The organism is Roseibium sp. M-1 (assembly GCF_054515675.1).
The window spans coordinates 2,814,779-2,871,319 of sequence record NZ_CM137257.1; the positions used below are offsets into that span (position 1 = coordinate 2,814,779).

53 protein-coding genes and 9 pseudogenes (2 of these 62 only partly in view) are annotated in these 56,541 nt (G+C 57.9%); 23 read left to right on the forward strand and 39 right to left on the reverse strand.

The features are described 5' to 3' along the window. Positions 1–230, forward strand: the 3' end of a protein-coding gene (locus tag ACX3M4_RS12590; protein WP_459358914.1) for a beta strand repeat-containing protein. The gene continues 2,998 nt to the left of window position 1, outside the view; 230 of the gene's 3,228 nt are visible here — the last part of the coding sequence; the start codon falls outside the window, past its left edge; it ends in the stop codon at positions 228–230. A gap of 213 nt (positions 231–443) precedes the next feature. On the opposite strand, the pseudogene ACX3M4_RS12595 reads toward ACX3M4_RS12590, so the two are convergent. From ACX3M4_RS12595 to ACX3M4_RS12605, 3 genes and pseudogenes are all read right to left on the reverse strand, one after another. Further along, positions 444–593: pseudogene (locus ACX3M4_RS12595) on the reverse strand (IS630 family transposase); the annotation flags it as partial. Between the two features lie 341 nt (positions 594–934). Next, positions 935–1,120 (reverse strand): annotated as a pseudogene (locus tag ACX3M4_RS12600) (IS110 family transposase); the annotation flags it as partial. An 18-nt stretch (positions 1,121–1,138) separates the two neighbouring features. After that, positions 1,139–2,082 (reverse strand): IS630 family transposase gene (locus tag ACX3M4_RS12605; RefSeq protein ID WP_459358915.1). Its coding sequence is split into 2 segments (ribosomal slippage): positions 1,139–1,746 and positions 1,746–2,082, totalling 945 coding nucleotides; the frame shifts between segments, so codons are not numbered across the junction. A gap of 360 nt (positions 2,083–2,442) precedes the next feature. On the opposite strand from ACX3M4_RS12605, the gene istA reads away from it, so the two are divergent. Together istA and istB are read left to right on the forward strand one after the other, a co-directional pair. Further along, positions 2,443–3,996 (forward strand): IS21 family transposase, encoded by a 1,554-nt coding sequence (istA, locus tag ACX3M4_RS12610; RefSeq protein ID WP_459358916.1) that lies wholly within the window; start codon positions 2,443–2,445, stop codon positions 3,994–3,996. Between the two features lie 18 nt (positions 3,997–4,014). Beyond that, the gene (gene istB, locus ACX3M4_RS12615) at positions 4,015–4,791 is read left to right on the forward strand and encodes an IS21-like element helper ATPase IstB (protein WP_459358917.1); all 777 of its coding nucleotides are present in this window, start codon (positions 4,015–4,017) and stop codon (positions 4,789–4,791) included. 125 nt (positions 4,792–4,916) lie between these two features. Here istB and ACX3M4_RS12620 read toward each other — a convergent pair. Continuing rightward, positions 4,917–5,372: pseudogene (locus tag ACX3M4_RS12620) on the reverse strand (transposase); the annotation flags it as partial. 22 nt (positions 5,373–5,394) lie between these two features. Between ACX3M4_RS12620 and ACX3M4_RS12625 the strand changes: the two are divergent. Continuing rightward, positions 5,395–5,703 (forward strand): annotated as a pseudogene (locus tag ACX3M4_RS12625) (IS66 family transposase); the annotation flags it as partial. Positions 5,704–5,733: 30 nt separating this feature from the next. Here the strand turns inward: ACX3M4_RS12625 and ACX3M4_RS12630 are convergent. Both ACX3M4_RS12630 and ACX3M4_RS12635 read right to left on the reverse strand, forming a co-directional pair. Then, positions 5,734–7,806, reverse strand: coding sequence for a recombinase family protein (locus tag ACX3M4_RS12630; RefSeq protein WP_459359421.1), 2,073 nt, complete (start codon positions 7,804–7,806; stop codon positions 5,734–5,736). After that, positions 7,793–7,972 (reverse strand): hypothetical protein, encoded by a 180-nt coding sequence (locus tag ACX3M4_RS12635; RefSeq protein ID WP_459356458.1) that lies wholly within the window; start codon positions 7,970–7,972, stop codon positions 7,793–7,795. Before ACX3M4_RS12635 ends, ACX3M4_RS12630 begins: the two co-directional genes overlap by 14 nt. Before the next feature lie 306 nt (positions 7,973–8,278). Between ACX3M4_RS12635 and ACX3M4_RS12640 the strand changes: the two are divergent. The 3 genes and pseudogenes from ACX3M4_RS12640 to ACX3M4_RS12650 form a co-directional block, all read left to right on the forward strand. After that, a pseudogene (locus ACX3M4_RS12640) lies at positions 8,279–8,512 on the forward strand (transposase domain-containing protein); the annotation flags it as partial. After that, positions 8,512–8,850, forward strand: a complete 339-nt coding sequence (locus ACX3M4_RS12645; RefSeq protein WP_459358918.1) for a hypothetical protein — start codon at positions 8,512–8,514, stop codon at positions 8,848–8,850. The pseudogene ACX3M4_RS12640 and the gene ACX3M4_RS12645, both read left to right, overlap by 1 nt. Before the next feature lie 86 nt (positions 8,851–8,936). Further along, a pseudogene (locus ACX3M4_RS12650) lies at positions 8,937–9,146 on the forward strand (IS21 family transposase); the annotation flags it as partial. Between the two features lie 37 nt (positions 9,147–9,183). Here the strand turns inward: ACX3M4_RS12650 and ACX3M4_RS12655 are convergent. The 22 genes and pseudogenes from ACX3M4_RS12655 to ACX3M4_RS12760 all read right to left on the reverse strand — a co-directional run. Beyond that, positions 9,184–9,423: pseudogene (locus tag ACX3M4_RS12655) on the reverse strand (transposase); the annotation flags it as partial. Between the two features lie 88 nt (positions 9,424–9,511). After that, on the reverse strand, positions 9,512–10,192 hold the full coding sequence (locus ACX3M4_RS12660) for a PIG-L deacetylase family protein (RefSeq protein ID WP_459358919.1): 681 nt from the start codon (positions 10,190–10,192) through the stop codon (positions 9,512–9,514). A gap of 9 nt (positions 10,193–10,201) precedes the next feature. After that, a complete protein-coding gene (gene neuC / locus ACX3M4_RS12665; RefSeq protein WP_459359422.1) occupies positions 10,202–11,350 on the reverse strand; it encodes a UDP-N-acetylglucosamine 2-epimerase in 1,149 nt (382 codons plus the stop codon). 19 nt (positions 11,351–11,369) lie between these two features. Continuing rightward, the gene (locus ACX3M4_RS12670) at positions 11,370–12,299 is read right to left on the reverse strand and encodes a GNAT family N-acetyltransferase (RefSeq protein WP_459358920.1); all 930 of its coding nucleotides are present in this window, start codon (positions 12,297–12,299) and stop codon (positions 11,370–11,372) included. 13 nt (positions 12,300–12,312) lie between these two features. Beyond that, positions 12,313–12,930, reverse strand: a complete 618-nt coding sequence (locus ACX3M4_RS12675; protein WP_459358921.1) for a NeuD/PglB/VioB family sugar acetyltransferase — start codon at positions 12,928–12,930, stop codon at positions 12,313–12,315. Continuing rightward, complete coding sequence (locus ACX3M4_RS12680) at positions 12,927–13,973, reverse strand: N-acetylneuraminate synthase family protein (protein ID WP_459358922.1); 1,047 nt, start codon at positions 13,971–13,973, stop codon at positions 12,927–12,929. Before ACX3M4_RS12680 ends, ACX3M4_RS12675 begins: the two co-directional genes overlap by 4 nt. Next, positions 13,970–16,378 carry a hypothetical protein gene (locus ACX3M4_RS12685; RefSeq protein ID WP_459358923.1) on the reverse strand — a complete coding sequence of 803 codons (2,409 nt, stop codon included), beginning with the start codon at positions 16,376–16,378 and terminating at the stop codon, positions 13,970–13,972. Before ACX3M4_RS12685 ends, ACX3M4_RS12680 begins: the two co-directional genes overlap by 4 nt. 264 nt (positions 16,379–16,642) lie before the next feature. After that, positions 16,643–17,338: an acylneuraminate cytidylyltransferase family protein gene (locus ACX3M4_RS12690; protein WP_459358924.1), complete on the reverse strand. Its 696-nt coding sequence runs from the start codon at positions 17,336–17,338 to the stop codon at positions 16,643–16,645. Between the two features lie 38 nt (positions 17,339–17,376). Then, positions 17,377–18,276, reverse strand: coding sequence for a hypothetical protein (locus tag ACX3M4_RS12695; protein WP_459358925.1), 900 nt, complete (start codon positions 18,274–18,276; stop codon positions 17,377–17,379). A 33-nt stretch (positions 18,277–18,309) separates the two neighbouring features. After that, on the reverse strand, positions 18,310–19,485 hold the full coding sequence (locus ACX3M4_RS12700) for a LegC family aminotransferase (RefSeq protein WP_459358926.1): 1,176 nt from the start codon (positions 19,483–19,485) through the stop codon (positions 18,310–18,312). Then, complete coding sequence (locus ACX3M4_RS12705) at positions 19,485–20,495, reverse strand: NAD-dependent 4,6-dehydratase LegB (RefSeq protein ID WP_459358927.1); 1,011 nt, start codon at positions 20,493–20,495, stop codon at positions 19,485–19,487. The genes ACX3M4_RS12700 and ACX3M4_RS12705 overlap by 1 nt, the downstream gene beginning before the upstream one ends. A 22-nt stretch (positions 20,496–20,517) precedes the next feature. Next, positions 20,518–21,495, reverse strand: a complete 978-nt coding sequence (locus tag ACX3M4_RS12710; RefSeq protein WP_459358928.1) for a Gfo/Idh/MocA family oxidoreductase — start codon at positions 21,493–21,495, stop codon at positions 20,518–20,520. Beyond that, positions 21,480–22,424, reverse strand: a complete 945-nt coding sequence (locus tag ACX3M4_RS12715) for a Gfo/Idh/MocA family oxidoreductase (RefSeq protein ID WP_459359423.1) — start codon at positions 22,422–22,424, stop codon at positions 21,480–21,482. The genes ACX3M4_RS12710 and ACX3M4_RS12715 overlap by 16 nt, the downstream gene beginning before the upstream one ends. After that, positions 22,411–23,595: a hypothetical protein gene (locus ACX3M4_RS12720; RefSeq protein WP_459358929.1), complete on the reverse strand. Its 1,185-nt coding sequence runs from the start codon at positions 23,593–23,595 to the stop codon at positions 22,411–22,413. Before ACX3M4_RS12720 ends, ACX3M4_RS12715 begins: the two co-directional genes overlap by 14 nt. Before the next feature lie 27 nt (positions 23,596–23,622). Then, positions 23,623–24,690, reverse strand: a complete 1,068-nt coding sequence (locus ACX3M4_RS12725; RefSeq protein WP_459358930.1) for a nucleotidyltransferase family protein — start codon at positions 24,688–24,690, stop codon at positions 23,623–23,625. A gap of 375 nt (positions 24,691–25,065) precedes the next feature. Continuing rightward, positions 25,066–25,308, reverse strand: coding sequence for a hypothetical protein (locus tag ACX3M4_RS12730; protein ID WP_459358931.1), 243 nt, complete (start codon positions 25,306–25,308; stop codon positions 25,066–25,068). Between the two features lie 61 nt (positions 25,309–25,369). Continuing rightward, a pseudogene (locus ACX3M4_RS12735) lies at positions 25,370–25,807 on the reverse strand (calcium-binding protein); the annotation flags it as partial. 54 nt (positions 25,808–25,861) lie between these two features. Further along, positions 25,862–26,485, reverse strand: coding sequence for a proprotein convertase P-domain-containing protein (locus ACX3M4_RS12740; protein WP_459358932.1), 624 nt, complete (start codon positions 26,483–26,485; stop codon positions 25,862–25,864). A 4-nt stretch (positions 26,486–26,489) separates the two neighbouring features. Beyond that, complete coding sequence (locus ACX3M4_RS12745) at positions 26,490–27,254, reverse strand: recombinase (protein ID WP_459358933.1); 765 nt, start codon at positions 27,252–27,254, stop codon at positions 26,490–26,492. 127 nt (positions 27,255–27,381) lie between these two features. Further along, positions 27,382–27,840 carry a recombinase family protein gene (locus tag ACX3M4_RS12750; RefSeq protein ID WP_459358934.1) on the reverse strand — a complete coding sequence of 153 codons (459 nt, stop codon included), beginning with the start codon at positions 27,838–27,840 and terminating at the stop codon, positions 27,382–27,384. 15 nt (positions 27,841–27,855) lie between these two features. Beyond that, the gene (locus tag ACX3M4_RS12755) at positions 27,856–28,560 is read right to left on the reverse strand and encodes a recombinase family protein (RefSeq protein ID WP_459358935.1); all 705 of its coding nucleotides are present in this window, start codon (positions 28,558–28,560) and stop codon (positions 27,856–27,858) included. Next, positions 28,550–28,747, reverse strand: a complete 198-nt coding sequence (locus ACX3M4_RS12760; RefSeq protein WP_459358936.1) for a hypothetical protein — start codon at positions 28,745–28,747, stop codon at positions 28,550–28,552. The genes ACX3M4_RS12755 and ACX3M4_RS12760 overlap by 11 nt, the downstream gene beginning before the upstream one ends. A gap of 691 nt (positions 28,748–29,438) precedes the next feature. Between ACX3M4_RS12760 and ACX3M4_RS12765 the strand changes: the two genes are divergently transcribed. Then, a protein-coding gene (locus ACX3M4_RS12765) for an IS630 family transposase (protein ID WP_459358915.1) occupies positions 29,439–30,382 on the forward strand; the annotation gives its coding sequence in 2 pieces (ribosomal slippage) (positions 29,439–29,775 and positions 29,775–30,382; 945 coding nt in all). Positions 30,383–30,394: 12 nt separating this feature from the next. Here the strand turns inward: ACX3M4_RS12765 and ACX3M4_RS12770 are convergent. From ACX3M4_RS12770 to ACX3M4_RS12785, 4 genes are read right to left on the reverse strand one after another with little or no spacing between them, the layout of a single operon-like run. Further along, a complete protein-coding gene (locus ACX3M4_RS12770; protein ID WP_459358937.1) occupies positions 30,395–31,414 on the reverse strand; it encodes a capsular polysaccharide export protein, LipB/KpsS family in 1,020 nt (339 codons plus the stop codon). Positions 31,415–31,458: 44 nt separating this feature from the next. After that, positions 31,459–32,784, reverse strand: a complete 1,326-nt coding sequence (locus tag ACX3M4_RS12775; protein ID WP_459358938.1) for an RkpR, polysaccharide export protein — start codon at positions 32,782–32,784, stop codon at positions 31,459–31,461. A 39-nt stretch (positions 32,785–32,823) separates the two neighbouring features. Continuing rightward, positions 32,824–33,483, reverse strand: a complete 660-nt coding sequence (locus ACX3M4_RS12780) for an ABC transporter ATP-binding protein (protein WP_459358939.1) — start codon at positions 33,481–33,483, stop codon at positions 32,824–32,826. Continuing rightward, positions 33,480–34,283 (reverse strand): ABC transporter permease, encoded by an 804-nt coding sequence (locus ACX3M4_RS12785; RefSeq protein WP_459358940.1) that lies wholly within the window; start codon positions 34,281–34,283, stop codon positions 33,480–33,482. Before ACX3M4_RS12785 ends, ACX3M4_RS12780 begins: the two co-directional genes overlap by 4 nt. A 463-nt stretch (positions 34,284–34,746) precedes the next feature. Here ACX3M4_RS12785 and ACX3M4_RS12790 point away from each other — a divergent pair, with 463 nt between their 5' ends. Next, a complete protein-coding gene (locus ACX3M4_RS12790) occupies positions 34,747–36,039 on the forward strand; it encodes an Hsp70 family protein (protein WP_459358941.1) in 1,293 nt (430 codons plus the stop codon). A 2-nt stretch (positions 36,040–36,041) separates the two neighbouring features. Here the strand turns inward: ACX3M4_RS12790 and ACX3M4_RS12795 are convergent, their stop codons facing one another. Both ACX3M4_RS12795 and ACX3M4_RS12800 read right to left on the reverse strand, forming a co-directional pair. Continuing rightward, on the reverse strand, positions 36,042–36,368 hold the full coding sequence (locus tag ACX3M4_RS12795) for a DUF1905 domain-containing protein (protein ID WP_459358942.1): 327 nt from the start codon (positions 36,366–36,368) through the stop codon (positions 36,042–36,044). A gap of 82 nt (positions 36,369–36,450) precedes the next feature. Next, entirely contained in the window at positions 36,451–36,987 is a 537-nt protein-coding gene (locus ACX3M4_RS12800; protein WP_459358943.1) for a glycine cleavage system transcriptional repressor, read from the reverse strand. Between the two features lie 178 nt (positions 36,988–37,165). Here ACX3M4_RS12800 and ACX3M4_RS12805 point away from each other — a divergent pair, with 178 nt between their 5' ends. Further along, positions 37,166–38,728 carry a PP2C family protein-serine/threonine phosphatase gene (locus ACX3M4_RS12805; protein WP_459358944.1) on the forward strand — a complete coding sequence of 521 codons (1,563 nt, stop codon included), beginning with the start codon at positions 37,166–37,168 and terminating at the stop codon, positions 38,726–38,728. A 232-nt stretch (positions 38,729–38,960) separates the two neighbouring features. On the opposite strand, the gene ACX3M4_RS12810 is transcribed toward ACX3M4_RS12805, so the two are convergent. After that, complete coding sequence (locus tag ACX3M4_RS12810; RefSeq protein ID WP_459358945.1) at positions 38,961–40,361, reverse strand: PepSY-associated TM helix domain-containing protein; 1,401 nt, start codon at positions 40,359–40,361, stop codon at positions 38,961–38,963. Positions 40,362–40,446: 85 nt separating this feature from the next. Then, positions 40,447–40,821: a DUF2946 family protein gene (locus ACX3M4_RS12815; RefSeq protein ID WP_459358946.1), complete on the reverse strand. Its 375-nt coding sequence runs from the start codon at positions 40,819–40,821 to the stop codon at positions 40,447–40,449. Between the two features lie 412 nt (positions 40,822–41,233). On the opposite strand from ACX3M4_RS12815, the gene ACX3M4_RS12820 reads away from it, so the two are divergent. The 11 genes and pseudogenes from ACX3M4_RS12820 to ACX3M4_RS12870 all read left to right on the forward strand — a co-directional run bounded on the left by ACX3M4_RS12820 (position 41,234) and on the right by ACX3M4_RS12870 (position 51,008). Beyond that, on the forward strand, positions 41,234–41,476 hold the full coding sequence (locus ACX3M4_RS12820; RefSeq protein WP_459358947.1) for a DUF6732 family protein: 243 nt from the start codon (positions 41,234–41,236) through the stop codon (positions 41,474–41,476). Next, entirely contained in the window at positions 41,473–42,690 is a 1,218-nt protein-coding gene (locus ACX3M4_RS12825; protein WP_459358948.1) for a sirohydrochlorin chelatase, read from the forward strand. Before ACX3M4_RS12820 ends, ACX3M4_RS12825 begins: the two co-directional genes overlap by 4 nt. Positions 42,691–42,709: 19 nt before the next feature. Further along, positions 42,710–43,354 (forward strand): precorrin-8X methylmutase, encoded by a 645-nt coding sequence (locus tag ACX3M4_RS12830; protein ID WP_459358949.1) that lies wholly within the window; start codon positions 42,710–42,712, stop codon positions 43,352–43,354. Between the two features lies 1 nt (position 43,355). After that, on the forward strand, positions 43,356–43,652 hold the full coding sequence (locus ACX3M4_RS12835; protein WP_459358950.1) for a hypothetical protein: 297 nt from the start codon (positions 43,356–43,358) through the stop codon (positions 43,650–43,652). After that, positions 43,649–44,857 carry a precorrin-6y C5,15-methyltransferase (decarboxylating) subunit CbiE gene (cbiE, locus tag ACX3M4_RS12840; protein ID WP_459358951.1) on the forward strand — a complete coding sequence of 403 codons (1,209 nt, stop codon included), beginning with the start codon at positions 43,649–43,651 and terminating at the stop codon, positions 44,855–44,857. The genes ACX3M4_RS12835 and cbiE overlap by 4 nt, the downstream gene beginning before the upstream one ends. After that, positions 44,854–45,579: a precorrin-2 C(20)-methyltransferase gene (gene cobI / locus ACX3M4_RS12845; RefSeq protein ID WP_459358952.1), complete on the forward strand. Its 726-nt coding sequence runs from the start codon at positions 44,854–44,856 to the stop codon at positions 45,577–45,579. The genes cbiE and cobI overlap by 4 nt, the downstream gene beginning before the upstream one ends. Beyond that, complete coding sequence (cobJ, locus tag ACX3M4_RS12850; RefSeq protein WP_459358953.1) at positions 45,549–47,450, forward strand: precorrin-3B C(17)-methyltransferase; 1,902 nt, start codon at positions 45,549–45,551, stop codon at positions 47,448–47,450. Before cobI ends, cobJ begins: the two co-directional genes overlap by 31 nt. Next, a complete protein-coding gene (gene cobM / locus ACX3M4_RS12855) occupies positions 47,447–48,220 on the forward strand; it encodes a precorrin-4 C(11)-methyltransferase (RefSeq protein ID WP_459358954.1) in 774 nt (257 codons plus the stop codon). The genes cobJ and cobM overlap by 4 nt, the downstream gene beginning before the upstream one ends. A gap of 353 nt (positions 48,221–48,573) precedes the next feature. Next, positions 48,574–49,002 (forward strand): annotated as a pseudogene (locus tag ACX3M4_RS12860) (Crp/Fnr family transcriptional regulator); the annotation flags it as partial. Positions 49,003–49,291: 289 nt separating this feature from the next. Further along, positions 49,292–50,239 (forward strand): IS110 family RNA-guided transposase, encoded by a 948-nt coding sequence (locus ACX3M4_RS12865; RefSeq protein WP_459358955.1) that lies wholly within the window; start codon positions 49,292–49,294, stop codon positions 50,237–50,239. A 139-nt stretch (positions 50,240–50,378) separates the two neighbouring features. Continuing rightward, positions 50,379–51,008: a class I SAM-dependent DNA methyltransferase gene (locus tag ACX3M4_RS12870; protein ID WP_459358956.1), complete on the forward strand. Its 630-nt coding sequence runs from the start codon at positions 50,379–50,381 to the stop codon at positions 51,006–51,008. On the opposite strand, the gene ACX3M4_RS12875 is transcribed toward ACX3M4_RS12870, so the two are convergent. Continuing rightward, positions 51,005–52,321 (reverse strand): cobyrinate a,c-diamide synthase, encoded by a 1,317-nt coding sequence (locus ACX3M4_RS12875; protein WP_459358957.1) that lies wholly within the window; start codon positions 52,319–52,321, stop codon positions 51,005–51,007. The two genes, ACX3M4_RS12870 and ACX3M4_RS12875, sit on opposite strands and share 4 nt — an antisense overlap. After that, positions 52,311–53,186 (reverse strand): uroporphyrinogen-III C-methyltransferase, encoded by an 876-nt coding sequence (cobA, locus tag ACX3M4_RS12880; RefSeq protein ID WP_459358958.1) that lies wholly within the window; start codon positions 53,184–53,186, stop codon positions 52,311–52,313. Before cobA ends, ACX3M4_RS12875 begins: the two co-directional genes overlap by 11 nt. Positions 53,187–53,319: 133 nt before the next feature. Between cobA and ACX3M4_RS12885 the strand changes: the two genes are divergently transcribed. Further along, positions 53,320–54,414: a cobalt-precorrin-5B (C(1))-methyltransferase gene (locus tag ACX3M4_RS12885; RefSeq protein ID WP_459358959.1), complete on the forward strand. Its 1,095-nt coding sequence runs from the start codon at positions 53,320–53,322 to the stop codon at positions 54,412–54,414. After that, entirely contained in the window at positions 54,404–55,159 is a 756-nt protein-coding gene (locus ACX3M4_RS12890) for a cobalt-precorrin-6A reductase (RefSeq protein WP_459358960.1), read from the forward strand. Before ACX3M4_RS12885 ends, ACX3M4_RS12890 begins: the two co-directional genes overlap by 11 nt. A gap of 83 nt (positions 55,160–55,242) precedes the next feature. Here the strand turns inward: ACX3M4_RS12890 and ACX3M4_RS12895 are convergent, their stop codons facing one another. Beyond that, on the reverse strand, positions 55,243–56,541 hold the 3' portion of the coding sequence (locus ACX3M4_RS12895) for an alpha/beta fold hydrolase (RefSeq protein ID WP_459358961.1). It continues 465 nt past the right edge of the window; only the last 1,299 of its 1,764 coding nucleotides appear in the window; the start codon falls outside the window, past its right edge — the gene reads right to left on this strand; it ends in the stop codon at positions 55,243–55,245.

Sequence of the window (56,541 nt, forward strand, 5' to 3'; positions counted from 1 at the left end):
GGTCGGACAGCGACACGTTCTTCTTCGCCGCCTTCCACGGCTCCGACACGGTGCTGGACTTCGAGGACGGCAGCGACACGATCTTTATCGCCAGCGGCGCCAGCAGCTTCGCCGACCTCGTCATCACCGCCGACGGCGGCGACACGCTGATCGACTTCACCGGTACAACCGTCCGCCTCAACGGCATCAACACAGCCCTCATCACCGAGGACGACTTCAGCTTCACCTGAGGCCGGCCGGCGGGTCCGCGGCACAAACCTCGGACCTGCCCCCGCCGTCGCGGGCTTCAGCGGATCGTCGAGCGGCAGGCGGTCCGGCAATACATGACAGCAGGCATGCGACGGACTGGTCCATCGCATGCCTGGCTTCCCGCTTGTCACTCCCCTATCGAGATCACCTTCTGCATGCGCCTAACCGGCTCAGTTCTGCGTGAAAATCAACAATCAGGACCCATGCGCCCATTTCCGGTTCCCGATGGACATGATGGTCCACGGTTGATTGATCAGTTTGTTCCAAGCCTGGCAGCACAGGGCCAGGATCTGTTCGTAGGATTTGAAGATCCTGTTTGAGAGCCTGTTTTCGCGCATGAACTCTGATGTTCATTGTAAAGTGAATTTTGCAATAAACGGCGTTCCCCACTGTTAGCAATGGGGCCGGTTTGGATGAAGCGGCTGCGTGGGGCAGGAGACAGAGCTTTAAAACGACGGTTGAGCAGACTCTGATGCGCGGGTTGGTTACCGCATTTCCGTTTGTTCGTCCTGGGCTGCCTCGATCTGCCAGCGGGCGTCGATTTAGAGATTATCGGCCACACAATTCATACGAGGGTTCCCACCGAAGCCCTGCCTCCAGCTCTACGCAGCCGCAGAGTGTTGTCAGATTGCAGTGTTTATATTTGACGTCACCCTATTCCCGGTATCTCTCGTCGCGCTCATTCTTATCCGGTGGGTTGAACTTCGTGGCCTATTGCCCAAAGGAAGGCCGCCATTTCGCGCGCGATGGCGGTGGTGACCAGTGTCTGGCGCTTTCCTCCATTCACCATCTGTCGGTAACGCATGCAAAGGCGAAGCTGTGCTTTCCAAGCAATGTCGCGCACCGTTTTTGACAAGCCCTCCTGGCGAACCTCTAGAGCGTATCCGTTTTATGTTGGTTCATATCCGGCGGCAGCGAAGTAGTTTGCGCATTCCTGTGGTTTGAAGTGAGCGCAGAGGTCGCCAACGGAGTTCCACAAGGCGTCGACCGTACGCTCGGCCCTGGCGCGCAACAGCGCCTTGAGTTTCGAAAACGCCATTTCGATCGGGTTGAAGTCGGGACTGTAGGGCGGCAGATAGCGCAGCTCGGCGCCGGCGTTTTCAATGGCTTCCCGGACCCCGGCAGCCTTGTGAGCCGGGAGGTTGTCCATCACGACGATGTCGCCGCGTGACAGCGTTGGCACAAGGGCCTGCTCGACATAGGCCAGGAAAGCCAAACCGTTCATGGCACCGTCGAGGACCATCGGTGCCGTCATGCCGGTCAGGCGCAAGGCACCGGTGAAGGTCGTCGTTTTCCAGTGGCCGTGGGGCACTCCCGCTCGGCAACGTTCTCCCTTCACAGATCGCCCACGCAGCCGTGCCATCTTCGTATTCAGGCCGGTCTCGTCAATGAAGACGAGCCTGGCCGGATCAAGATCAAGTTGGCCGTCGAACCAGGCCTGACGCCGCATCATCAGGCCAGGGCGTTCCTGCTCCAATGCGTGTGCGGTCTTTTTTTGTATGTGAACCCGCGCGAGCGCAGCCAACTGCTCAACATGCTTCTACCGATCTTCAAGCCACGGTCTTCGGCAAGGCAGGCGACCATCTCGTCCAGCGTGATGTCCTTCTTGTCCTCGATCAGGCCAACGATGAACCCGTCGTGCGGATCAAGACGGGACGCGTTCTTGCGTCCCGGCTTGCGGGGCTCCGTCTCGCCCTGTCCAGCGCGCGCGATCCAGCGGATCGCACTGGAAGCGCTCACACCAAATCTTGCCGCAGCCTGCCGCGCGGAGGCTCCTTCCCGAGATGCTTGCAATACCCGATCCCGAAGATCGCAACTCAGTGCCCGACCCATCAAATCGCCCTCCAGTGATGGAAAGCTTGAATCAGACATCAAACGACATGTCACTTCACATTCGATTCATCGATAAACGGATGCGCTCTAGCGGTCGACTGACACGCGGCGGATATCGATAGGTCCAAGCTCCTTCAATCAAAACCCGGCGAGCTCTCGCTGCGGGTTCCGGAAATTCCCGGACAGTGTTTCCGGTAATTACGGGACACCTTTTCCGGTAAATCCCGGACAGTGATTTCAGTAATTCCGGGACAGCGATTCCGCTAATTCCCGGACAGCTCCCGGAGTGGAATTTATCGGTCGGATCTCGGCTGCGCCGTTTTGGCAATGTGGGTTCTTTTCAATGCATTGAGAGAGCCCATGCCCAGACGGAAGCAAGCGAGAAGAACGACAGTGAAAGACATTCGATCGATCCTGCGCCTGACCTTTGACCAGGGTCTTTCAGTGCGGGAAGTGTCCAAGCGGCTGAAGATCAGCAAGACAACGGTTTCCGCCTATCTGTACCGGGCCCGTGAGGCAGGGCTTTCCTGCTGGCCGCTTCCCCCGGGCCATGAAGATGACGCGACGCTGGAACGGCTTTTGTTCCGGCGTGCCGGCCGGCCGCCGCTCGATCTGAGCGAGCCGGATTGGGCCAAGGTTGCCCGGGAACTGAAGCGCAAGGGCGTGACGCTAACGCTGCTGTGGCAGGAGTACCGTACCGCCCATCCTGATGGTTATGGCTTCACCTGGTTCTGCGATCGGTTCGCGGCGTTCCGGAAGAAGACGAGCGCGACCTTCCGCAACCGCTACGAAGCGGGTGCTGTGATGCAGACCGACTATGCGGGCCAGACGGTACCGATCGTCGATCCGGCCACCGGCACGGTTCATGCCGCGCAGATCTTCGTTGCGGTCCTGGGAGCCTCTTCCTACACCTTCGCCCTTGCCAGTCTCAGCCAGAAACTGCCGGACTGGATCGACGGCCAGATGCGGGCGCTGGCCTTTTTCGGCGGCGTAACGGACAGCCTGGTTTGCGACAACCTGAAGGCCGCCGTTGCCAAGGCACTGTGGTTCGAGCCGACGCTGAATGCGACGTTTGAGGCTTTTGCCGAGCATTACGACACCACGATCCTGCCGGCACGCAGCCGCAAACCGCGGGACAAGGCCAAGGTCGAAGGCGCCGTGCTGATCGTGGAGCGCTGGATCCTCGCCCGGCTCCGGAACCGGACCTTCTTCTCGCTGGCCCAACTGAATGCCGCGATCGCCGAGCTTCTGGAGGATCTGAACAACCGGCCGATGCGTCACATCGGCAAAAGCCGCCGCGAACTGTTCGAGGAGCTGGAGAAGGCGGCCCTCAAACCCTTGCCGGATACGCCCTTCGAATATGCCGAGTGGAAGACCGCCAAGGTTCATCCCGATTACCATGTCGAGGTCGACAAGACCTTCTATTCCGTTCCGAACTCCTTCATCGGCCGGACGGTGGACGTACGGCTCACGCGCCGCGTGGTCGAGATTTTCCACGAGCACCGGCGCGTTGCTAGCCATGTGCGCCGGTCCCAGCGATCCGGCCACGTCACTGTCGCGGCTCATATGCCCAAGACCCATCAGCATTACGCCAACACAACACCGGCCAGCCTGGTCGAACGGGCCGGACGGATCGGCGTCAACACAGCCACCCTGGTGGAACGGCTGATGCGGGAGCGGCGTCATCCTCAACAGGGATACCGGGCCGCGATGGGCACCTTATCGCTGTCGCCGCGCTACGGGCGAGAGCGTCTGGAGGCCGCCTGTGAGCGGGCGCTCACCATCAACGCTCTGTCCTATTCCTCTGTCAACGCCATTCTCAAATCCGGTCTCGACGGGGCCGACCCCATGGCCGAACCGGCAAAACCCGCGCCCGCACACAAGAACATCCGCGGCAGCGCCTATTACCAGTAAAAGAAAGGAAGACGATCAATGCTGACCAATCCCACCCTCGATCAGATGCAGGCTCTCGGCCTGACCGGCATGGCAACCGCCTACCGGGACCTGACCGAACAGGACACCGCAAAAGAGCTCAGCCTGGACGAATGGCTCGGTCTGATGCTCGACCGCGAGACGGCCATGCGCGCCGACAAGCGCCTCAAAAACCGGCTGACCGCCGCCAAGCTGCGCTTTCCGGAAGCCTGCATCGAAGATGTCGACTTCGCGAGCCGCAGGGGCCTCGACCGGCGCAACACCATGGCCCTCGCGCAGGGCGAGTGGCTCAAGGCTCATGAAAATCTGATCCTCACCGGACAGACCGGCACCGGCAAGAGTTGGCTCGCCTGCGCCTTCGGCCGCCAGGCCGCACGCCTCGACCAATCCGTCCTTTATGTGCGCATGCCCAGACTGCTCGAAGATCTGGCGCTCGCCCGGCTAGATGGACGCTTTCCGCGCCTCATGGACAAGCTCGTGCGGGTGAACCTGCTGATCCTCGACGATTGGGGAACCCATTCCCTCTCAGACCAGCAGCGCTTCTATCTCTTCGAAATCGTCGAAGAACGCTATCGCCGGAAATCCACACTGATCACCGCCCAGGTGCCGGTGGCCAAATGGCACGAGCTGATCGGCGACCCAACCGTCGCCGATGCCATCCTCGACAGGATCATCCACAACGCTCACCGGATCAGCCTGGAAGGAGAAAGCATGCGCAAGCAAAAAGCGCCGCCCCACTTGACGGACAACGAAACCCCGGAAAACAATCCCGCATAACAGCAACCAGGCAACCGAGGACCGACCCCACTCCTGCTGTCCGGACTTTTGCGGAACAAGTGTCCGCGAATTACTGAAACAGATGTCCGCGACTTACCGGAATCGCTGTCCCGTTTATCCGGAAACCGCACTCTCGCATTGCCGGCCTTAGTAATGCTGCCTCTTCGGACTGCATCGCCGGTAGACCGCTCGCTGGGGACTAACCCTAGGTAACCCATCAGTTGTCGCGGCGTTTCAAAACGTCGGATATCGCCTATCTCCGCAACAAACGTGACGGCAGTCAGGAAGGCGACACCGCGTAGCGCCTGGTAGGTAGCAACGACCGGTGCCATGGACCATGACGGTGTGGTTTCCGCGATATGTTGATCCAGACGCTTAAGCCGTGTTTCTGCCTCTTCAATAGACTGGCGGTACTCCTGCAAGACGAGATACTGCGTTTGATGCGGAAAGATGAGGTTGGCAAGCCAGCGCGCGTGCACCTTGGTCCAAGGCCTCAAGCCGGGATAAATGAGGCCCTGGCGTAGCAGAAACGACTGAAGATGCTGCCGCTTCTCGCGCAAATCCTTCATGGCTGTCAATCGGCATTGAATGTTGACCCCTTATTGGAGCGCAACCAAATCCGAGATCGCCCGCGAGGCGCTCGACCGGATCGGCGCGCTCTACGACATCGAGCGCGAGATCTCGGGCCAGCCTGCCGACGTCCGCTGTGCCGCGCGCCAGGCGCGAGCCAAGCCGAAGGTCGACGACTTCAAGGTCTGGGCCGAACGGCAACTGACACGCTTGCCCGGCAAGAGCGAACTTGCCAAGGCGTTCCGCTATGGCCTCAGCCGCTGGCCGGCCTTTTGCCTGTTCCTTGAAGATGGCCGCGTGGCGATGGACAACAATGCCGCTGAACGCGCCCTGCGTCCGATTGCGACGCGTGTTTCATTATGCACTCCATATTCAAGTGTCTGTAAACATTGGAAGTGTGTCCGCGTCGAGTTTGCGACACGGGCGACCCTTTCGGGCTATCGCAGTTTTGACGGACTCCGACGCCAGGTCGTCAGCGCGAATTTGATACGGCGCGCCCGGCACGACCTGCACAGCTGGAAGAATACCGGTCTTGATAAGTCGCCGTACGGCGTGGTGTGTCACGCCTAAAGCCCTTGCGGCTTCACTCATGGTGAGCCAGTCGCCACCTTTTTCGGCAGAACGGTAGGCGTGGATGCCGCGAACCCGTCGAACCGATGAGACACGGTGCGCCGTCCACGTCTTGCCCTGGCCAGTAGGCAAACCCATACGATTAAGCGACGCGGCGATATGCTCGTCAGACCAACGGCCAGCCATGCTGCGCATCACTGCCAACGCATCGTCAGTTGTCGCGCAACCATGCTCTCCCGGTTGGGGTTTGCGAACGCGCAACTCTGAATGCTGGCCACCTCGCCAGTGGATCGTAAGGACAATGTCGCGCACCGTATCGTCGACATCGACGATGATGTCGGCGATTAAAGTCCGTAGCAGCTGCTGACGGGCACGCATTGTGACATCGGGGGCGTTCCAGGCTGCGGACAGGTTTTCCGCCATGTTGGCAAAAGCGCTTGGGTCAACCTCGATGGTCGATGAGTTTTCGGCCGGCTTGCGTGCTTCAAGATCTCGCACACGGCGTAACGCTATTTCCCAGTTTTTCTCCAACTGGGCGGCGATTAGACGATTGTCGGGATCACAGGCTGCGTAGCGGCGCTCGGCGAGATTGGCGTCGTAGCGCGCTTGCCGAAGTTCCAGATCGAGGATCTGGCGTTGATCATCTTGTCGTTCCCGGTGCATCCGCTCCGCCTCAAACGCAGCCTCGATCGCCAAGGGTTCTACCGCGCGCAGCAGTTCACGCGCAACAGCCGCATCCGCCCGGGGCCCACCGAAGGTCATGCACCTGGGCAAGCCCATCATCAGGTTGGGCTTGTCGCAGCGATAGACCGGCCGACTTTGCGGGTTCCCTGTATAGGTAACGGTCAGCCGCCGGCCACACCGGCCACATGTAAGGATGCCTGAGAGCAAAGCTCGGCCTCCGCGGCCCGATTTCACACCGTCGGCGCGACCGTAGTTGTTGAGCGCCAACTGTTTTTGGTTTCGTTCGTATTCGTCCCAGCTGATGTACCCTTCGTGATGATCCTTGATAAACACTTCCCAGGTCCCAACCGGCTTGCGGTGGCCATAGCTCCGCCGCGCGCGCCCATCGACGATGGAGGTCCGTTTCTCGCTTTTCCCGTAAACATAAACGCCTGCGTAAAACGGATTTTTGAGAACGGATATCACGTTGCGATAGCGGATCGGCAACCAGGTAAAGCTGGTCATACGACCCTCATCCGAAGGTCGAGGGAAGTGGATTTGGTCAGCCGTCATCGATAACAACACCTGGCGCGCGCTGCCCAACTCCCCGAAGCGGGCGAATATGAGCCGGATCACCTCCTGCAAGCGTAGATCAGGATCGAGCCCCAGACCCGCTTCGCGGTGCCAGATGTAACCGAATGGGACTGATAAGCGTAGTTCGCCCCGGCGCGCCTTCGACCTGGCGGCATCCAGCATCCGCGTCCTGAGCACGCCGAGCTCGAACTCGCTGATGCTGCCTTTCATACCCAAGAGCAGACGATCATTGGGTTGGCTGGGATTGTATATGCCGTCGTGGTCAAGGACACGGGCTTCAACGAGTCCGCACAACTCCAGAAGATGGTGCCAGTCACGGCCATTTCGCGCGAGCCTTGACGCATCCTGGCACAAAACAGCGCCCACTTTGCCTGCACACAGCCATGCCACCAGACGATCAAAACCGGGGCGCGCCACTGTCCCGCTCGCGGATCGCCCGAGATCGTCATCGATAACCTCAACGTCGATGAATCCGTGCTGGCGGGCAATGTTGACGAGGTCGTATTGCCGCCGCTGGCTCTCCAGGTTGGTCATGACCTGGGACTGCGTCGATTGCCGCACATAAACGACGGCTTTGCGCTTCAGGAGTTGCGTGGGGATCAATTCAACGCCGGTCATCATCGAGATCCTCCACGATGAGGCCGGCTGCCTGCATCAGAACTTGCGCAAGCGCGGTTACGACCTCCGTCCGCTCCGCCTCGTTCATCCCGTCCACCTTGCAGGGCTCGAACATCATGCTCATCTGCCTTCCCGCAGTCGGCGCGGGCGCGTTGTGCTGCTTCATCGACTTTCTCCCTTGCGATTCCATTTTCGCTCTGGGAGTGTGCGGGAGCAGCAGACGGCGTGACCAGCCTCTTGAGATCCGACAGCGCTGCAAGATCAACCTGTGGCTGGCCAATTCTCATGTCGGCGCAGACGAGGGGATCCACCATCCAGCCAGGAACGGAGACAACAATGCCAGACGGTCCTTCTATTTTGAGAAACTGACCAGTGGCCCGCTGCTCTACCTGCCGCACGATAACCTTCTGACCGAAATAGGGATGCCAACGATAATGAACTTCCCACTCTTCGCCGACATGGGCAGAATGAACGGGTGATGGGTATCGGCCGGAAAAATTGGTTATTCGCCGGCGCCGACACCGGTGCCGAGACACTCGCGCGTGCCATGACGGTCATCGAAACCGTCAAGATGAACGGGCTCGATCCACAGGCCTATCTGGCCGATGTTCTCGACCGCATCCACGATCACAAGATCAACCGTCTCGACGAATTGCTTCCCTGGAACTGGAAACCCATGGCGGTCTCCTGCGCGGAGGCAGCCTGATGGCCGCGGTCACTCATGTCACCACGCTCGCTTGTGTCGCGCAGCTGCTCGGTGAAGACCTTGAGCTCCTCGAAGCCATCGTTGAAAACGATGACAACCTGACCTACGGCAGCATCGTCAGCGTCCAAACGGGTCAGGACGACTATGTTACCGCGCTTACTGACGACGGCATCCACGAATTGAAAGACATGTTGGCCGACGCCAGAAGCTCAACCGAAAACTGGCACGGCTTCCTCGAAGACTTCGTCTCAGATCCCAACTTCATTGCCCGCGTCAAGGCTCAATCGCCGCGGGCACAATCGGCCGGTTACCTGTTACCTGAAGGTGCCAGAGAATGAATCACGGCGGATTCTTCGAGATCAATAGGGTAAATCAGACCGAGCACAACTTATGGGTAACAGCAAGCTTCACCGGAGGGGTACGCCATATGCGCCGGTCCCAGCGATCCGGCCACGTCACTGTCGCGGCTCATATGCCCAAGACCCATCAGCATTACGCCAACACAACACCGGCCAGCCTGATCGAACGGGCCGGACGGATCGGCGTCAACACAGCCACCCTGGTGGAACGGCTGATGCGGGAGCGGCGTCATCCTCAACAGGGATACCGAGCCGCCATGGGCATTTTATCGCTTACGTCAATTCGGGCAGGCGGTGACAATCGGGTGGTTACAGGAATGCGGTGCCATTCATGGCTCCGCCGAGCGTCAGGGGCGCTGTAATGCCCGATAAGCGCAAAGCTCCAACAAATGTCGTCGTCTTCCAGTGTCCGTGTGGAACCGGTGCGCGACAACGCTCTCCGCGTGCCGAGCGCCCGCGAAGCCGTGCCATTTTTGTGGAGACGCCGGTCTCGTCGATGAACACCAAACGCTCGGGGTCGAGGTCGGGCTGGGCCTTGAACCAGATCTGCCGCCGGCGCTCCACATTGCGGCGGTTTTTCGGGGCGTCCAGTTGTTAAAATCTTGCAGAGTTATATGCATGCAACGTAGGACATATACGGCTAAATTCGTGCTCTAAGCACCATAAATGCTTCCGCAGCCTTGAACCCGGACGCCGCTCCGCGGATATGCGCCAGACTTTCTATGGCCAATTCACTTCGCGGAAATGGAAAATTCTGTATTTCGTCGCCAAACAGATTGAGTATTCGGACTTTCTCGCTGAGATAGTCTGTAATTTCGATGAAGATCTCGGGCCTAAATGAGTCGTCTCTTCTTGCGCTGATGTCGGTTTCCGACAGCGTCTCATAAACAAATGCCCACCGAATCGATGGGTATCGGAACCACTTGACGCAGGCGATACCCGCATCGTGTACGGCCTGGTGGTCGCTATGCGCATCGCCGCGATGTGGCAACAAAAGCATTGCTGGAGCGACTTCTCTGACGACAGCTCCAATAGATTGGACCAATTCACTGGTTTTCACTAGGTCCAGATTTGCAGCGGGAAAGGAAAGCCGGTGCACTTTCTCAAATCCAAAAGCACCAGTCACTTCAGCTATTTCACGCTCTCGCCTGACTACCTTCTCTTCCGGCCACCCGTCATCCACTGAGATTTTAGTAACGATTAACCAATGGATCGGATGCCCTTCGGCCCGCGCGCGTAACAAAAATCCTCCCGCGCCAAGCGTCTCATCATCTGCATGCGGCGCTACAACCAGAACCGGTTCTTTGTTGCTTCCTAGCATACTCTGTTCCTACATCACGAATTTCTTGTGCATCAGTTCCGGACCTAGCGTCGCTTCTCTGATCACGCTCGCAATCCTCACTCCCGCGGTACCGTCTCCATATGGCGAGCGCTTTAGAGCCACCCTTCCCCGGAAATCCCGATCGAACATGGCTTTTCTCAACGCTTCCGTAATCTCCGCCGCTTCGTAGCCAGTGAAGATGACGTTGTCGGCGTGCTCCCGGCCCCGCTGACGCACACCAATGTTAATCGCCGGCAGACCTAGGCTTGGAGCTTCGATAATGCCAGCGGAGGAATTGCCGACCATGGCGTGCGCATGCCTCAATAGATTGACGAATGTTTTACGTGGAAGAAACTTGAAACTGCGGACCCTGTTGCACCGCTCTACAAGCGCTTCGATTTCGGATACAATCGCGAAATTTCCAGGATCGGAATTCGGCGCCATGATGGCTAAGTTTAGACCGGATGTTTCTAGGATACCGCAGATGGTCTGCATATGAATACGTGCTTCCTCGAAATCCGAGATTGTCGGATGATAAAGGACAACAACATAAGGCTTGCCATTCCAGGCCACATTGATTTCCTGCTCGAGTTGCTCTCGCGACATATGCTGCGTCGACAGCAATCGATCGAGACCTGACGCACCAACTACATGTATCCGCCAGTTCTCTTCGCCTATGCGCCTTAGACGCTGGCCACTCAATTCAGTCGTCACCATATGAAGATGCGACAACTTTGAAACAGCGTGACGGATCGGATTGTCGACATTGCCATCTTCCGCATGATCTCCGCCCCCGATATGAACCACCGGAATGTTGTGGTAGACGGCCGATAGCGCCCCAGTTATCGATTCCTCCCGATCTCCCATCACCACCAAGAAATCCGGTCTGTTCTCCGCGAAGAGATCCGCCATTCCTGCGATTTGTTTGGCCGCTCCGTGAACCCGGCTCGACAAGCTGTCTGTTTCTGGTAGAGAGGGAATACGTGCGATAATATCTCGGCCGTCCGCCTCTATTTGCTGAACAGAATGACCAAATTTTTCTACAAGATGGGCACCTGTGACGATAACGGACGTCTCCAATCCTTCCGTACGATCAACGGCATCGATCACGGGAGCCAGAATATCGTATTCTGATCTTATGCCAGTCAGAAAGAACACTCGTTTTGACAAATCAACCTCAGTATAAATCGGAATCCAAAAAAGACAGTCGCCACATACGCGAGTCGCCAAAATCGGTACCCAGACGCCTGAAGGCCCTGCCGCCGAAGTAAGTTAGCGGTGCCTTCGCGGCAAAACCCAATCTCTCGTAGACAATCCGGTGAGGATCGGCATGTAGGCACCAAGCATTGACGCGACTGATGCCAAAGCTAATACTCTTTCCAATGACTGACTGCAAGATTGAGCTCGCCGACCGGGTGTCATCCGCCTTCATCTCGACGATGTCAAATTCTGTATCCTGATAAGTCTTTCCGATTAGGTAGGCCCGAATGATATCTCCGTCCGTAAGACAATAAAGCCTGTAAGAATTTATCGGGTTCCGATCGACACGCCACTTCAGAATATCCGTGGTGCGTAAGGCGGATATGTGTGTCTGCCTGCAGGTCCGTTCAGCAAGCTCCGCAAATCTTTTGTCGATACCGTCAACTTCAACGACATTCGGGTCATCAGCGGGTAAGGACCCGGCTTCACAGCTTAGCGCAGGGACATCATCGATGTTGAACCAGCCGAGTTTCATCTGGCGCAACGCATTCACGTTCTGATTAGGAAAGCCCCAGACACCAAGATACCCCTGACTCGCGAGAACTTCGTATAGACACTCGGCCGTCCGCTCCAGGAGCCTCCGCCCGCGATAGTCGGGGTGCGTCATTGTCGTCGTGGAAAGGGCGGCCGGAACTATTTGGCCGTCAATCACCAACGGCGCCTGACTTGCCGCATAGTGACCGGCAAGCTTGTCCCCGTCCCATGCCAACGCGACCAAAGGCCCTCCAGAAGGATGGTTCAGGAACCGCCATCTCCAATATTCGATCGACATGGGTCGCGAGAAAACTGTCTCGAACAGTTCGATAATGGCGGTTTCGTCGCCAGGTTTCCACAACCGTATTTCCATATCTAATCTTCGCTTAAGCCTTTTTTGCCACTATTCTGGAATTAGCAGCAACATCTTCGGTCACCGACACTCCTATGCCGATGAACACGCTATCCCCCAGAGTTTTGTTCGGAGCAACGTTTGCCCCGGCTCCCACAAAACTCAAGCGCCCAACTCCAACGGCGCCGCAAATCGTTGCGCCGGGCGCGATAAATGCCCCGTCCTCAATACGGCAGTCGTGATCAACCGTCGCTCCGGTGTTGACAACGCAGGCACGACCGATAAACGTGCCAGGCTGTACCACGGCGCCGGCCATGATGACCGATCCGCAACCAACCTGCACATCCTTCGAGACGTATGCATGCGGATGGATTAGGGTCGCGATCTGGCCCCCTGCCTGTTCCAAGCGCAAAAGTTCACCCCACCGAATCTTGTTATCGCCGATTGCAACTACAAATTCGCAACCAGGAAACAGATTCCAAACGTCATCCAGATCATTGCCGATCATCTTGCTTCGCCCAACGGGCGTTCCAATCGCAGCGCCGGGTGAGACATGGCCCAGAACAGGGCGATTTTGGGCGCTGGCAAGATCTGCAATTACTTTTGCATGGCCACCGGCCCCAAGAAGAATAAGAGGCAACGCCCCCGTCATCTGAGATGCTCCGGTTTGACGAGATTGTACGCCGGGATTGCGGAGGATAGAACACGGCCGATCAAAACATCCTCAAACTGAGGACTGAAGCCATCGCCGGGGCGCATAAGGATGAGGTCGTCCCGTGTGAGCCGGTGTCCAGCAGGCAAGTCACGTTTGGTCGCAAGGCTTCGCCGGGCAAGTTTGCGAGCGGATTCCTCACATGGTTGCGGCCTTTTGAAGATTGTACCGCGCGCTTTTTCCACCTCTCTGATTGCGGCGACCATTGCTGTAAACTCCGCCTCCTCGATGGAGGCGCTATGGTCCGGTCCCGGCAAGTTGCGGTCCAAGGTGATGTGTTTTTCGATAATGCATGCACCAAGTGCTACTGCTGCCGTAGGGATGGCAATACCGGAGGAATGATCCGAATATCCGATCGGAGCGCCGGTAACGCGCGCCATAGTTTCCATCGCCAGAAGATTGAGCTGATCGACCGGTGCTGGATAACAGCTTGTGCAGTGAAGCGCGGCGATAGGCCCGCTCCCTGCTGCTTTCAGCGTTTCAATGCCGTATACCACATCCGCCATATTGCACATGCCGGTAGAGAGGACGACCGGCCGGCCTTTCGCGCCCATATGACGAAGATATTGGCCTGAAACACAGTCGGGCGAAGGCACCTTGAAAGCTTGAACCCCGAGCTCATCCAGAAAATCAATGCTCTCTAGATCAAAGGGGGAGGACATGAAAACAATGTCGATTTCATTGCAGTGCGCCATAAGGCGTCGATGAGCTACTAAACTCAGCTCCAGCTCACGCAAAAGATCGTGCTGATTGCCTTTGCCGGTGTTTGTTTTTTGATAAGCAGCGGTTGCTGTGTTGATTTCGACCAACCGGTCAGCGTTGAAGCTCTGGAATTTGACCGCATCGGCCCCCGTCCGCTTCGCAGCGTCAATCAGAGCCTGCGCCATCTGTTCGTCACCGTTATGATTGACGCCAATTTCGGCAATCACAAAGCAAGGGAAGCCCTCGCCAATCTTGTGGTGTCCAATCTGCATGCTGCTCATGACTTCGATCCTTGCCCAAAATACGGCTTAAAGGGAGCCGTAACAAACGGCGTTGCTGGGAAGTCGGCCTCGGACCGGATCAAGTTTGCACCTCCCGCGATTGCACCATTTACAACATCGGAAAGACGCGAGAAATATTCTTGATCCAACAGATATTCGTGAGACTGACGAAAATTGGCGGCGCTGGACAAAGACGAAGCTCCGTGTTCAATAACATCTAGAACTGCAGAAGAAATTTCACTTTCCGAGACGCAGAACGGAACGTTCAAAATACTATGATATGGAACCGGATAATCTTCGTTCGTAAATCCAATGATCGCAACAGGTCGTTCGAGTATTGCCGCCTCGATTGCAGTCACACTGTAAAATACGAGAACCATGCTGCTGGCATACAACAGATTACGAAAATCCGCTCCCTCAAGAACCTCGACAAAATGCTGGCAATCTTCTTCCCGGATAACGGATCGGTAGAGATCTACCCGATTGCTCCCCTCCTCCGGATGAGGTTTTATGATGAGTCTAAGTGGTCTCTGAATGCTACGAAGTGCTTTTACAGTTCTACGCACCGCGTCGGCCGCCTTTTGCGAGGGTAGCGGCTGGGTCGGCAGAAACACCAAGGGTTCATCATCATTGTGAAGCTCAAGCTTGTTCCGCGCCTCTCTTCTGAATTGGATCGGATCGTAATTCAAGGGCCGTATGAACCTTGGTGAGCCGATCGGGTATGCGTTGTTTTGAGAAATGCCGAAATACCGTTCATACTCTTCCGAAAAATACTTACTGAACAAAGCTACCTTGTCTGTAAAAATAGACGCATACCGACAATAAGAGGCATTCAGGCAATGAGATTCAACTGCAATAGTCGGAATCTGATGATAGCGAGCCGGGATCGCCTGTTGAGCATTCGTCGCAGTGCGCGCAGAGCAGATGAGCATTGTCTTATAGTCGTGCTCGCGGATAGCTGAGGCGCCTGCTCGCATCCGGCCAATAGCCGCTAAAAGAGTCCTTGGGATGCCAGTATCAGCTTGACTAAGCAGTGCTGAGCATACCGCTGGATCTTGTGAATTCCTTTCAATAAGATATCGAATACTGTACTGAATATTCCCCCCACAAAGATCTAGAAAATCACGAAAAATACTAGGCGGAATCTTAGCGACTGGTGCAGCGACGTTAATTACTCCCGGGATCCCATACTCCAAATCACCTGCATTTTGCTTTTCTTGCGAACATCGCAGCAAAGCAGCTTCCAAGGACTTCGATGAGACTTCTCCCCACATAATATCGACATTGAAGGATTTGCACAGCTCGATTGCCATTTTGGCCGCATCGTTCAAATACGCTCTGTCCAGACTAGAAGCCAAAACAATCATAGGCCTATCTGAAAAGTACTTACCACCCTTCCTGCGGGGATAAGATACAGACTCCAAATACCTCTTTAATTCGCTTGAGTATTTTGTCGGGCGATGCGCGCTAACGCCTGCTGATATCAACTCATTAAAATCGGAGATATACTTATGCGCAGAACGCAGCCTCGTTATATGACCTTCCCTTACCTTTCTACTATCTGACCAACAGCACCCGCGCACTCTTGAATCCGCAAAAATACCCGGTAAAGATGATACTACTCTATACAGCTCCGCATTTCTTCCAAACTCTATAATAATATCGTCAAATTCGGCATCTTTTATTGCCGATAGAACAGCGTTATTTCTCAGCGATTTGAAGAAAATCGTATCTGCCAACTCCAGCGACATCAGTTTTGCGAGGAGGGAATTATGCCGTCCGAATCCAGCCAATTCTTCAAGACAGCGAATATTTGCGTCCACAATGAATTTTGCACATTCTGCTGTTCTCTTATGAATCTCGTAGTAGCGATCGTCAAATCGATCCGCGCGGGTTCTCGCATGTTCTATATTGATCTTGATGTTTGGAACAGCATGTCGAATTTCTTTCAAATCGATTTTACCGTATAGGTCGCCATACAAAACCATTGTGACCTCTTCGGCGCCACGCACGAGCCGCCGAACAACTGAGGGGGGCAGTCTCTCGGACATAACCAACAGTCGGTGTCTGCATTCGCGCTGGCGAAGATCGTCAAACGTCAGTTGGCCTAGATTTTCCAGTTCCGGTGCAGAAAGTTCTCTTGGCATAATTGCCGAGAAGGAGCGGAGAAGGCCGCCGCGCCCGATGCGGCCCGTTCTTACGATTTCCTCGAACAATTCCCGCGCAAAGTCATATTGCCCCTTGTCAAGAAGAGCTTCTACCGCAATTACCCCAACTTCCGGCCGCTTATTTATCGAGGCCAGAATATCTGGAACTATTTTCTTGTATAGCTCCGGCTCTATCCAACCATCATCTAGTGATAGAAATTCCAAGAGCTCAAAGGCATCCGGACGGACAATGAGCATTTGCGTGCTCCAATTCCGATCTCCATCTTGACCTAGACGGCCAACGACTCGGGACCTTAACCACTTACGGCGCGCGGGCGTTCTCCGTAGGAGATGAGATTTTTGAAAATACCAAATCGCAACCCGATACCCGAACACTGAGTTCAATATAAATAATACTATTTTTGCCTGCTGCCTTTCGACTTTAGACAAAAAATCCAGAATCATCTTTACCATTTTCTTTCGCGATACAAACATCGATATGCCCTGAAATAACAAATGAAACTATGACATCAAATATTCTACAATCTTCCAGTCCAATTCCGTGTCAATATCAACACTGCGCTCTTCGGGCATTACATATAGTCTAGTGCGCGATGTAAGAGCCCTAGGCCCCTCAAAGAAGGATGATCGACTCCAAGCATAGACCGATCCGTTGATATCGAAACACTTTGGAGCATCTTGCCGACGGACAACGGGAGTGTCATGCGACTTCGACAAGCGGGCAAAACCATCCTCCTGCAGTTCGACTAGGTTAAAATAGGGAGATTTCCTGCTCGGAGACACGCTGATGACGTTGTCACAATCAGTCTCCAGCATTTTCATAACGCTCTCAATGTCTGAAAGGTGCCGCAGGGGTGAGGTTGCATCCAAATCAACCATTGCATCAAATCTCATTCCCGTTTCTAGTTCCGCAGTTTCCACGCAGTGCAGTATTGCTGGCGGTTTCGCAGCTGTGTCGCTCGCCATCCAGTCAGGTCGCTGCACCACAACGTCCACCCCCCAGTCCCTAGCGCATTGAAGAATATCGGCATCATCGGAGCTTACGGCAATCACATCGAATAGGTTGGTTTCTCTTGCCTGGTCCAGAGAATGTACAAGTAGCGGTTTGCCGGACATCAAACGCAAATTTTTACCCGGCACCCCTTTGGACCCGCCACGAGCACAAACGCTGCAAATTACACGCTTAAACGCCGACATTTCAGTAAAACTTCCTTTTAATCCAGACTCCGTCTGGCCTATAATTCGTATCCAAGATCCTGAATTTTCGACTTAAGCCGTTCGGTGATCATTTCGGAAAAATCGGTGTCTCCTGCTTGACGCCACCTGTAAAGCGCCTTTCCGGACAGTTCACCTTTTTCAACGTCGCCGTAGGAGCTGTTATTCGTCGCGGGCTTCAGATTGGGTTGCAATGGAAGGCCCAGATAGTCTGACATTTGGGAAATAGTTTTTTCGTGCTCTAGGATAAAATCCTCATAGCGAATTTTTAGTGCCGAAGTGGTCGCGGTGAATTCGTCGAAGCTCCGAAGCCAAAGCCCAATCACTTCTTCAACATCGTTTTTTACCTTGAAAGCCTGGTCTTTTTGGGCCTTTTCAACAAACGAAAACAACGTGGCTCTCGGATCTCTAATAATGATAATGCTCTTTTTTCCGGTAGCCGCGCGAGCATTAGCGAACTCTTCGCCTCGCGTTTCTTTGTTGCCCATAACTGCGACACCAAGTTTCTCGACTGGATCGAGGACATGTGCCAACATTTCCTCGTAAAACTCCAGCTGCGTGGAAAATGGTGGAAGATCAACGATATCCCCATCCCGGATATGAGGAGATTTGTCCATCGTTCTGACCCGGGAAATGTAGCGTTTGAAAGGTTCTATTCGCTTCAGAGCCGTTCGTTTCGCGTCTTCGCTGCCCCGGCCAAACCAAAGTGTAACGTTGAGGAAGGATCGGAACAATTTCATTCGATCAATGAGATTGAGCGGCGCTTCGAAGTCACTCCAACGATCGTTCATCACTTCCTTGGATGCCGTTACAATCCGGAACTGATCGACTAGAATCCGGCACCCCTTGTTTTGTCCGAGATAGCTGGATATCAGAGACGTTCCGCTACGCATTTGCCCAGTGATGTAGACAGATTTCATAGTGTAATTCCTTCGGTATTGCGTTTGTCGGAACTAGTCGACTTGAGAAACAATAGACGCGCTGCTTGGGATGTTGACGAGACTGGCCGATATGTCCCGGGCTACCGTCAAATCCGACGCCGGACAATGACGGAATAGCTCGAGCTCGGACATCAAGGTCCAGCACGGCCGGGTCATAAGTCCCTTGGCATTCATGTATTGAAGAAACTCGTCCCGCTCGCGCGGTTCGTCGAGGATAACAGCGTTAAGCCAATAGTTGCTCTCGCAATTCTCCGGCTCCCGGAAAAACTTTAGACCTTCGACGGATTGCAGGCGCTCGGCATACCGCATGGCGAGTTGCCGCTTGCTCGCAAGGAACCTCGGGAGCTGCTCAAGTTGCGCGCAGCCAAGGGCAGCGTTGATGTTGGGCAAACGGTAGTTGTAGCCAATCTCATCATGCACAAATGCCCAGGCATGAGGCACCTTGGCTGTCGTGGTAATGTGCTTGGCACGCTTCGCAATCTGGGCATCATTCGTCAGAACCGCACCGCCGCCGCCAGTTGTAATAATCTTGTTTCCGTTGAAACTCACGGCTCCGACCAGCCCCCAGCCGCCAAGCGGATTATCCAAATAGAGCGAACCGAGCGATTCCGCCGCATCTTCAACAATCGGAATGTCCCACTTGCGGCATACTGCGACTAGCTCCTGCATCTTGACCGGATGCCCGAAGGTATGCATCGGCGCGACGGCCGCGAGCCGTCGGCCGGTCTGACGGTTGTAGAGGCCATCTTCCCGACAGTCTCCGATTTCAGACAGCCACTCGTCCAGCTTGCCGCTGTCAAGCCCAAGTGTGTCCCACTCGCTGTCGACGAAATGCGGCACTGCCCTGCAATAATGAACGGCATTGGCCGTTGCAATGAAGGTCAGTGTCGGAACGATGACCTCGTCGTTCGGGCGAACGCCCGCGATCAAAAGCGCAATATGCAGCGCCGCGGTTCCGTTCATCGTTGCTACGGCGTACTGGACGCCGCAGATTTCCGCGAGCATCTGCTCAAAGAGGTCTACATAACTGCCGACCGAGGAAACCCAGCCCGTATCCAGGCATTCCTTTACATAGCTCCATTCTTTTCCGCCGAAATGCGGTGCGTGGAGCGGTACGAATCTATCGCCACCCGCCACATCCCTTAGAGCCTGATAAGCCTGTTCCAGATCAAGTTGGAGCACTTCCATCAGATTGTGTACCTGTCCGTCTTGTATCGTGCCAGATTGGCAGGGTCGCTGAACCATTCGACCGTCTTTTCGATACCTTTAACGAAGCCGTCTCGTCCGCCATGACTTGGCGTCCAGTTCAACAGGCGCTGCGCCTTGTCGGTCGATGCCCATAAACGTTCGACCTCGCTGAGGTCGGGGCGCAGGCGTTCATTTTCGGAGACGAGTTCGATTTCGGCGCCCATCGCATCGGCAATTATCTCGGCCGTCTCGCGGATCGAAACTTCGAAACCAGATCCAAAATTGACTACCTCGCCAAGAACATTCTCACCCTCGCCCATGGACACGAACCCATTGGCCGTATCCGTGACAAAACTGAAGTCTCGTGTTGGTGTCAAGTTGCCAAGCTGGATGGTCCGGTTCCCCTTCGCAATCTGGGTGATGATGGTAGGTATGACCGCACGGGTCGATTGCCGAGGACCGTAGGTGTTGAACGGCCGGATCACGGTGACGGGAGTTCCGAATGAGCGCCAGAACGATAGCGCTATCTGATCTGCGCCAATTTTGGAGGCTGAATATGGCGACTGGCCGACCAGCGGGTGTTCCTCAGTGATCGGAACGAACTGGGCTGTGCCATAAACTTCGCTCGTAGAGGTATGCACAACACGCTCGACACCGAACCGACGAGCGGCCTGCAACACGTTGAGCGTGCCCTTGATATTCACGTCAACGTAGGTATCGGGCGAGTGGTAGGAATAGGGAATGGCGATGAGCGATGCCAAGTGGAGCACGACATCAGCACCGTTTACCGCGTCGGCGACACCGTTAGGGTCGCGAATATCGCCGGAAAAGACTTCAAACTGACGATGGACATCTGGAGTAACGTGATCCAGCCAGCCCCACGTGTCAAAGCTGTTGTACAGCGAGAATGCCTTGACCTCGGCCCCCATGCGCACCAGAGCCTCCACCAGATGAGATCCGATGAAACCGTCCGCCCCGGTCACGAGCACTTTCTTCTTGGATAAACTCATTCCAAGGTTCCTTTAGATTTTTTTAGATTGTGTAGTGACCGCCATCCCGCATCACGGAATAGATGGGGCAGATTGCAGCGAATTTCTGAACAGAAAGCAGCCGCGCATCGTCTGGAGCGTTCAGGAAAGCGTGTGTTTGATTGTACAATCCAGGTTTGAACTTCTTATCCAGAGAATCGTCGATTTTAACCTGGGTGACAGCAAAACTGTCGTGGGTCTGAACGAACAGTTGCTCTATGGGCTGCATGATCAAGCGCCGGTTCCTCGTCATGACTTCAACCCCCCAACGCCCGGGCGCAAGCCAGTTTGCATGCCAGGACATTGCTGCGCCAGAAACGGTTTCACCATGTCCGGTGAATATGCCGCCTCGCGAGTGCCAGGAAAGGCCATTCATTGACTGGGCCTGCAAAAACTTTGGCACGCCGCCAAGGAAAAGCGCCAGGTCGATCACATGCGAAGAGTTTCCATAGAACCAGCCATCAAGTTCCAAGGGGTTCTTGTCGAGCGCCTCAATTCTTCGGGATGATTCTGTAAAATCGAACTTCACCGAAAGCGGGCCACCGTCCTCATCTATAAACTGGGCCGCGCACTCGGTGGATGCAAAAAAACGGCGATTATATGCGACGTAAACTTCAGCCTGCGCCGCTCCCGCCAAGGCAGCGATCTCTACGACGCCCTCAATATCGAAACCCAGAGGCTTTTCAACCAGCAACCGCTTAGTTCCAGCCGTCAAGAGCTGACGCGTCACCTGTGCCAGGTTGGCAGCGCTGGCCGCCACTATGGCCGTATGTGGCGCGGCTCCCATCGCGGCAAGCTGTACCTCGAACGGTCCCGTGCCGGGCCGCTTATTGAACTCCTGCTCGAATTGCGTGGCGGATGCCTCCCCTCTGCCGGCTATATGATAGGGCCGGGACATGGCTTCCAACACTGCGGCGTAAGCCCTCGCCATAGGGCCTGCTCCGACAAGAAGAACGGAATCATTGTCTAAGAAATTGGACATGGATCATCATTTTCGTTCGAAAGGCCCAATTTCGGGCGAAGAGCATTCAACAAAAGCATGTGTTGATGCGCGGATGCAGCGTAGGATGTCAAGCGTGAGCGGCCATCAATCAGTTCGGAATAGAGGTAAGGCATCTGACTCACATGACGCGTTTCAAACGCTGTACTTGAAATCTGCTTACCGCCTCTCAGCTGGATCACATTGCCTGCGGCCTCGTTGACGACCCACTGCTCACCGCCAACATCGAATGTGATCGTTGGCAACATCAACGGTCCTTTGGCGCACTCGATCACGACCTCGCCACCACCCTCTAGCCGACCATCCAGTATGCCCGTCAGTTCCAGCAGGCCGGCCCTCTTTGCCGGCATCACTTCCGGATCCACCCTTTCGCCGACCAGCGAAACGAACTTCTGACCCGTAACAAACTCGATGATGTCGACAAAATGAATCGCATTGGAACACAGGTTCCAGCCGGCTCCATTCAGATGTACCGAAACCCGATTCCGGGACCCCACATCTTCTTTCAGTTTCGTGTAGCTATCGAAGCCTCGGCGCCCGCAGTTCACGAAAGCGACGGTCCCGGAAGCTGCCAAGCATTGATCAAACAGGAAATAATCCCGTGTTTGAGTGAAAAGAAATTTTTCAATTAGCAGTGTTGGTATCCGGCGTTCTTGGAGAAGATCTTCGAGGAGTTGACGGCGTCCGTTTGCGGCGGTTGCGACAACTGCTAGGTCATACTCTCCATCAAGCTTCGAAACATCATCAAACAAACGAATACACAGATGTCCGGGAGCGGTGATAGTCTCCCGTGTTGGCGCATAAGGTTCGATGATGTCGACCTCGATGTTTTGCTCAAGGGCCGCCAATGCTTCAAGATGCCGCTTGCCGATGTTGCCACAACCGACGAGCGCGACTTTAGGATCTGACAGGGTCCGCCTCCACTATTCGTTGATATAGGCAATGTTCAGCTTGCCAATTGTGTCTGCCGGGTCGCAATCCCTTAGACACACCGTTAGAATAAAGAGTTTTATTGGAAGTATTCAAATCAAGATCAAAACCTGATACCTCGTCATTATGTAATTTTCTTGACACTAGGAAGTGCAGCCAGGAAATCCCTATAAGCCCTACGCTGGGCGAAGCATTCAGTTCTTGAAAAAGCATATGGTAAAGCGGCGTTGGCACCACCTCGATGCTCACTCCCAGCGAAAGCAATCTTGAAAAATGTTGAAAACCGTTCGAAAAGCGATGATGGCAATCGCATCCCGAGACAACAACGTGTTTCAGATTATCTATCTTTCGCAGCGGCACATAAGCGGTATCGTGGCTCCGTATCCAAACATCTGTCCGCCTGCCTATGCTCGCAGGCGTTGTTTGCGGGTCAGGAAAATTATTGAACCTGATTATCAGCCTCTTTTTCTCGGCGAAATTACCACTCGGAGCCCCTACGGACGGGCCATTCGCGATGGCAATGAAACTTTCGCCGCTCGTCTGCACAAGCGTTTGAAATGTCCCTCTCGCCGTGTCCAGTTTGTTACGTACTTTTAGCAATAACTTGGCATGCCCCTTGTCGACAAGCCCTAGACTAGAACACAGTACGCCTAGTTCAAGATATCCAATCTGAAGTAGCAACCTTGGCTGTGTCTTGCTGATAATATGCAGAAGGTTGGCGGCCTCATCGATTTTTCCCCCAGCATTCAAAAGCGCCGCGGCGCGGAGTTTATCGTGTGACGAGGACTTGTCTGATCCTGCGAGGAATCTGGCCATAGTCAAAGTTTCTTCATTTGGACCGACACGTTCCCAAAGGTAGTTCATAAATGCGCGGGATACTGCCACCCGCTTTCGCTCCGGCAAGTCGCGGTCCAATACCGAGCGCCCGCATTGGACAGTATTGTTGAATGGAATAAGGCCAAGCCTGGCGAACTCTATGACATGCAGCGTGGTTCGGACGTCTAATGACGCGTAATTTTGCAGGAGCAATAGACGATCGGTTATACTCTGATAATCATCCCCGGACCCAATCAGGGATTTGAACACCGCACCAGGCCAGACAGCACTATCTGCTATCAGTTTTTTCAAATTCCATAGTTGCAACCAAGACATGACGTAAAATCGTTATCGTTGAAAAATCTAAATGCAATACTCTTTAATTTCTTCCGATGCGCGCCTCAAATCTTCAACCGTCCCAATGTCACGCCAGTATTCGCGAATTGGAAAGGTAGATGTCGCTTCAGGATGTTCCTCGATAAGAATTTCAAATAGCGTCGTAATGTCAAAAAAACCTGATGGAGCAACGTAGTTGAGAGTAACAGGGTCAAGCATATAGATACCTGCGTTCACAAAATTCTTCATCACGGGCTTTTCACTCAGCTGCCGCAAACGTCCATTTTCTTGATCAACTACACCATAAGGAATTTGCATGTCGTGCTCGCGCACACACATGGTTGCAATAGAGTCCGTCTCCCGATGAAAATGGCTCAGGCTATTGAAGTCCATATTGGTTACCAGATCACCGTTCATCACCAGAAACGACTCATCGAGCTTGTCTGCAATTAGTCTCAATGCACCTGCAGTACCGAGCCGCTCTTTTTCCTGTACATATTGGATCGATATGCCCCAGTCGGAACCGTCACCAAAGTGATCGATAATTTTCTCGCTCAAGTAACGAACTGAAATATAATAATTTTTATATCCTTGGTTTCGCGTAACATCGATAATACGCTCCAAAATGGGCTTTTCGCCAAGACGCACCATAGGCTTTGGAATGCTTTCTGTATGAGGTCGGAGGCGAGTACCCATGCCGCCGGCCATGATAACAATTGGCGTATTTGCGCTGTTATCGGATACAACATCCTCAATCATGAACAAACCGGCAACGACGCCGTTTTCATCCAGTGCCGGCACCCTTAGAACCCGCGTTTTCGAATTCATCAATTCACGCAGCTCAACTAGGGACGCGTCGGCCCGCGCAGTCACGGGATTCCCGTTCATGATTGAGAAAATGGGCGCGTCAATTGATATCTTGCGGAGAATAGCCCGGCGAATGTCGCCGTCGGTCACCACTCCGACCAACCGGCCAGCGCCATCGGTCGCGACAGCGATTTGCATAGCGCTTTTGTCGAGAACCTGTATCGCCTCCAGAATGGTGGCTTCAGAAGAAATCAAAGTCGATTCTATGGGATGAAGTCGAGTGACCATCACATCTTCCTCCGTGAGACGACACCGCGCTCAAACTAATGCGCAGTAAACTTACATCAATTCTTGGAACAAATTTTGGCAGCTACTTTGCATTCCCTATGAATGCCGAGGGGGGTATACACCGTATCGGCTAGAGTTGAAAGAGCCTATTGGGCCGATGTCGGAAAGTTGGCGTATTGCTGCAAGGCTTGCGTGAGCGCAGACCACATAAGAGCATCGGCAACAAAATAGCGGTGCACACAATGAATTCAGTACTTACTAAGAATCCGTGTTCCTACTTTGAACCGGATACATTCAATCCATCTCCAGCGTCTGTTTGATTGCAATGAAGTGGCCAATATTCACTGGCCACTTCAAAGATAAATTGGCTCTGCCTCACGCGAAGGCGAAGTCGTCAGCGGTGATCCGACTGGAATTGATGCCGTTGAGTTGGATGCTTGTACCCAGGAAGTCCACTATGGTGTCGGCGCCGCTCATGGAGAGGGGCAAATCCGCGAAGGAGGAGACCCAGTTCGCAATGAAGATCACATCCAAGCCGTCCTGAAAATCAAGGATCGAATCCGAGCCGCTGCAGGCGGTGAAAAAAAACGTGTCCTCGCCGGTTCCGCCAAGCAGCACGTCATTGCCGGCGTCGCCGCGCAGAGTATCGTCCCCATTGCCCCGCCTTCAGCACATCGTTGCCGTCACCGCCCCGCAAATAGTTGTCGAGACCGTTGCCGGAGATGATGTCGTTGAATTTTGAGCCAACCACATTCTCGATGCTGATCAACGTGTCGCTGGTTGCATGGCCGCCGCTTTGCACTGCATTGCCAGCTAGCGCAATTATCACAGCAGCGTTGGAAGCGTGATAATCAACCCAGTCGGATCCCGATCCACCATCCAATATATCGGCTCCGGCTCCCCCCATAAGAACATCATTGCCAGCGTCGCCACGAAGATGGTCGTTCCCGCTACCGCTGTTCAGCGTGTCACTGCCTCCCCCGCCGCGCAGATAATTTGCCAGGCCGTTCCCGGAAATCGTGTCGCCAAAATTGGAACCGAAAACGTTCTCGATTCTGGACAGACTGTCTCCTTGGGCATGACCGCCGCTCGGTGTACCACGACCAGCGAGGGCGATCCGTACAGCCGCGTTCGAGTCACGGTAATCTGCCCAATCGGAACCGCTACCGCCTTACAGCGTGTCACTCCCGAACCCGCCAATCAGAACGTCATTGCCGTCGCCACCAAACAAGACATCATTGCCGCGCATACCATTCAACACATTGCTTCGAACATTGTCGACAATGACATCGTTGCCGTCACCGGTTATTGCATTCTCTATTGTGGAGCCTGAGGTTGTCACCGAGACACCTTCAATCACAGAAGTCCCACCGCCAAACAAGCGGAGCGTATTATTCGAAGAAAGTGCCGACGTATTGACATTATCAATTCCGCCGTCTGTGTCGGCCAACGTCTGGGAGTGGCCAAACGTGCCGGCGTAATCGGCGTATTCGCTAGTGAAGATGTAGTTGTCGTCAGCCACGTAAGTGGTTTCGCCATAGAAATTCAGTGTCACTTCATCAACGGCTCCGGTGTCGGCGCCGGCATTGTCGCTTATGGCGACGACCCAGTCGCCCTGCAGATTGTCCATACCCCTGAAGGCATTCGTACTGAACACCCAGTCGCCCAGATCGATGCTTGATGACAGACCGCCGAACGCTGCGCCCTCACGATTAAGCAGAGTGCTGACCGTACCGTCGGGCGAAGTCAGGGTAATGATGAGGTAGACACTACAATCCTGTTTCATAACACCCATCTGTCTATGTCGTTGAAGTGAATAGGTTTTGCTGATCGGAATGCGATCCCGCGGGGTATTTGGGGTTCTTTCTTGCGCGACGAACGATTTGCTGGGCTCGGGGCTTTCTCAGTTCTGCTCGGCTGAAGATCCACGGACTGTCCGGCAGAGGATGAACGCCCTCGATCTCGCAAGCTTCGGCGGCCAGCCTGAGGGTTTTCGGTGCGACACCGAGCAAGCGTGCCGCCTTATTCAGATTTAGCCAAGGCTCGTTCCCGTCCGGCGCTGCTCGGAAGACGGGGATTTTGTGATGCGATCTGTGCGCGGTGACCCGCTCGCGTGTCCAGCGATTGCCATGCCCGGTCACCAAGCCGTTCCGGTTGAGAATGCCGGCGATCACATCGTCGCTGGCAATCAGTACCAGTTGCCGCATGGCTGCAATTATGTCGCTGGAGGTACTGTTTCGTTGCCCGCGCCGCCGCTTCGGCAGGCGCAATTCGGTATGGGCGCCCCCAATCCAATGGATCGCGAGAACGATCTGTGAGGCATCGTCGTCGATATCGGCAACCACTTCCTGGATCACGGTGCGCACGATCCGCTTCTTAAGCTTGGCATCCGTCGTCGGTGCCGACCAGACAGCCTGAAGGTCTGCCGCCAGTGCCGTGAAATCCGTTTCCAACACAGGTGATGGCCTCGGTGTCGCGGTATCATGCGCGGTGATCTTGCTCTCGATTTCCCCGACACGGATGAGCGCCTGGTTCCAACGGGATTCCAGCTCCGCAGCGACCAACCGGTTCTCGGGATCGGAAGCGTCATATTGCCGGAAGGCCCGCTCAGCAGCGTAGCGGGCAGCTTGCAGATCGCGATCGAGAGCGACCCGGACCTGGTCGCGTCGACCGGCAGCCTGCGCCTCAGCCTCAGCGGCCGCAGCGATCGCACCGGCTCAACGACACGTAGCAGTGCTTCCTCAATCGCGTCGTCAACACGCAGTCCGCCAAAGGCGATACAGCGCGGTTCGCCATTGTCGAGCAGACCCCGCCAGCAGGAATAACGCGGAATGTTGTGCTTTGTGCCGTGTATCGCACCGTGAGCTTGCGGCCGCAGCGCCGGCAGCGAACGAGCCCGGCCAACAGTGCATCGTCATGCTTGGGTGCTCCATGGTGCCTGCTCGAGGGTACGTTGTCGCTGACCATCTTACGGATCGCCTCAGCTCTTTCCCAACTGACATAGCCCTCATGGGCATCCGGGATCAGCACAAGCCATTCCTCGCGCGCCTTGCGGCGGATACCCGATCGATTGGCTGTTGACCCAAATCCCGGCGCAGCCCGTGTCTTGCCATAAGCGTAGGCGCCACCGTAGACTTGGTTCTCGATCATCCGGTGGATGGTCGCCTAGTTAGGCCTGCGCCAGACCACATCACCATTGTTGCGTTTGGCTGGCAAATCGAGGCCATGCTCAAGGAACCACATCAAAGCCTGACGAGCGCTGCCAAGTTCCGCGACCTTGTCGAACACCAAGGTGATGGATTCCTGAACACGCCGATCCGGATCCTTCTCAAGACGATCGCCAACCTTCACGAAGCCGACGGGCGCTGCGACGATGAGTTCGCCGCGCTTGGCCTTCTCGTAGCGGGCTGAGAGCGAACGCTGGCGCAAGAGATCGAGTTCATACTCATTGAGGCTTCCCTTCAGCCCCAAAAGCAGACGGTCATTACCCTGGCGCGGCGCATAGACCGTCTCCTGGTCAATCAGTACCGTGTCGACCACCCGGCACATCTCGATGAGTTGCTGCCAGTCGCGGCTGTAGCGAGCAAACCGAGACACTTCCCGCGCGGCGGCCGCGCCGATCTTGCCAAGGCAGACCTCGGCGACCATCCGGTCGAAACCGGCGCGTGCGACGCCGCCGGCGGCAGAACAACCAAGATCGTCATCGATCGTCTCAATGCGGGACCAGCCGAGCGCCGTCAGGCGATCACGCATCGCATATTGAAGCGAGCTGCTCTCGCGGTTGTACAGAACCTGATGAGCAGACGACTGCCGGACATACAGGATGGCTTTGCGCTCCAGATGGTGCGGCCCGATCTTCTCATGCATCATGATCCGTGCCCTCCCGCTGTACGACGCGCTCGCCGTCGATGTGGCTCAGGATCAGGCGGGTCATCAGCCTCATCACGGATTGACGCGTCTCGGCGGGCAGCGCCTGCCATTGCGGCGTCGGCTCTATCTCGGCATCGTTCGGTGTCGGGAACAGATCGAATTGGTATGTCTTCGGCTGGCGCGGCATGGACTTCTCCCCGATTCGTGTCGTGAGAAACCAATGCTGCGCCCATCTCCTACGAATGCGAGGGGGTACCCATGTCCCGGAGAAGCTCGGCTAGGGCGCGAAGTGCCGTGAAATTGACATGCGGCGCTGCCGTCACATGCCAGGTCGTGCACGCGGTCCGGTCGAACATCCAGGCCGGAGCTTCCAGCAATCGATCCGACGCCTGACCGGAAAGACTGCAACGGAAGACCGTCACGCCGGCCTTCTCGATTACCTCATGGATATGAACCTGCTGCCCCGCCCAGGGATGCCAAGGATAAAGAAGCTCGCGCTCATCACCGGTCCCGTGGGTGTTCTGTCGTCGAGTTGTACAATGAGGATCGGCCTCATTCAGCGATCGGGTACAACGTCCCGATCGAGCTGCATAATCCCGGTGGCGATCCCAGCCCGTCACCGTGAATAAGCCGGAAAACTCCAGCCTCCGGCGATCCAAGGTTGGGTCTCAGTGCAACAACCGAAGGACTCCGCGCTAAACCGGACGAGGAACGGGTCTAAGGTCAGGAAATCAATGCCCGGCATTTTTATCGTCAAACCCGACCATCACATGCTGGGACTAAACATCTAGAGCGCATCCGTTTATCGATGAATCGAATGTGAAGTGACATGTCGTTTGATGTCTGATTCAAGCTTTCCATCACTGGAGGGCGATTTGATGGGTCGGGCACTGAGTTGCGATCTTCGGGATCGGGTATTGCAAGCATCTCGGGAAGGAGCCTCCGCGCGGCAGGCTGCGGCAAGATTTGGTGTGAGCGCTTCCAGTGCGATCCGCTGGATCGCGCGCGCTGGACAGGGCGAGACGGAGCCCCGCAAGCCGGGACGCAAGAACGCGTCCCGTCTTGATCCGCACGACGGGTTCATCGTTGGCCTGATCGAGGACAAGAAGGACATCACGCTGGACGAGATGGTCGCCTGCCTTGCCGAAGACCGTGGCTTGAAGATCGGTAGAAGCATGTTGAGCAGTTGGCTGCGCTCGCGCGGGTTCACATACAAAAAAAGACCGCACACGCATTGGAGCAGGAACGCCCTGGCCTGATGATGCGGCGTCAGGCCTGGTTCGACGGCCAACTTGATCTTGATCCGGCCAGGCTCGTCTTCATTGACGAGACCGGCCTGAATACGAAGATGGCACGGCTGCGTGGGCGATCTGTGAAGGGAGAACGTTGCCGAGCGGGAGTGCCCCACGGCCACTGGAAAACGACGACCTTCACCGGTGCCTTGCGCCTGACCGGCATGACGGCACCGATGGTCCTCGACGGTGCCATGAACGGTTTGGCTTTCCTGGCCTATGTCGAGCAGGCCCTTGTGCCAACGCTGTCACGCGGCGACATCGTCGTGATGGACAACCTCCCGGCTCACAAGGCTGCCGGGGTCCGGGAAGCCATTGAAAACGCCGGCGCCGAGCTGCGCTATCTGCCGCCCTACAGTCCCGACTTCAACCCGATCGAAATGGCGTTTTCGAAACTCAAGGCGCTGTTGCGCGCCAGGGCCGAGCGTACGGTCGACGCCTTGTGGAACTCCGTTGGCGACCTCTGCGCTCACTTCAAACCACAGGAATGCGCAAACTACTTCGCTGCCGCCGGATATGAACCAACATAAAACGGATACGCTCTAGGTCTTCCCAATTTCAGCCAATCGTCCAACAGCCTCCCAAAAGGAGAGGACTTGCCGTGTTCCACCATGATCGAAGTAGCTGCAATAATCGAAATAAATACCCGCGAACAATGCCTCAAGCGTGGTGGATTTCCTTCTTTGTGGCGCTTTAAGTAATCTGTCGCGTGTCAACCCCCAGCCTCCATAATACGGCATCCCGAAACAATTGACTTCTCGTTCAGCCATTAGCCCCTCGAAACCAAGCTGGCTCGAAACGCAGTAGACCCTCGAGCAGGCTTCCAGAAGAGCCCACGGGTTGACGGGTTCGAACGTTAGCCTGAGAAGACCGGTCTCGTAGGCACGACCTATTTCAGGCTGAAACATTGCAAGTTCAAGAAGTCGCTTTTCACTGAAGTGCCCCGCCTTCCTGCCAAGCACCGTTTCCGGGTGGATGCGCAACAGGATCTCTGCACCCGGATTCTCTGTAATCGCCGCCTGCAGCATGGTGGTAAAGGTTTTCTCGTCAGCCATCGCGCCATCAATGGATGCGTCCCCAGCAGTCTGGTCAACGACCAGTACCCGGTCTTCCGGTCTGGCCGTGCGAAGCCCCAGTCCGCTTACGTCCTGAATTGTCGAGTTGTTGTATTTCGACAACCGTTTTTCCCGCAAAAACTCCATCGCAGCTTGGATTTGCCTTACCGGAAGCAGAGAGGACGCCTGCCGGCTGATACAAGCTTCCAAGTCACTCGGCTGCCTGGCATCATAGTAAATGCCCGTCCGATCCATGACGAGCGAAAGCGGCTTTTCGCTGTTGCCCGGAAAAACAGAGCGAAGAAAACCGTCTTCGAAGGCGATATAGGGGATGCCACGCGCTTTGGCGGCATTGCGCGCTCTGTTGGCCGTCGGCTTATGTCCCCAACCGGCAATGGCCTCTAAATCCGAATGAAAATGCCAAAAACGGCAAGCCTTGGCGCGTGTCATCAACTCGATGGCCCTGCGGAGCTTCCACAAACCAGATGTAGCCAAACCAATTTTCATCTAGTTTTAGACTGCCGGAATAAGCTGCAAGCAAAACTATGCACTCAGGTTCTGTCCCGTACATTATAGTACATGAGCACTCCCACGGTCCAAAATCCCACAAGCATCAGGAACACAGCCAGAGAGTAGAGGAATCGGCTCGGGTACTGCGCATCTTCTGACAACGTGGGTTCAATAAAGGTAGCAAGATAAAGGTGCTTTCCATCGGCCTCCTGACGTGCCTTCTCAAGACCAGCTAGGGAACTGACATATAGCTGCTGCGCAAAGTCTTCCTCGAGCGCCAACTCTGAATAGTCGGCCAAGCGGAACGACAGTGCGTCCTTGCGCTCTTCTGTCTTCGTGCCTGAAGGTGACGCGCCTGATCCCAGGCGTTGCCGTGTACTCGAAATTTGACCCGCAAGAGCCGCAATCTCTTCATTCAACATTCGTATGCGAGGAGAGTCTTCGTCCAGATAACTCAAGAGAGTTTTCTTTTCTGCTTCCTTGCTTGCGCGCTGACGATCCAGCCCTGCTATCATTTCGGCAGCAAGTCGAGCATTTTCCTCTGGGCTGACTTCTTGGGTTTCGTTTCGGTAGGCCAGCATCTGCTTGCGGATTACCTTGAGTCTGGCTTCCGCACGCGCAACACTTTCCTCAGAGAACCGGACCGCCTCTCGCCTGCTTGCCTCTGAAAGCTTGTTGACCAGAATTTCGCTGCGTTTGAGAATTGCACTCGAGATGTTTACCGAATCCTCCGGACGAAAAGAGCGTACTTCGACGTAGATCACACCAGAAGTAGCATCGAAGCTAACGTCAACCATTCTATTCCAATAATCGAGGCGGTCTTCTACAGGCAGATCCAATCCCATGCTGAACAGAAAATCGGATGGCTCCCGATTAAAGATCGTCTGTAGGTCCAGATCTTTCGGAAGATCTTTTAGAATTGACTGGCTTTGGAGATAGTCTACTATGATATAGCTGTCAGAGGTGGTCGATTCACCGGCACCGTTCAAAACCATACCGAGAATTTCCGTTGCCGCAGTCTGGTTGGAACTTCGTAGCGCAAAGGCAGTTGTGCTGTGAAATTGGTTACTTGCCCAGAAAAACATATAGATCGAAAACACCGCGGAAGGCAGCGCGACAAAAAGCAAAAACCCGAGCAGGACCATCCGATGCCGGGTTTTGGTGACAGATTTCGCGGTAGAGCCGGGTAGTGTCAGATCCAGAAGCCTTTGAGGATCCAGTCCCGACTTCTTCAAACGGTTAACGAGTTTTCCGTCTTTGGGTGGTGATTTGGCAACAGTTTTGCCTTTCTTGGACGGCAAAGCGAAAACAGCACCCTTTTGAGCGTTCGTTTCCTTTGTCTCAGGTGCAATTTCAGCTGAAGACATTTTTCATCAAACCTTTGAACAAAGCCACCCGCTTGACTTTTAGCGGCGCGCCATATTTTCGCGATGCATACCAATGGCATCGTCGATGTCGGCAAAATACGTCAAGGAACCATCCTCAAGCACTATTCCAGTCCTACAATAATCTTTTAGTGACGAATTGGAATGCGATACCATAATAATATCGGAACTCTGAAGTTTATCCTCAAATACGCGTTTGCATTTCTTCTTGAAATTGGAATCTCCAACTGCTGTGATTTCATCTACTAAATAGTAATCGAAATCAATCCCCATGCTGACTCCAAACGCAAGCCGAGCTTTCATTCCTGACGAATAGCTTTTGACCGGCATATAATAGGATTTTCCCAACTCCGCAAAGTCCTGAACATAGTCGACGAGCTCATCCGTATCGTGACCATAAATTCGAGCCACAAACCGCACATTCTGCTCACCTGTCAAAGATCCATTGAAACTTCCCTGAAATCCCAAGGGAAATGAAACTTTCGCTAGCCGGATAATTCGACCCGAAGTTGGCTTGATGGTGCCGGAAATCAACCTCAAGAGCGTTGACTTTCCGGCGCCGTTGCGCCCGAGAAGCCCGATGCTGTTGCCTCGCGGTACGGTGAAGGAGACATCCTTCGCTATGTAGCGCGTTTCCCCTTTGAGTTTGAAACTCTTTGTCATGCGGTCCAGGCGGATCATTTCGGTTCCCGTATTTTCGCGTCAAATAACCATACAAGGAAAAGACCAAAAACAATCGAGAATATGGCAAGGCCAGCAATATAAGGCATACTCACATAGCCTGCTCGATAGGTAGGATAGAAACCTGTTCTAAAAAGACCAATGATGTGTACAAGCGGATTCCACAACAAGAGCTCCCTGAATGGGTGTGGGATGCTTTCCGGCAGATAGAAAACCCCGGAAACGATAAAAGCCGGCCGATTTATTATTCCCCAAACTTGCTGATACGTGCTGCTGAGATGAAACCAGACTATGTTTGCCGCTCCGACGCCAGCTCCTAGACAGATCGACAGGACGGAGGCCAACAGGATAGGCGCCAGATCTATTTTTTCGATCGTAGTTCTTAGAGACAAAATGCCGAAAATACATATGCTCACTACAAAAAGCGTTGCAGTTTGAAGAATGATCCTCCCCAAGATTGTATCATACGGACGCACTACCGGGTAATTCAGTAAAGACCTGTTTGCCTCAACCGAAGAGCTGACCTGGTCTGAGGTAGATCTGTACATATAAAAAGTTACGTAACCGGTTGCAAAAAACAATGCAAAACTCCGCCCTAGCGGCGGCACTCTCGCAATTGCGGAAAACACGGTCGATAAAATGATAATGTGCAGAACGGGATCGAGGACGGCCCAGATATATCCGCCGAATTTATTGCCATAACGGGTCGTCATTTCGCGGACAAGAAGCGCGAAGGTAATCGCGATTTGTCGCTTGAGACCTCTATGAAAAGGCTCTGAATGCATGCGTAAGTCAGCCACTTAACGGGTTTCTTTCGTCTACTGCGTTGTTCACGCCCGGAAATTTACAAATCTCTTTTGTCAGGGCATCCATTGCATTAACGAAATTCTAGGAATGGTTTACCTATCTTTTATCATAAAACAAACGAAGACAACAACACATCGGCCAGCTGTCCCAGCGGTGCAGACTGCAACGAACTTGGCAACGATTCGGCGGCGTCAAGTCTTTGTTGCAATCGACGCAGTATTCAAAGCAGTGGTATGTTTGCTAAAAGTAAAGAAATAGAACCAATCAAGGGCAAATCAATTTGATCCATACGTTTCTGTCCACTGTGTTTTGCCAAAACACCTTCCAACATATTCCCCTTGCCTTTTTCCTCAAATCCGCGTAGTCATTCCAGCCACTTCAAATCCCGGACATTCTTTTTAGCAGGACCTGCGCCCGCAAGCCCGAGGTCAATGTTTCCTGAAGAGGATTTCCACCATGCCCACCACCATCGGCCTCGACTTCGGCACTTCGAACACCGTCGCCGTTGCCGCTGAAGGGCCGGCGGCAACGGCGCCCATCTCCTTCGCCGACGGCACCCACAGCTTCACCTCCCTCCCCACCGTGCTCAGCTTTCTTGACCGAGGAGCAGCCTGCGCGCTCAATCCGGAAGTTGGGCCATGGGCCATCCGGCAGTTTCTGGAGAGTTTCGGGGATGTGCGGTTCATTCAGTCACTGAAGACCTTTGCGGCGAGCCGGGTGTTCAAGGGGACGGGGGTCTTCGGGGTGCGGTTTGAGTTCGAGGATCTGATGGCGACGTTCCTTAAGTGCGCGTTTGAGCGTGCAGGAGCCGCCTTCGATCCTGCCTCCACCCGTCTTGTCGTCGGCCGGCCGGTGGAGTTTGCCGGGTACAATCCGGATGAAGAGCTGGCGATGGCGCGCTATCGCAAGGCGTTCCGGAAGGTCGGGTTCGAGGACATTCTCTTTGTCATGGAGCCGGTCGGCGCGGCCTTTTACTATGCGCAGTCCCTGAGCGAGGACACGACCATCCTGGTCGCGGATCTGGGGGGCGGAACCACCGACTATTCGATCATGCGTTTCGAGACGGAAGCTGGGCACCTGAAAGCGACGCCGCTGGGGCGTGGGGGCATCGGCATTGCCGGCGACACGCTCGATTACCGCATCATCGACAAAGTGATCCTGCCGAAGCTCGGCAAGGGCTCGGCGTATAAAAGTATGGGCAAGGTGCTGGAGATGCCGCCCAATCTCTTTTCCAACTTCGCCCGCTGGCACATGCTGTCGATCTTCAAGACCTCGGACGACTTCAAGGAAATGAAGAAGCTGCTGCGTTACTGCCTCGAGCCGGAAAAGATCGAGCTCTTCATCGAGCTGGTGGAGGAAGACCAGGGCTATCCGCTTTATAAGGCGGTGTCCGAGAGCAAGGCACTGCTCTCGTCGGAGGACGAGGCGGAGCTGGTCTTCAAGCCGCTCGGGTCCGATTTCAGGGCAAGCGTCAAACGCACGGATTTCGAAGACTGGATCGCGCCGGACCTCAAAAAGATGGACCTCGCCCTTGACGAAACACTCGCCAAGGCGGGTTTGAGCGAAAGCGACATCGACCGGGTGTTCATGACCGGCGGCACATCGTTTGTGCCGGCCGTGCGGCGCCAGTTCGCCGGGCGGTTCGGCCAGGAGCGGATTTCCGGCGGCAACGAGCTGACCTCGGTTGCCAACGGCCTGGCGCTGATCGGCGCGCGTGAAGATGCAAGCGATTGGGCGCTGGCGGCTTAACGTCAGAACCCCGGCGGCACCAGCAGCCGCAGGACCACATCCGCGCTGTCGCCGGCCGAAATGCCTTCCTTCTTCCGCGCCGCCGCCTTGACCGGCAGCAGGAACGAGCCGGAGGCCTTGTCGGGCCAGATGGTGGTTTCCCAGCTGGAGGCGCCAATGCTGGCCTTTACCTTGATCATGCCCCAGGCGCGGCCACTGGCCCTGCCCGTCTCCTCACCGGTATAGAAGCGGATCTGGTCGGCGCAGGCCTGCGGCAGCGTGATGAATGTCCAGCCACCCGGGCCGGACGAAAGCCAGAGTTTTCCGGAAAATTCCAACTGGTCGAGCATGCCCTGTCCTGACTTCCGTCGCACCTGCGATCAATTCGCACGGGTGATCCCATGGCAGGCAGAAGTCACGCACGTCAAACAGTCAGTCAACCAGATTGACATCCGCCATCAGGTCTCCCGCCATCTCCTGAAGCGCGTCGCTCAAGGTGGCCGGGTCGAGGCCTTCGGGCAGGCGAAGGTCGGCCGAGGCCTTGAAGAGCGCCTCGCCCTGCATCGAGCCGGCAACGACTTCCGTCTCCAGATGCTCGATGCTGACACCGTTAGCGCTGAGGACGTGGGTTATGTCGCGCAGGATGCCCGGGTGGTCCTGGGAGACGAGGTCGAGATGGGCAGACGCCCCCTGAGGCACGTCGGCACCGCTTTGGTCGGAGCGCAGGGTGATGTCGATGCCATCGGCGGAGAGGGCCTGCAGCTTCCCGACAAGCTCGTCGGAGCGGATGCCTTCGATGGCGATGCGCACGATGCCGGCAAATTCGCCGCCAAGGCGCGCCATGGAGCTTTCGATCCAGTTGCCGCCGGTCGCGGCGATGACGTCGGCCATGCGCTCGACCAGGCCCGGCCGGTCCTTGGCAATGACGGTAAAGACGAGATGGGTTTGCATGACGCCCCGCTTCAGCATTGACACTCGATGACCTTACTACACAATTTCAACGTGTTGAAAACAAGACTGTAAAATCGTGCGTTCCGCTGTGGCCGTCGCGGCGGGCAACCGTCATAATAGCGACACCGGTCCCCATTTCTCTAAAGGCCTTTCCGGACTTGCTGCCGGATCATCCACTTTCAGATTCAGGTTTCCCATGCAGAAAAGCAATCACCGCCGCGTCGACCAATTCTGGCTTACCCTGATCGAGCGCCCGGCGGTGTTCCTGCTTCTGGTTGTCCTCGGCCTCGCCATGCTTCCGGTTGCCGTGTGGATGGACTTGCGTGCGATTTCCGACGATTCGCTGAAGTCCCAGGCGATCGATCTCGACCAGGCGATCAGCAAGATCCGCACCTATTATGCGCAGAACGTGATCGCACGGGTTCAGGAAGCCCCGGATGCCATCACTCCGACCCATGAATATCACGACATGCCCGGCGGCATCCCGATTCCGGCGACGCTGTCGATCGAACTGGGCGAGGTCATCGGCGGCGACAGCCGCAACCTGAAATACCGCTTCGTTTCCGACCTGCCGTTTGCCGATCGCGCGTCGCATGAATTGACACCGTTCGAGGTGAAGGCTCTGCACGACTTCCGGGAAAGCCGCGATCCGGGCGACATCGAGATCGGCTACGAAGGTTCTATCTTCAATCGAAAGATCCAGATTGCCTCGCCGGTGATGCTGGGCGAAGCCTGCGTTTCCTGCCACAACTCCCACCTGGAAAGCCCCAAGACGGACTGGTCGGTGGGGGACGTGCGCGGCATCCAGGCGATCACCATCAGCCAGCCGATTGCCGCGAACCTGTGGTCGTTCCGCTATCTCCTGCTCTATTTCGCCTGCGCCGGTGCCGTCGGCGCCGCGGTCACCGGACTGCAGTGGCACCAGGCGACCCGCTTTCACAGGATGAATGTCAACCTGGAACAGGCCAACACGGAAATTGCGCATCTGAACAAGCAGCTGACGTCGGAAAACCTGCGCCTCGGCGCGGAGATCGAGGTGGCGCGGCAGATCCAGATGATGGTGCTGCCGACCAAGGATGAACTCGGCGGCATTCACGAGCTGGAAATTGCCGCCTTCATGGAGCCGGCGGATGAAGTGGGCGGCGACTATTACGACGTGTTGCAGCTGGACGACAAGGTGAAGATCGGCATTGGCGACGTCACCGGCCACGGGCTGGAAAGCGGCGTCCTGATGCTGATGGTGCAGTCCATCGCCGTTGCCCTGCAGGAGCGCGGGCCTTCCGACCCGCGGCAGTTCCTGGTGGCGCTGAATGCCGCCATCTGCCGCAACATCAAGCGCACCCGCACCGACAAGCACCTGACCCTGTCCTTCCTTGATTTTGAATCGAACAAGGTGACGCTGTCCGGCCAGCACGAGGAGCTGATTATCGTCAGGACAGACGGTGCGTGTGAAATCATCGACACGGTCGAACTCGGTTTCCCCATCGGCCTCGACGAGGATATCGCCCCCTTCATCAAGACCAAGGAACTGGCCTTCAGCCCGGGCGACATCATCCTTCTTTATACCGACGGCGTCACGGAGGCGGAAAGCCCCGCGGGTGAGCTTTACGGGCTCGACCGGCTGGTCGACAGTGCCCGCCGCCACACCGGTCCCAAGGCATCCCGAATGATGGAAGGTCTGCTCGGCGACCTCAAGGCTCATATCGGCACGCAGACGGTGCATGTCGACATCACGATTCTGGTGATCCGGCATAAGTAGGGGACGGGAAAGGGCTCGATCCGATCCGCCTAAGACTGTCGGCCAACACGGAATTTACCGTCGTCATCCCGGCCAAGCGGAGCGCGAGCCGGAACCGGGGAGCTACAAACCCAAAGCCATAAATTCGACAGCCTCGGCTCCCCGGTCCCGGATCTTCGCTGCGCTGCGTCCGGGATGACCAAACAAAGTTAGTTGCAGGAATACCAGGCGCCTCGCGGCGCCTGGTTTCTCGTTACCCAAACGCCCGTCGCAGGGCCGGCACGCGCTTGACGATCAGAAAGTCCAGCGCCAGCACGGTGAGCAGCGTGATGCCGACCAGCGGGAAGATCAGCGAGAGGGCCAGCATGAGGATCATCGCTCCGCGCCAGTGCGGCAGGTCTTCCGGTGCCTTCGGAGCAAAAACGCGCAGTACAGACCCCTTCGGGCGGCGCAGCCACCACATGACAAGGCCGCTCACACACAGGAAGATTACCGACAGGCAGACAGCCGTGTTGAGGGCTACATTCCAGAGCCCCATGTCGCCCTCGTGGAAGGCGATGCCGACGGCCATGCCCTTGGCGACCGGGGAATAGTCGGCAAAGCCGACATCGGCGAGGATGCGGCCCGTATACTGGTCGATATGAACCGTGCGGTCGCCCATCGGGTTTTCCGCATCGTTGCTCATGGTATCCTGGTTGAGGGTCCAGACACCCGTTTCGCCGCCGGGCAAGTTGATGCGGAAGCGGCCCTCATAACCGATCTGCCGGCCGAAGGCCGCGACGCTGTCGAGATTGACCGGCGTTCCCGGGGCAATCGCCTCGATGCCCGCATCCGAACCGGAAGCCGGCATCGGCGTCTGTTCCAGCGTCCAGGGCACGTCCTTCATGGCACCATGGTTCATCGAGGCGTGGACGTCGTCCGAGAGCGGCACGTTGTCCCACTTCTCCGCCGGGAACGTGTTCCAGGCCTGGACGAATTTTTCACCCCAGATACCGGCCCAGGAGAGGCCGCTCACCAGAAAGACCAGCAGGAACAGGGCAACATAGGCGCCGACGATGCGATGCAGGCTTTTCCAGAGCGCACGCCCTCTGGACTTCAGCTCGGGCACGAAGGCGGCCCCGCTGCCCTTGCGCGGCCACCACAGGTAAAGGCCGGTAACGATCAGCACGATCGTCAGGCCGGCCGCGATCTCGATGAGGCGATCGCCGGTCGTGCCGATCAGGAGCGTGCCGTGGATGTCGTTCAATAGGTCGTACCAGCCGTCGCGGCGCACCCAGCTTTCGATGACGGATCCGGAATAGGGATCGACCGCCACCATGAAGTTGGTGCCGGCATCGCTGATGCGGAAAACGTTGGCACCCTCTGCGGTCCTTGCCCCGATAAATTCAACGACACGGGCCTCATCGCCGCGGGTGCCGAGCGCAGCGGCGGCCTGCTCGCTCAAGGCCACAGGCGCATTGGCAACGGCCACCTTGATGTTCTCGCCGTCGCGGCCATCGAGAACAGAGATATACATCATGCCGAGTCCGGTTACGGCCAGCATGATGAGGAAGGGCACCACATAGAGACCGGCATAGAAATGCCAGCGCCATGCGGCGAGATAAAAACGGCTCGGTGTGGACGCACTTGCGGCGCCCGAAGACAGGTTGCTCATGGGATCTCCAGACCGGAGCCTGCGGGGCTTCTCGCCGCCGGGCAAAGCTCGGGTTCAACATGAATTCAGATGCGGACTTGGAAGATCAGACGCTGAGCGGTGGTGCGCGGGCGCCGTGCTGGCCGGGGCCCTGGTGCGGCGTCCAAACGGACGCCAGGACCGGACCCGGTTGACGGGCCGCCAATTCCATTGCCGGAACGAACGGGACGATGTCTGGAACGGCAAATGCACCGATCCCGGCAAAGACACAGTGCTGCGAAGCTTTACCCGCGGGACTGTCCCGGTCTGATGCCGGCGGAATCTCGTGTCCCGCGGCATCGAGTGAAACAGTGCGCAGGCCCTCGGTGGTGCAGAGCGTGACGGTGAAACCGCCTTGCGCCTGCACCTCGGGCATGAAGCCCTTCGGCAGAAGCGCAGAGACAATAAACGGCACAAGCAGCAGCAGTCTGACTGCCGCCATCACGTCCGGAAACTGTCGCCGGAGATGCCTCACGCTAAAAAGACCCCTGCCCCAAGATTGGCCGTTCTTACGGTACCCCCGCGGGAAACTCAATTCTTCTTTTCCGGTCCTTTTGCCTCCTTTCTTCGGCACGCGGCGACAGGCGCACAGGGCATGTTCGGATTGCACCAAAGAATGTCGCTTTCCTGCTTGATCCACCTCTGGCGCTCCCCTAAGGTGCGGCCACCTGACGGCGTCCCGCGGAGGGACTGAAAGCGATTCCGGATGCGGTTGACCCATGCAGGGGACCAAGGCCGGAGCTGTCCAAGGCATTTGCATGGGACCGGCAGGACCGGTCCTTGCGCGTGTTTGCTTTCATCTCCCCGGCGCCGCCAATCCTTTGCCGACCCGGCACCTGCCCTGGGGGAGAAACATGATCCAGCGATCCGTCCTTTTCGGCCTTGCCGCCGCCCTCCTGCCTTCGTCCGCCTATGCCCATGGGGGCCATCTCGGCGAATTGGCCGGTCATTCCCATTGGGTCGGTGTTGCCGCACTCGCCGGTGCGGCGCTTGTCGCCGGCATCATCGCACTCAAGGACAAGAAGCAGAAGAAGGACGGCGGTGCTCCGGATGCTTCGGCTGACAAGGAAGAGCACGCCGGAGAAGCAGCGCGATGAACGAGAAACTCGGACTGATGGTCTGTGGCCATGGCAGCCGCAACAAGGGTGCCGTGAAGCAGTTTGCCCAGCTTGCCGAAGGCCTGAAGGCTCGCTTCCCGCAATGGCCGGTGGAATACGGCTATCTGGAATTCGCCAATCCCGTGATCCATGACGGGCTGAACCGCCTGCGCGAGGAAGGCTGCACCCGTGTGCTGGCCGTGCCGGGCATGCTCTTTGCCGCCGGTCATGCCAAGAATGACATTCCCTCGGTGCTGAACACCTACCAGGCCATGCATCCGGAGATGACGATCTCCTATGGCCGAGAGCTTGCCGTCGACACGCGCATGGTGAAGGCCGCCGCGGCCCGTATCCAGGAGACAATCAATGCTGCCGACAGCGACGTGCCGCTGCACGAGACCCTGCTGATGGTCGTCGGGCGCGGTGCATCGGACCCGGACGCCAATTCCAACGTTTCCAAGATCACCCGCATGTTGTGGGAAGGCTTCGGCTTCGGCTGGGCGGAGACCTGCTATTCCGGCGTCACCTTTCCACTTGTCGGTCCGGGGCTCGAACATGCGGCGAAGCTCGGCTACAAGCGCGTCATCGTCTTCCCGTATTTCCTTTTCACCGGCGTGCTGGTGCAGCGAATCTACGGCACCACCGACGAGGTAGCCGAGCGGCATCCGGAGATCGAATTCCTGAAGGCGGGTTACCTGAACGACCACCCGCAGGTGATCGACACCATGGCCGACCGGGTTCAGGAGATCCTGCAGGGCGCCAATCTCATGAACTGCCAGATGTGCAAGTACCGCGAACAGGTGCTCGGCTTCGAGGCAGAGGTGGGCCTCGCCCAGGAAAGCCATCACCATCACGTGGAAGGCCTCGGCGCGGAAGCCGAATGCCAGCTCTGTGAGGAGTTCTGCACCGGTGCCTGCGAGAAGCAGGTGCAGGCGGGCGGGCATCATCATCACCACGATCATGGTCATGGGCATGATCACGGGCATCACCATGGGCATGATCACTCGCATGGGCATGGGCATCACCATGGGCATGATCATCACGACCATGATCACGGGCACCATCATCACACGCATGACCACGATCACGCACACGGCCACAGTCACGCGCATGGCAACGGGCATTCGCATGATCATGGCCACGATCACCACCACCACCCCTACCCGCATGCGGATCATCCGCACGGGCCGAGGTCGCTGAACCGCAAGGGATAGGACCGCCTTGGATACGGGAATGAGCCCGCCTTACGCCTATGAAAAGGACCCGGCGGCGATCTATCGCCAGTCCTTTTCCATCGTGCGGGCGGAAGCCGATCTGTCGCATCTGCCCGAAGGTTTGAAACCGGTCGCGGTGCGGCTGATCCATGCCTGCGGCATGACGGATATACCGCAGGATCTCGCCTGGTCGGAGGATGTTCTGGACGCAGCACAGGTGGCCTTTTCCAAGGGCGCGCCCGTTTTCTGCGACGTCGAGATGGTGGCGCACGGCATCATCCGTTCGCGCCTGCCGAAAGCCACGGAAATTTTCTGCAGCCTCAACAGCTCGGACGTGCCTTCGCTCGCCGGAACGCTCGGGACGACACGGTCGGCCGCAGCCGTGGAACTCTGGCGCGCGCGGCTGGAAGGCGCGGTGGTTGCGATCGGCAATGCGCCGACGGCGCTGTTCCATCTTCTGGAAATGGTGGCTGCCGGCGGTCCGAAACCCGCTCTGGTTCTGGGCTTTCCCGTCGGCTTTGTCGGTGCGGCGGAATCCAAGGACGCGCTGATCGGCAATCCGTTCGGCCTGCCGTATCTGGCCATTCGCGGACGCCGTGGCGGCTCGGCCATGGCGGCTGCTGCCGTCAACGCGCTTGCCGCTGGACTGCCGGAGGAAGCGTGACATGGCAGGCAAGGACGAAAAGACCGACCAGAAACCGGCTGGCCTGAAATCGGGGGGCCTGAAGTCGGGGGGCCTCAAATCAGTTGGCGTAAAATCGGCGAGCAGCAAGGCGCCGCTGCGCTCGCGCGGTTACCTGTCCCAGCCGGGAGGTTCGGTCCCTGCCGCATCCGGCGATGGGGACGCAACCGCCCATCACGGCTCGCGCGGGGCAAGGCAGATCTCCGCCAACACCGACGGCAAGCCGCAGGATCTGGTGGTCAAGCCGGTGATCAAGCCCTTCCGCCTGGAGGACAAATGACCTCGGTGCAAACTCCCTGGCTGACCCTCGTCGGTATCGGCGAAGACGGGGTTCTGGCGCCCGGCGGTGCTGACGCGCTTGGTCAGGCGGAGATCGTTTTTGGCGGCGTGCGGCATTTGGAGCTGGCGGGCGACATCCAGGCGGAAAAACGCACTTGGCCGAGCCCGTTCTCGTCCGTTTTCGAAGACCTGAAGCGCCTTTCCGGCAAGCGGATTGCCGTGCTTGCGACAGGCGATCCGATGTGGTTCGGCATCGGCTCCTCGCTGTTGAAGCATTTCAGCGCCGGCGGGATGCGCGTGCTGCCCTCGCTCTCTGCCTTTCAGCTTGCTGCCGCACGCATGGGCTGGCCGCTGCAGGAAACGGAATGCCTTTCCGTTCATGGCCGCTCCGTCGATCTGCTGCGTAGCTCCCTTTATCCCGGAGCCCGCATTCTGGCCCTGACCAGCAACGCAAAGGCACCGCAGGAAATTGCGGATCTCCTTGCCGACGAAGGTTTCGGCCGCACAAGAATGACCGTTCTGGAGCATCTCGGCGGCGAGAAAGAACGGCGCGTTGAAGGAACAGCGGAAGGCTGGTTGGCAGAGGTAGCCGACTTTCACACACTTGCCCTGGATGTCATTGCCGACCCGGGCATGCGCTTCCGTGCCAGGTCGCCCGGACTTCCGGACAACGCCTTTCGCCACGACGGCAAGATGACTAAGCAAGATATCCGCGCAGTGACCCTGGGCGAGCTGCAGCCCTATCCGGGTGCGCTCCTGTGGGATGTCGGAGCCGGCTGCGGCTCGATTGCCATCGAATGGCTTCGTGCCGCGAACCGCACACGGGCCATCGGCCTGGAGCCGCATGCGGAGCGCCGGCAGATGGCAGCCGAAAACGCGATTGCCCTTGGCGTGCCGCATCTGGACCTGACGGACGCGACCGCCCCCGAAGGCCTTCACGGCCTGCCGCAGCCGGATGCTGTCTTCATCGGCGGCGGGCTTACCGCGGATGGCCTCATTGAGGCCTGCCTTGCCGCGCTCCGGCCCGGCGGGCGCCTTGTTGCCAATGCGGTGACACTGGAAAGCGAAGCGATGCTGCTGGCTGCCTATCAATCCCTTGGAGGAAACTTGAAGAAAATCTCCGTGCACCGGGCCAGCGCCGTCGGTGGCCTCACCGGCTGGCGGCCGCTGATGCCCGTGACCCAGTGGAGCCTGACGAAACCATGAACGGCACGCTTTACGGCATAGGCCTTGGCCCCGGCGATCCGGAGCTGATGACGCTGAAGGCGCACCGGCTGATTTCAAAGGCCCGGGTGATCGCCTATCCGGCGCCCGATTCAGGCGAGAGTTTCGCGCGGTCCATCGCCGCAGACGCGATCCCCGAAGGCGTGAAGGAAATCCCGATCGTCGTACCGATGCGGGTGGACAGGTTTCCGGCCCAGGAGATCTACGCCAAGGCTGCGGAGGAAATTGCCGCTGTGCTGGAGACCGGCGAGGACGTTGTGACGCTCTGCGAAGGCGACCCGTTCTTCTTCGGCTCCTTCATGTATCTCTTCGAGCGCCTGTCGGACCGCTTCGCCATCGAGATCGTGCCGGGCGTGACCTCGCTGACGGCCTGCGCGGCGCAGCTCCGGCGGCCGCTGACGGCCCGCAACGACGTTCTGACCGTCATCCCCGGCCCGCTGCCGGATGATGAGATCCGCCGCAAGATCGACGAAGCCCAGGCTGTCGCCATCATGAAGGTCGGCCGTCATCTGGCGCGCCTGAAGGCGCTGCTTGGCAGCATGGGCCTGCTTGAGCGGGCGGGTTACGTCGAGCGCGCCAGCCTGCCGGAGCAGAAGGTGCACCGCCTTATTGACCTCGAGGCTGAAACCGCCCCCTATTTTTCCATGATCCTCATCTACAAGGGAGAAGAAGCGTGGACGCTTCCCCCATCCTACTCGTCCTGAACCAGGCCGGCCTTGGCGCTGCGCAGGTGATCGCCAACCGCTTTTCCACCGCCCGCATCCACGGGCTGGCCGGGCGCGTGCCGACGGCCGACACCCAGTTCAGCGAAACGATCGAGCATATCCGCCTGCTCTTCCAGGCAGGCCATCCGATCGTCGGCTTCTGTGCCAGCGGCATCCTGATCCGGGCGCTGGCGCCGATCCTGTCGGACAAGACCAGCGAGCCGCCGGTCATCGCCGTTTCCGAGGACGGCAGGAGCGTCGTCCCGCTTCTCGGCGGACACCGCGGCGCCAACGAGCTGGCAAAGCTGCTCGCCAAGGCGCTGGACGGCCATGCGGCCATCACCACGGCCGGCGACACCAAGCTGGGCGTCGCGCTCGATGCGCCGCCCAAGGGTTGGCGGCTGGCCAATCCGGAAGACGCCAAGCCTGTGATGGCGGAGCTTCTCTCCGGCGCTCCGGTACGGCTTGAAGGCCGGGCGGAATGGCTGAAGGAAGCCAAGCTCGCCCAGGCGGGCGACGCCGCCATCAGCCTGGTTGCCTCCGAACAGCCCGAGGACGCCGGTCCGACGCGCCTGGTCTATCACCCGCAACGCTATGCAGTCGGTGTCGGCTGTGCCCGCGGCTGTGAGGCGAGCGAGCTGATCGAGCTGGTCGAAACGCACCTGGCCGAGGCAAACATTGCCAGGGGGGCCGTCGCCTGTGTCGCCACCATCGACCTCAAGGCCGACGAGGCGGCGATGAACGCGCTTGCTGCCCATCTGGACGTTCCCTTACGCGTCTTTTCCGCCGAAGAGCTGCAGCGCGAAACGCCGCGGCTGAAGAACCCCTCTCCGGTCGTTTACAAGGAAGTCGGCTGTTACGGCGTCTCTGAAGGCGCTGCCCTTGCCGCCGCCGGTGCCTTCGGCACGCTGAAGGTGGAAAAGCAAAAGACGGACAACGCCACCTGCGCCATCGCCCGTTCGCCGAAGTGGATCGACACGGAGGCGGTCGGCCGTGCCCGCGGGCATCTTTCCGTCATCGGCATCGGCCCCGGCAAGGATGACTGGCGCACGCCGGAAGCAACCAAGCTGCTTGCCGAAGCGACCGATGTCGTCGGCTATTCGCTCTATCTCGACATCGTCGAACAGCACATCTCCGGCAAGACCCACCACAACTTTCCGCTCGGCGAGGAAGAGGACCGCGTCCGCTTTGCGCTGGAGGAAGCCGGCAAGGGCAAGAATGTCGCCCTGATCTCCTCGGGCGATGCAGGCATCTATGCCATGGGCTCGCTGGTCTACGAGCTTTTGCACCGGAACCAGGAATATGGCGGCGTGTCGGACGCGGCCAAGCGCGTCAGCGTCACCAACGCGCCGGGCATCTCGGCGCTTCAGGCTTGCTCCGCCCGCATCGGTGCGCCGCTCGGCCATGACTTCTGTGCGATCTCGCTTTCCGACCTGCTGACGCCATGGGAGGTGATCGAGAAGCGACTGAAGGCTGCGGCCGAAGGCGATTTCGTGATTGCCTTCTACAATCCCGTTTCCAAGCGCCGCCGCACCCAGCTCGCCGCTGCCCGCGAAATCCTGCTGGAACACCGCTCGGCGGCGACACCCGTCATCCTTGGTGTCAATCTCGGCCGGCCGGAAGAAACGATCCGGGTCACCAGCCTGCATGCGCTCAGCGTCGACGATGTCGACATGCTGACGACGGTACTGGTCGGCTCCACCAACACGCGCACGGTGATGCGCGGCGACGGCAAGCCGTTCGTCTATACGCCGCGCGGCTATGCCAAGCGCATCGACTCGCCCAAGCGGTCCGAGCCCGAGGCCACGCCGGACCTTGTGGCGGCAGAGGCCGTGAGCCAGAACGCTCCAGATACGGAAGGCAAAGCATGACCGTTCATTTCATCGGCGCCGGTCCCGGCGATCCGGATCTCATCACCGTCCGCGGCCTGAAGCTGATCCAGTCCTGCCCGGTTTGCCTCTATGCCGGCTCGCTGGTGCCGGAACAGATCGTTGCAGCGGCTCCGGAAGGCGCCCGTGTCATCGACACCGCACCGATGACGCTCGACGAGATCATCGAGGAGATCAGGTTAGCGCATGAGCGGGGCGAAAATGTCGCCCGGGTCCATTCCGGCGATCCCTCCATCTATGGCGCGACGGCCGAACAGATGCGGCGCCTCGATGCGCTCGGCATCGATTATGACGTCACGCCGGGCGTGCCGGCCTTTGCGGCGGCGGCCGCCGCACTCAAGACGGAGCTCACCATTCCGGAAGTCGCGCAGACGATTATCGTCACCCGCACGGCGATGAAGTCCTCGGCAATGCCGAACAACGAGGATCTCGACACTCTGGGAAAAAGCGGCGCGACGCTGGCCATTCACCTGTCGATCCGCAATCTGCGCGAAGTCGAACGCCAGCTGACGCCCCATTATGGCGCGGACTGCCCGGTGATCGTGGCCTACCGGGTCGGCTGGCCGGACGAAGCCTTCATTCACGGCACCCTGTCGACGATTGCCACGAAAGTGCGCGAATCGAAGATCACCCGCACAGCGCTGATCTTTGTCGGCCATGCGCTGAAACCCGCCGCCGATTTCCGCGACAGCGCGCTTTACGACGCCGATCACGTGCATGTACTGCGGCCGAAGCGGAAGGCAAAAGCCTGAGTTTTGGAGAATTCGGGAAAGCTGCGAGAAGCGGAGTTGCCGTCCGTGTCCTTTGCGGACTGTTTGTGGGCTAAACCGGAAGGTGTCCGCTTCTCGCCAGGCCGATAGGGCTTGTGGGTCAAGTGTGGCAAATGCCGCCCCTGCCGCATATGATTACGAACATATACATGACGGCTAATTCACCTTGGCAGGGGCGTGGTGGACATCCGGAATGCCTTGAAACTGGCAGGACTTGAGCCGGCGGACCTTTTCTGAAATCCGGGACCCATCTCCTCCGGACCGGTGATCCTGTTAGCCGGATGTATTTTGTCCTGGAAGGCCAGCTGGTCATGCTCTGAACGCTCGAAAGCGGGCAGGAGCTTGTCGTCCAGCGGGCGGGACCAGGCGATCTTTTTGCCGAAGCCTCGCTCTTTTCCGATCGCTACCATTGCGACGCCATTTGCGAAACGGATGTCCGGTGCGCGGTTTACGACAAGCAGGAAGTGCTCACCGCCCTCGCAAAACCCGAAGTCTCCCTGGCCGTGCTGCGCGTCTATTCACAAGCCATCCGAGGCCTTCGCTCGCAGATCGAATTGCGCAACATCAGACGCGCCGATGACCGGGTCCTTGCCTATCTCAGCCTGTTGCCGGCCGATCCGGACGGCTGGCGAGATCCGGGCCTTTCGTGGAAGGACATCGCCCGCTCGCTCGGCCTCACCCACGAAGCCATCTACCGCGCCCTCAGTGCCCTTGTCCGGCAGAACCGCCTGGAACGGGTGGAGACGCGCTACAGGGTGGTGTAGAGGCGGCTCTGTGAGACACGTTTCCCAAAAATTCCACCTCATCCTGAGGAAGCGCGCCAGCGCTGTCTCGAAGGATCGGCAGCACGCACCGGAGCAAGTGGCCCATCCTTATCTGTTCGGACTTTGGTAGAAGTTGACTTGGGAGAGCCGTTGAGGGCTCTCCCAAGCGGGCCGGAGACCGTACCATCCTCGGCACCTCGCAGTCCGTTCGAAGCAAGGCTCCCGGTCCGCTTTCCAACTTATCCCGAATGGTTGCTCGCACAAGAGTGCGTAGATAAGGCAGGGACAGATGGACGAGACAGTTTACTTTGTTGGCATTGATGTATCGAAAGCGACGCTGGATGTGCATGTGCTACCGGGAGATACGAGAGAGCGCTTTGGCAACGACCAGACCGGATGGGCAGAGCTTGTCGCCTTGTTGTCGCCCTTTGCCGTCGAACGCGTGGTGATGGAAGCGACCGGCGGCTACGAGCGCAAAGCAGCCCGGGAGCTTCAGAGGTGCGGGCTGCACGTTTGCGTGGTCAACCCGCGCCGTGTCCGGGACTTTGCCAAAGCTGCGGGCATTCTGGCCAAGACCGATCCGCAGGACGCGGCCGTTCTGGCCCGTTTCGCGCAGGTGTTCGATCCGCCGGCAGCTCCCCAGCCCGACGAGGCGGAAGCCAAACTGGCGCAATACGCCACCGTGAGAGAGACGCTGGTGGCCGAAAGGACCCGCCTTTCCAATCAGATCGGCCTCAATGACGATCCCGCTCTGCTGCAGTTGCTTCACAGGCTGCAACAAGCAAACAAAGCCGCAATCGCTGATCTGGACCGCCTGATCCAGGCCTGCATTCGGCAAAAGGCTGACCTGCTCCGGCGCTACGAGCAACTGCAGGGCGTTCCCGGCATCGGGCCGGGCGCGGCTGTCTCGCTCCTGGCTTTCATGCCCGAACTGGGCCAGGTCTCGCGCCGCGCCATTGCCGCCCTCGTCGGCGTTGCCCCCTTCATCCGGCAAAGCGGTACCATGCGCGGTCAAAGCAGGATTGCAGGCGGCCGTGCCAGCGTGCGGCGGGCTCTCTTCATGGCAAGCCTGTCCGCAGTCCGCTTCAACCCGATCATCAAAACCTTCTACCAGCGCCTCACCAAAGGTGGCGCCAGCAAGAAAAAGGCAATCATCGCCTGCGTCCGTAAACTCATCACCATCCTCAACGCTATGGTCCGAGACGGTAAGGACTGGAGCCAAAAAACAATCTCATAAACATGGTTGCTTCGAGACGGACCTCACGGTCCTCCTCAGGATGAGGTCTGCGTGTTTTGGTCAACGCCAATCCGGCAATTGCTTCCGACCGACACCCTCGCCTAAAGTGCCGCCGAATCGCGCCGACCAGGAGACGACGATGCCGGATGAAAACTTCCTTCTGCAACAGGCTGCCCTGCTTGGCGGCGATCCAGTCGCGATCCGTGACTTCTACAGCGACTGGGCCGACACCTACGACACCGACCTGCTGATCGTCACCGGATATGTCGGACCGGAAATCGCTGCCGAAGCGCTGGTGAAACTGGTGCCGAAAGAAGCGCTGGTGCTGGATGCAGGTTGCGGCACTGGCCTTGCGGGCATCGAACTGATCAAACGTAACTGGGACCTGACAATCGACGGTATCGACCTGACGCCGGTGATGCTGGAGCATGCCCGCAGCAAGGGGGCATATCGCAAGCTGAACCTCGCCGACATGGTGCTGCCGCTCTACGACATCGACGACAACATCTATGACGGCATCGTCAGCACCGGGGTCTTTGCCACCGGCCATGTCGGGCCGGAGGGCCTGGACGAGCTGATCCGCGTCGCCAAACCGGGTGCCTCGATCGTGCTGACGATACGCGAGAGTTCCTTTGAAGCCGAGGGCTTCAAGGCGAGGATCGAGGAGCTCGAACAGGCGGGCCTCTTAAAGACGCTCGACATCACCCGCAGCCCCTATCACACCAAGGACGAGATCTTCTGCGAGCTGGTGGTGCTGGAAGTCGTTTAACCCGCGATGACATGGGCGAAGGAGCCCATAACTGAGCCGACCCGCAAGCCCATTTCCGCGAGTTTATTGCCTTCCGCATCCTCGGCAGAGAACAGCCCTTCGGCTGCACCCTCCGAGACAATCGAGGCATAGTGGAATTCATGGGCCGATAGCTGTCCCTGCCAAGGGAGACCGCCGAGGGGCTTGATCCTGCGGTAGCCGAGATGACGCTTGCGGGTTTGGAAAGAGGTTTCCAGGGGCAGCAGGCCGAGCATCTGATGCCGGTTCCCATCCGCGTCGATCAGGCCTTCGCCGAGGGTCATGTAGCCCCCGCATTCACCATAGATCAGCGTTCCGGCTTCGACCACCGCCAGCATAGCCGACTTGAAGGACGTTGCCGCGGCCAGCCTGCCAGCATGAAGTTCCGGATACCCGCCGGGCAGGTAAATAGCATCTGCGCCCGCTGCTGGCGCTTCGTCGTCGAGCGGCGAAAAGAAGGAGAGCTCCGCCCCTTCAGCCTGCCAGAAATCCAGCAGATGCGGATAGGCAAAGGCAAAAGCGATGTCGCGGGCGACAGCGATGCGCTGGCCGATCGGCGATGGAAGACCGGGGGTTTCGTTGCCTGGCGAAATCAAACCAGCCGCGAGTGATTCAAGCCGCTCCAGATCGACATGCTGCGCGCAAAGGGCTGCAGCGCACTCCAGAAACGCCTCGAGACCGGCATGCTCGCCTGCCTGCACCAGGCCGAGATGCCGCTCGGGCAGGACCAGGTCTTCCGAGCGTGGCAATGCCCCGAGAACCTCGATTTCAAGTGGCTGCAGGGCCGTGCGCAGCATGGCTTCGTGACGGGCGCTGCCGACGCGGTTGAGGATGACGCCCGCGATGCGGATCTCCGGACGGAAACTCTGGAACCCGTGCACCAAGGCTGCGACGGATTGGGCCTGCTTGGCGCAATCGACGGTAAGGATAACAGGCAGGCCAAGCACAGCCGCCAGATCGGCCGCCGATCCTGTGCCGTTGGCAGCGCCGTCAAACAGCCCCATCGCGCCTTCGGCGATCAGCAGGTCGTGCCCGCGTGCCTGACCGGCGGCGAGGCCCCGCAACGTGCTCCCGGACATCGCCCAGGCATCGAGATTGACGCATGGCTTGCCGCTGGCGGCTTCATGGAATTTCGGATCGATATAGTCCGGTCCGGATTTCGCCGAGACGACGGATCGGCCCTTGTCTTTCAGGGCTCTAAGCACGGCCAGGGTAACGGTGGTCTTGCCGGCACCGGAAGATGGTGCGGCGATCAGAAGCCCCCTGGCGGCGGCACCTTGTGCGTCAGCCGGCATCGATGGACCGGGAAGAACCCCGCACGCCCAGGGGATCGGCCTCAAGCACCTTGCCGGTGAGCGCGCCAAGCCAGTCGAGACCGGAGCGCAGGCGCACCACCTCGCCGATGCAGACGATCGCCGGAGGCTCGATGCCTGCGGCTTCGGCTTCCACGTGGCAGCGGCCGAGCGTCGTTTCCAGAACCTGTTGGCCGGCTAACGAAGCGTTGCACACGATACCCACAGGCTCGTCCACAGATCGTCCACCGGCAATGAGTTTGCCGGCTATCGTCACAAGATGCTTCATCGCCATATACATGACGATCACAGGCGAGCCCTTGGCGATTCCGTCCCAGTTGATGGCGTCCGGCGTCAGGCCCGTCTGGTCATGACCGGTCAGGAACGTGACGGCCTGGTTGCAGTCGCGGTGGGTGGCCGGGATGCCCGCATAGGCAAGCCCGCCAATGCCGGCGGTAATGCCAGGTATGATGCGGAAGGGCACACCGGCTTCGACGAGACCAAGTGCTTCCTCGCCGCCCCGGCCGAAGACGAAGGGATCGCCGCCCTTGAGGCGCAGCACCCGTTTGCCCTCCCGGGCATAGTCGATCAGCTTCAGCGTGATGTCGCGCTGCTTCGGGCTCGGCTTGCCGCCGCGCTTTCCCGCATAATCGGTGACCGCGCCCGATTTCACCCAGGCCAGAATGCTCTGGTCGACCAGCGCGTCATAGACGACGACGTCCGCCTGACGGAGGCCGTTCAGCGCATGCAAAGTCAACAGGCCCGGATCACCCGGCCCGGCACCGGCCAGCCACACCCAGCCCGGTTCGAAAGCGGGCAGTCCTTCAGGCACACCTTCTGGCAATCTGTTGTTCTGTTCTTCGGCCATCATGGTTCCTGTTTACCCGTCCGGCCCGGTATCGCCAAGCGCTTCGGCGATCAAAAAAGACAGGAATACGACATTTCACCGCGCGCACCAGCAAAGGCGCGCCAAGGGGAAATTCATCAGTTATAGAAGACACATGACGAGCGAAGCACCTAAGGAACTGCGACGGGGCTGGACGACGGGGGCCTGCGCAACGGCCGCCGCCAAGGCCGCCTATTCGGCGCTCCTGACCGGTGCCTTTCCGGACCCGGTGGAGATCACCCTGCCCAAGGGCGGGACCACCGCCTTCGCACTGACAAGGCACAGCCTGACGGAGAACGAAGCCTCGGCGACCATCACCAAGGATGCCGGCGACGATCCGGATGTCACCCACGGAGCGCTGATCACGTCCACCGTCCGGCTGTTGCCCGCCGGGAGCGGCGTCCGTTTCAAGGCAGGCGACGGCGTCGGCACGGTAACTCGGCCGGGCCTGCCGATTCCGCCCGGCGAACCGGCGATCAACCCTGTGCCGCGCCAGATGTTGCAGACGGCCATTGCCGAGGTTGCGCAAGCCAATGGCGCCGCCGGCGATGTCGAGATCGAGGTGTCGATCGCGGGCGGGGCCGAGCTGGCGCTGAAGACCATGAACCCCCGGCTCGGAATTGTCGGCGGTCTCTCCGTGCTCGGCACCACCGGCATCGTGCGCCCCTTTTCCTGCGCCGCCTGGATTGCTTCCATTCACCGGGGCATCGACGTTGCCCGGGCTGTCGGGCTGACCCATGTGGTGGGCGCGACGGGGGCAAGTTCCGAAGACGCCGTCCGCGCCCGCTACGATCTCGACGAGACGGCTTTTCTCGACATGGGAGACTTTGCGGGCGGGCTTCTCAAATACCTGCGCGCCCATCCGGTGGAAAAGCTGACGCTGGCCGGCGGCTTTGCCAAGTTCTCCAAGCTCGCACAAGGCGCACTCGACCTGCATTCGGCGCGCAGTTCCGTCGACTTTTCATTTCTGCAAGGGCTGCTGCGAGAGGCAGGCGCCTCTTCGGATCTGATCAAGGCTGCCGCGACAGCCAATGCGGCAAAGGAAGTGCTCGACAGCGCGCTGGCGGCAGGCATCGATCTCAGTGCGCCGCTTGCCCGGCGCACGAAGGCCGCCGTCCGGCAGATCCTGCGGGAGGCCCCCATCGCCGTCGAGGTGCTGATCACCGACCGGCAGGGCAAGGTGCTGGGGGAATGCGGTTTTGACGGCTGATCCACCCCATATCCTGCTCCTGGCCGGGACGGCGGAAGCGCGGCAGCTCGCCGGCCGGCTCGCGGATGCGTATCCGCATGCCCGGCTGACAGCCTCGTTTGCCGGGGTTGTCAGCGACCTCCCCGACCTTGGGGTTCCCACCCGTATCGGAGGTTTCGGTGGTGTCGATGGTCTCACCACCTATCTGCGGCAGAATTCCGTTTCACTGGTCATCGACGCCACCCACCCCTTCGCGGCGCAAATGAGCCGCAATGCCGCCGCCGCCACGACAACGCTTGGCCTGCCGCTCGTGCGGCTGGAACGGCCCGGCTGGAAACCTCAGGCAGGCGACCGGTGGACCAGCGTGGCATCGATGGACGACGCCGCGGCCTTACTGCCGCTGGGGGCACGTGCCTTCCTGGCAATCGGGCGAAAGGAAATCGGCCGCTTCACGGGCCGCACCGACATCTTCGGCCTTGCCCGCATGATCGAAGCGCCAGAGAAGCCGCTGCCGGATCACTGGCAGCTGATCCTTGCCCGGCCGGCACACACAGTAGCCGAGGAGGTCCGGCTTTTCGAGCAGCACCGGATCACGCATGTGGTGACCAAGAACAGCGGCGGGACCCGCTCCTATCCGAAAATCGAAGCTGCCCGGAAACTAGGGTTAGCAGTGATCATGGTTGAAAGGCCGGAATTGCCAAGCGTCCGCAATGCGGAAAGCGTTGAAGGCATCGTGGATCTGATCCGCGATGAGGTCACGCCTTAGAGCAAATCGCGTTTTATCAGAATCGCCTTTCGCCGTCTGAAATCAGAGATTTCAACGCAAAAAGCGATGCAAGACATTTCCAGTTAAACGCGACATGCTCTGGTTGCCAGAGCCTTGGCTTCGGCCTCGACGATCCGGAACAGCTTTTCCCGGGCAGGCCGCGGCGTCAGGTTGTGATCGGCGTTGGGAATGAGGTGCAACCTTGCATTCTGATATGCGGCGAGCCCTTCCGCTTGCCCACCGAAATGGATCAGGAAGGATGCCATCGCCTCGTCGCCTTCCGAATAGACAATGGCGAGCCGCGTTCCGTAGCCTTCAAGCTTGCGGAAGTCCCCAAAGACCTTTCGGTTTCTCTGGACGATGCCCGGTAGCTGAGGAACAAACCTGCCGAACGCGTTGGCAATGCGGTCGAGCACCCGGACGGCGATATTGACCGCGGCAGCCGTCACGTGGACCCGGCCGGCGCGCAGCCGCTTAAAGAGCCCCGGCCCTTTCGCCTTTGCCCAATATTGCTGCAGCGTTCCGGGCAGGCCAATGAACCGCCAGTGAAAGCCGTAGGGGTTGACGACAACGCAGCCCTTCCAGTGAGGCCCGTGAAGGGCGGTCCGGAAGGCGGTATAAGCGCCGCTGCACCGCCCGATGATCATGCAGTTTTCTGCAAGTCCCCTCTTTTCAAGCTCGGCAAAGGCAAGTTCGGCGTCATCCGCCTGCGGCTCGGTATAAAGTACCTGCGGCCGCCGCCCGGGAACGGGAGGACTGTCGCCAATGTCGGCACCGTCGTATCGAAGTGTCGCAACGCCTTCTCCAGCCAGACGCCGCGCCAGCTGCACACTCGTCCTACCCCAGCCGATCTGGTAGTCGTAGGAGGTGGAAAGGATGACCGCCGACACGCCGGTCGCCTGTCCGGCCGGTTCGCACAAGGTGCCGGTGAGCCGGTTCATCGGCCCGAACCGGATCGGCGTTTCCCTGTAGGTCTCTGCCACGACCGGCTCGACGCCCGGGTACCGCGGCGGCGTCGCGGACTGGCCGGTCTCCGGCAGAGCCTTGAGCCAGCCGGTAACCTCCTCGCCGAAAGCCCGCGGCAGTTCCGGCGGAGAGACACCGGACAGCAAGGTGTCGAAGTCCCGGTAGACCGTGGCGGTCACGGCGCATCCGGCCTCGGCAAGGGCGGCGGTGACCGCAGGGTCAACCTGGATTTCCGGTCGCGGAGCCATCAGGACGGGCATCGCCTTCGGCAATTTCTGGTCAGTGGCATTGAAGGTCTTGAGGTCGGCGGCGAGCCTCTCCGGCATATCCAAGCCTGCGATCGTACCCGGGTCGCTGTCCCGGTCCTCCGGACGCAGGCCAAGTCCGTCATCGACGAATTTCGACCAGAGCTTCAG

Bases quoted from the DNA above. Each gene is read 5' to 3' on its own strand.
- istA (WP_459358916.1), top strand. From the start codon at position 2,443: ATGCCCAGACGGAAGCAAGCGAGAAGAACGACAGTGAAAGACATTCGA.
- istB (WP_459358917.1), top strand. From the start codon at position 4,015: ATGCTGACCAATCCCACCCTCGATCAGATGCAGGCTCTCGGCCTGACC.
- ACX3M4_RS12630 (WP_459359421.1), bottom strand. From the start codon at position 7,806: ATGACCGGCGTTGAATTGATCCCCACGCAACTCCTGAAGCGCAAAGCC.
- ACX3M4_RS12635 (WP_459356458.1), bottom strand. From the start codon at position 7,972: ATGAAGCAGCACAACGCGCCCGCGCCGACTGCGGGAAGGCAGATGAGC.
- ACX3M4_RS12645 (WP_459358918.1), top strand. From the start codon at position 8,512: ATGGCCGCGGTCACTCATGTCACCACGCTCGCTTGTGTCGCGCAGCTG.
- ACX3M4_RS12660 (WP_459358919.1), bottom strand. From the start codon at position 10,192: ATGCTAGGAAGCAACAAAGAACCGGTTCTGGTTGTAGCGCCGCATGCA.
- ACX3M4_RS12670 (WP_459358920.1), bottom strand. From the start codon at position 12,299: ATGGAAATACGGTTGTGGAAACCTGGCGACGAAACCGCCATTATCGAA.
- ACX3M4_RS12675 (WP_459358921.1), bottom strand. From the start codon at position 12,930: ATGACGGGGGCGTTGCCTCTTATTCTTCTTGGGGCCGGTGGCCATGCA.
- ACX3M4_RS12680 (WP_459358922.1), bottom strand. From the start codon at position 13,973: ATGAGCAGCATGCAGATTGGACACCACAAGATTGGCGAGGGCTTCCCT.
- ACX3M4_RS12685 (WP_459358923.1), bottom strand. From the start codon at position 16,378: ATGCTCATTGTCCGTCCGGATGCCTTTGAGCTCTTGGAATTTCTATCA.
- ACX3M4_RS12690 (WP_459358924.1), bottom strand. From the start codon at position 17,338: ATGTCGGCGTTTAAGCGTGTAATTTGCAGCGTTTGTGCTCGTGGCGGG.
- ACX3M4_RS12695 (WP_459358925.1), bottom strand. From the start codon at position 18,276: ATGAAATCTGTCTACATCACTGGGCAAATGCGTAGCGGAACGTCTCTG.
- ACX3M4_RS12700 (WP_459358926.1), bottom strand. From the start codon at position 19,485: ATGGAAGTGCTCCAACTTGATCTGGAACAGGCTTATCAGGCTCTAAGG.
- ACX3M4_RS12705 (WP_459358927.1), bottom strand. From the start codon at position 20,495: ATGAGTTTATCCAAGAAGAAAGTGCTCGTGACCGGGGCGGACGGTTTC.
- ACX3M4_RS12710 (WP_459358928.1), bottom strand. From the start codon at position 21,495: ATGTCCAATTTCTTAGACAATGATTCCGTTCTTCTTGTCGGAGCAGGC.
- ACX3M4_RS12720 (WP_459358929.1), bottom strand. From the start codon at position 23,595: ATGTCTTGGTTGCAACTATGGAATTTGAAAAAACTGATAGCAGATAGT.
- ACX3M4_RS12725 (WP_459358930.1), bottom strand. From the start codon at position 24,690: ATGGTCACTCGACTTCATCCCATAGAATCGACTTTGATTTCTTCTGAA.
- ACX3M4_RS12740 (WP_459358932.1), bottom strand. From the start codon at position 26,485: ATGGGTGTTATGAAACAGGATTGTAGTGTCTACCTCATCATTACCCTG.
- ACX3M4_RS12750 (WP_459358934.1), bottom strand. From the start codon at position 27,840: ATGATCGAGAACCAAGTCTACGGTGGCGCCTACGCTTATGGCAAGACA.
- ACX3M4_RS12755 (WP_459358935.1), bottom strand. From the start codon at position 28,560: ATGATGCATGAGAAGATCGGGCCGCACCATCTGGAGCGCAAAGCCATC.
- ACX3M4_RS12760 (WP_459358936.1), bottom strand. From the start codon at position 28,747: ATGCCGCGCCAGCCGAAGACATACCAATTCGATCTGTTCCCGACACCG.
- ACX3M4_RS12770 (WP_459358937.1), bottom strand. From the start codon at position 31,414: ATGAAAATTGGTTTGGCTACATCTGGTTTGTGGAAGCTCCGCAGGGCC.
- ACX3M4_RS12775 (WP_459358938.1), bottom strand. From the start codon at position 32,784: ATGTCTTCAGCTGAAATTGCACCTGAGACAAAGGAAACGAACGCTCAA.
- ACX3M4_RS12780 (WP_459358939.1), bottom strand. From the start codon at position 33,483: ATGATCCGCCTGGACCGCATGACAAAGAGTTTCAAACTCAAAGGGGAA.
- ACX3M4_RS12790 (WP_459358941.1), top strand. From the start codon at position 34,747: ATGCCCACCACCATCGGCCTCGACTTCGGCACTTCGAACACCGTCGCC.
- ACX3M4_RS12795 (WP_459358942.1), bottom strand. From the start codon at position 36,368: ATGCTCGACCAGTTGGAATTTTCCGGAAAACTCTGGCTTTCGTCCGGC.
- ACX3M4_RS12800 (WP_459358943.1), bottom strand. From the start codon at position 36,987: ATGCTGAAGCGGGGCGTCATGCAAACCCATCTCGTCTTTACCGTCATT.
- ACX3M4_RS12805 (WP_459358944.1), top strand. From the start codon at position 37,166: ATGCAGAAAAGCAATCACCGCCGCGTCGACCAATTCTGGCTTACCCTG.
- ACX3M4_RS12810 (WP_459358945.1), bottom strand. From the start codon at position 40,361: ATGAGCAACCTGTCTTCGGGCGCCGCAAGTGCGTCCACACCGAGCCGT.
- ACX3M4_RS12815 (WP_459358946.1), bottom strand. From the start codon at position 40,821: ATGGCGGCAGTCAGACTGCTGCTGCTTGTGCCGTTTATTGTCTCTGCG.
- ACX3M4_RS12820 (WP_459358947.1), top strand. From the start codon at position 41,234: ATGATCCAGCGATCCGTCCTTTTCGGCCTTGCCGCCGCCCTCCTGCCT.
- ACX3M4_RS12825 (WP_459358948.1), top strand. From the start codon at position 41,473: ATGAACGAGAAACTCGGACTGATGGTCTGTGGCCATGGCAGCCGCAAC.
- ACX3M4_RS12830 (WP_459358949.1), top strand. From the start codon at position 42,710: ATGAGCCCGCCTTACGCCTATGAAAAGGACCCGGCGGCGATCTATCGC.
- ACX3M4_RS12835 (WP_459358950.1), top strand. From the start codon at position 43,356: ATGGCAGGCAAGGACGAAAAGACCGACCAGAAACCGGCTGGCCTGAAA.
- cbiE (WP_459358951.1), top strand. From the start codon at position 43,649: ATGACCTCGGTGCAAACTCCCTGGCTGACCCTCGTCGGTATCGGCGAA.
- cobI (WP_459358952.1), top strand. From the start codon at position 44,854: ATGAACGGCACGCTTTACGGCATAGGCCTTGGCCCCGGCGATCCGGAG.
- cobM (WP_459358954.1), top strand. From the start codon at position 47,447: ATGACCGTTCATTTCATCGGCGCCGGTCCCGGCGATCCGGATCTCATC.
- ACX3M4_RS12865 (WP_459358955.1), top strand. From the start codon at position 49,292: ATGGACGAGACAGTTTACTTTGTTGGCATTGATGTATCGAAAGCGACG.
- ACX3M4_RS12870 (WP_459358956.1), top strand. From the start codon at position 50,379: ATGCCGGATGAAAACTTCCTTCTGCAACAGGCTGCCCTGCTTGGCGGC.
- ACX3M4_RS12875 (WP_459358957.1), bottom strand. From the start codon at position 52,321: ATGCCGGCTGACGCACAAGGTGCCGCCGCCAGGGGGCTTCTGATCGCC.
- cobA (WP_459358958.1), bottom strand. From the start codon at position 53,186: ATGGCCGAAGAACAGAACAACAGATTGCCAGAAGGTGTGCCTGAAGGA.
- ACX3M4_RS12885 (WP_459358959.1), top strand. From the start codon at position 53,320: ATGACGAGCGAAGCACCTAAGGAACTGCGACGGGGCTGGACGACGGGG.